Annotated in this window: 50 protein-coding genes and 3 riboswitches; of the genes, 15 read left to right on the top strand and 35 right to left on the bottom strand. The window is 42.6% G+C overall.

Annotated elements, in window-relative coordinates:
• Positions 1-785: amino acid kinase family protein (locus tag CVN76_RS25130; RefSeq protein WP_442857603.1), on the bottom strand; the 785-nt coding region annotated here is incomplete at its 3' end.
• Between the two features lie 604 nt (positions 786-1389).
• On the bottom strand, positions 1390-1887 hold the full coding sequence (gene queF, locus CVN76_RS25125; protein WP_100533490.1) for a preQ(1) synthase: 498 nt from the start codon (positions 1885-1887) through the stop codon (positions 1390-1392).
• Positions 1888-1994: 107 nt separating this feature from the next.
• Positions 1995-2040: riboswitch (PreQ1 riboswitch) on the bottom strand.
• A gap of 151 nt (positions 2041-2191) precedes the next feature.
• On the opposite strand from queF, the gene CVN76_RS25120 reads away from it, so the two are divergent.
• From CVN76_RS25120 to qoxD, 6 genes are all read left to right on the top strand, one after another.
• On the top strand, positions 2192-3028 hold the full coding sequence (locus tag CVN76_RS25120; RefSeq protein ID WP_100533489.1) for a DMT family transporter: 837 nt from the start codon (positions 2192-2194) through the stop codon (positions 3026-3028).
• A 268-nt stretch (positions 3029-3296) separates the two neighbouring features.
• Positions 3297-3431 (top strand): BA3454 family stress response protein, encoded by a 135-nt coding sequence (locus CVN76_RS31260; protein ID WP_155645356.1) that lies wholly within the window; start codon positions 3297-3299, stop codon positions 3429-3431.
• Between the two features lie 473 nt (positions 3432-3904).
• The gene (gene qoxA / locus CVN76_RS25115) at positions 3905-4831 is read left to right on the top strand and encodes a cytochrome aa3 quinol oxidase subunit II (RefSeq protein WP_100533488.1); all 927 of its coding nucleotides are present in this window, start codon (positions 3905-3907) and stop codon (positions 4829-4831) included.
• Between the two features lie 57 nt (positions 4832-4888).
• Positions 4889-6838 carry a cytochrome aa3 quinol oxidase subunit I gene (gene qoxB / locus CVN76_RS25110; protein WP_100533487.1) on the top strand — a complete coding sequence of 650 codons (1950 nt, stop codon included), beginning with the start codon at positions 4889-4891 and terminating at the stop codon, positions 6836-6838.
• The gene (gene qoxC / locus CVN76_RS25105) at positions 6835-7431 is read left to right on the top strand and encodes a cytochrome aa3 quinol oxidase subunit III (RefSeq protein ID WP_064462341.1); all 597 of its coding nucleotides are present in this window, start codon (positions 6835-6837) and stop codon (positions 7429-7431) included. The genes qoxB and qoxC overlap by 4 nt, the downstream gene beginning before the upstream one ends.
• A 7-nt stretch (positions 7432-7438) precedes the next feature.
• Positions 7439-7723, top strand: coding sequence for a cytochrome aa3 quinol oxidase subunit IV (qoxD, locus tag CVN76_RS25100; protein WP_057914023.1), 285 nt, complete (start codon positions 7439-7441; stop codon positions 7721-7723).
• A 19-nt stretch (positions 7724-7742) separates the two neighbouring features.
• On the opposite strand, the gene CVN76_RS25095 is transcribed toward qoxD, so the two are convergent.
• The 3 genes from CVN76_RS25095 to CVN76_RS25085 all read right to left on the bottom strand — a co-directional run bounded on the left by CVN76_RS25095 (position 7743) and on the right by CVN76_RS25085 (position 10436).
• Complete coding sequence (locus CVN76_RS25095) at positions 7743-8048, bottom strand: hypothetical protein (RefSeq protein ID WP_061140594.1); 306 nt, start codon at positions 8046-8048, stop codon at positions 7743-7745.
• Positions 8049-8321: 273 nt separating this feature from the next.
• Positions 8322-9554 (bottom strand): S1C family serine protease, encoded by a 1233-nt coding sequence (locus tag CVN76_RS25090; protein WP_100533486.1) that lies wholly within the window; start codon positions 9552-9554, stop codon positions 8322-8324.
• Between the two features lie 177 nt (positions 9555-9731).
• Positions 9732-10436: a hypothetical protein gene (locus CVN76_RS25085; RefSeq protein WP_157805796.1), complete on the bottom strand. Its 705-nt coding sequence runs from the start codon at positions 10434-10436 to the stop codon at positions 9732-9734.
• A gap of 154 nt (positions 10437-10590) precedes the next feature.
• Between CVN76_RS25085 and CVN76_RS25080 the strand changes: the two genes are divergently transcribed.
• Positions 10591-10947, top strand: coding sequence for a hydrolase (locus CVN76_RS25080; protein ID WP_100533484.1), 357 nt, complete (start codon positions 10591-10593; stop codon positions 10945-10947).
• Between the two features lie 255 nt (positions 10948-11202).
• Here the strand turns inward: CVN76_RS25080 and CVN76_RS25075 are convergent, their stop codons facing one another.
• The 5 genes from CVN76_RS25075 to CVN76_RS31505 form a co-directional block, all read right to left on the bottom strand.
• Entirely contained in the window at positions 11203-12204 is a 1002-nt protein-coding gene (locus CVN76_RS25075; protein ID WP_100533483.1) for an ABC transporter permease, read from the bottom strand.
• 1 nt (position 12205) lies between these two features.
• Complete coding sequence (locus tag CVN76_RS25070) at positions 12206-13708, bottom strand: sugar ABC transporter ATP-binding protein (RefSeq protein ID WP_100533482.1); 1503 nt, start codon at positions 13706-13708, stop codon at positions 12206-12208.
• Positions 13709-13767: 59 nt separating this feature from the next.
• Entirely contained in the window at positions 13768-14880 is a 1113-nt protein-coding gene (locus CVN76_RS25065) for a sugar ABC transporter substrate-binding protein (RefSeq protein WP_100533481.1), read from the bottom strand.
• 115 nt (positions 14881-14995) lie between these two features.
• Positions 14996-15101: riboswitch (SAM riboswitch) on the bottom strand.
• A 97-nt stretch (positions 15102-15198) separates the two neighbouring features.
• On the bottom strand, positions 15199-17940 hold the full coding sequence (locus CVN76_RS25060) for a GTPase domain-containing protein (RefSeq protein ID WP_232732469.1): 2742 nt from the start codon (positions 17938-17940) through the stop codon (positions 15199-15201).
• A 433-nt stretch (positions 17941-18373) separates the two neighbouring features.
• Complete coding sequence (locus CVN76_RS31505) at positions 18374-18547, bottom strand: hypothetical protein (RefSeq protein ID WP_164468807.1); 174 nt, start codon at positions 18545-18547, stop codon at positions 18374-18376.
• 255 nt (positions 18548-18802) lie between these two features.
• Here CVN76_RS31505 and CVN76_RS25055 point away from each other — a divergent pair, with 255 nt between their 5' ends.
• Entirely contained in the window at positions 18803-19735 is a 933-nt protein-coding gene (locus CVN76_RS25055) for an aldo/keto reductase (protein ID WP_100533480.1), read from the top strand.
• A gap of 326 nt (positions 19736-20061) precedes the next feature.
• Here the strand turns inward: CVN76_RS25055 and CVN76_RS25050 are convergent, their stop codons facing one another.
• Positions 20062-20289, bottom strand: a complete 228-nt coding sequence (locus CVN76_RS25050; RefSeq protein ID WP_100533479.1) for a hypothetical protein — start codon at positions 20287-20289, stop codon at positions 20062-20064.
• Positions 20290-20341: 52 nt separating this feature from the next.
• Between CVN76_RS25050 and rluF the strand changes: the two genes are divergently transcribed.
• The gene (gene rluF, locus CVN76_RS25045; RefSeq protein ID WP_100533478.1) at positions 20342-21049 is read left to right on the top strand and encodes a 23S rRNA pseudouridine(2604) synthase RluF; all 708 of its coding nucleotides are present in this window, start codon (positions 20342-20344) and stop codon (positions 21047-21049) included.
• 200 nt (positions 21050-21249) lie between these two features.
• Here rluF and CVN76_RS25040 read toward each other — a convergent pair whose 3' ends face one another.
• The 14 genes from CVN76_RS25040 to CVN76_RS24975 all read right to left on the bottom strand — a co-directional run bounded on the left by CVN76_RS25040 (position 21250) and on the right by CVN76_RS24975 (position 35302).
• The gene (locus CVN76_RS25040; protein ID WP_100533477.1) at positions 21250-22218 is read right to left on the bottom strand and encodes a sugar phosphate isomerase/epimerase family protein; all 969 of its coding nucleotides are present in this window, start codon (positions 22216-22218) and stop codon (positions 21250-21252) included.
• Between the two features lie 20 nt (positions 22219-22238).
• The gene (locus CVN76_RS25035; RefSeq protein WP_061140583.1) at positions 22239-23279 is read right to left on the bottom strand and encodes a Gfo/Idh/MocA family protein; all 1041 of its coding nucleotides are present in this window, start codon (positions 23277-23279) and stop codon (positions 22239-22241) included.
• 17 nt (positions 23280-23296) lie between these two features.
• Positions 23297-24319, bottom strand: a complete 1023-nt coding sequence (locus CVN76_RS25030) for a Gfo/Idh/MocA family protein (RefSeq protein WP_061140582.1) — start codon at positions 24317-24319, stop codon at positions 23297-23299.
• Positions 24320-24337: 18 nt separating this feature from the next.
• Complete coding sequence (locus CVN76_RS25025) at positions 24338-25060, bottom strand: ThuA domain-containing protein (protein WP_100533476.1); 723 nt, start codon at positions 25058-25060, stop codon at positions 24338-24340.
• Between the two features lie 201 nt (positions 25061-25261).
• Positions 25262-26305 carry a LacI family DNA-binding transcriptional regulator gene (locus CVN76_RS25020; protein WP_100533475.1) on the bottom strand — a complete coding sequence of 348 codons (1044 nt, stop codon included), beginning with the start codon at positions 26303-26305 and terminating at the stop codon, positions 25262-25264.
• 57 nt (positions 26306-26362) lie between these two features.
• A complete protein-coding gene (locus CVN76_RS25015) occupies positions 26363-27181 on the bottom strand; it encodes a carbohydrate ABC transporter permease (RefSeq protein ID WP_100533474.1) in 819 nt (272 codons plus the stop codon).
• Entirely contained in the window at positions 27181-28041 is an 861-nt protein-coding gene (locus CVN76_RS25010) for a carbohydrate ABC transporter permease (protein WP_061140578.1), read from the bottom strand. The genes CVN76_RS25015 and CVN76_RS25010 overlap by 1 nt, the downstream gene beginning before the upstream one ends.
• A gap of 148 nt (positions 28042-28189) precedes the next feature.
• Positions 28190-29479: an ABC transporter substrate-binding protein gene (locus tag CVN76_RS25005; protein WP_100533492.1), complete on the bottom strand. Its 1290-nt coding sequence runs from the start codon at positions 29477-29479 to the stop codon at positions 28190-28192.
• Positions 29480-29854: 375 nt separating this feature from the next.
• The gene (locus CVN76_RS25000) at positions 29855-30040 is read right to left on the bottom strand and encodes a hypothetical protein (RefSeq protein ID WP_100533473.1); all 186 of its coding nucleotides are present in this window, start codon (positions 30038-30040) and stop codon (positions 29855-29857) included.
• A gap of 223 nt (positions 30041-30263) precedes the next feature.
• Complete coding sequence (locus CVN76_RS24995; protein WP_061140576.1) at positions 30264-31103, bottom strand: YitT family protein; 840 nt, start codon at positions 31101-31103, stop codon at positions 30264-30266.
• A gap of 233 nt (positions 31104-31336) precedes the next feature.
• Entirely contained in the window at positions 31337-32047 is a 711-nt protein-coding gene (locus tag CVN76_RS24990; RefSeq protein WP_100533472.1) for an ABC transporter ATP-binding protein, read from the bottom strand.
• On the bottom strand, positions 32044-33150 hold the full coding sequence (locus CVN76_RS24985; protein WP_100533471.1) for an ABC transporter permease: 1107 nt from the start codon (positions 33148-33150) through the stop codon (positions 32044-32046). Before CVN76_RS24985 ends, CVN76_RS24990 begins: the two co-directional genes overlap by 4 nt.
• 98 nt (positions 33151-33248) lie before the next feature.
• Complete coding sequence (locus CVN76_RS24980) at positions 33249-34628, bottom strand: sensor histidine kinase (RefSeq protein WP_100533470.1); 1380 nt, start codon at positions 34626-34628, stop codon at positions 33249-33251.
• The gene (locus tag CVN76_RS24975) at positions 34625-35302 is read right to left on the bottom strand and encodes a response regulator transcription factor (protein ID WP_061140572.1); all 678 of its coding nucleotides are present in this window, start codon (positions 35300-35302) and stop codon (positions 34625-34627) included. Before CVN76_RS24975 ends, CVN76_RS24980 begins: the two co-directional genes overlap by 4 nt.
• 288 nt (positions 35303-35590) lie before the next feature.
• Here CVN76_RS24975 and CVN76_RS24970 point away from each other — a divergent pair, with 288 nt between their 5' ends.
• Positions 35591-36565: a bile acid:sodium symporter family protein gene (locus tag CVN76_RS24970; RefSeq protein WP_100533469.1), complete on the top strand. Its 975-nt coding sequence runs from the start codon at positions 35591-35593 to the stop codon at positions 36563-36565.
• A 236-nt stretch (positions 36566-36801) separates the two neighbouring features.
• Positions 36802-38058, top strand: coding sequence for a DUF445 domain-containing protein (locus CVN76_RS24965; RefSeq protein ID WP_100533468.1), 1257 nt, complete (start codon positions 36802-36804; stop codon positions 38056-38058).
• Between the two features lie 124 nt (positions 38059-38182).
• Here CVN76_RS24965 and CVN76_RS24960 read toward each other — a convergent pair whose 3' ends face one another.
• From CVN76_RS24960 to CVN76_RS24925, 8 genes are all read right to left on the bottom strand, one after another.
• Positions 38183-38374 (bottom strand): hypothetical protein, encoded by a 192-nt coding sequence (locus CVN76_RS24960; protein WP_100533467.1) that lies wholly within the window; start codon positions 38372-38374, stop codon positions 38183-38185.
• 510 nt (positions 38375-38884) lie between these two features.
• Complete coding sequence (locus CVN76_RS24955; protein WP_061140568.1) at positions 38885-39241, bottom strand: Imm3 family immunity protein; 357 nt, start codon at positions 39239-39241, stop codon at positions 38885-38887.
• Positions 39242-39269: 28 nt separating this feature from the next.
• Entirely contained in the window at positions 39270-39899 is a 630-nt protein-coding gene (locus tag CVN76_RS24950) for a deaminase domain-containing protein (RefSeq protein WP_232732468.1), read from the bottom strand.
• A 344-nt stretch (positions 39900-40243) separates the two neighbouring features.
• Positions 40244-40711 (bottom strand): immunity protein YezG family protein, encoded by a 468-nt coding sequence (locus CVN76_RS24945; protein WP_061140567.1) that lies wholly within the window; start codon positions 40709-40711, stop codon positions 40244-40246.
• Positions 40712-40714: 3 nt separating this feature from the next.
• Positions 40715-42685, bottom strand: a complete 1971-nt coding sequence (locus CVN76_RS24940) for a DNA/RNA non-specific endonuclease (protein ID WP_100533466.1) — start codon at positions 42683-42685, stop codon at positions 40715-40717.
• Positions 42682-42969 carry a YwqI/YxiC family protein gene (locus CVN76_RS24935; RefSeq protein WP_100533465.1) on the bottom strand — a complete coding sequence of 96 codons (288 nt, stop codon included), beginning with the start codon at positions 42967-42969 and terminating at the stop codon, positions 42682-42684. The genes CVN76_RS24940 and CVN76_RS24935 overlap by 4 nt, the downstream gene beginning before the upstream one ends.
• Entirely contained in the window at positions 42969-43370 is a 402-nt protein-coding gene (locus CVN76_RS24930; RefSeq protein WP_442857604.1) for a YwqH-like family protein, read from the bottom strand. The genes CVN76_RS24935 and CVN76_RS24930 overlap by 1 nt, the downstream gene beginning before the upstream one ends.
• A gap of 263 nt (positions 43371-43633) precedes the next feature.
• A complete protein-coding gene (locus tag CVN76_RS24925; protein ID WP_100533463.1) occupies positions 43634-45031 on the bottom strand; it encodes a M28 family peptidase in 1398 nt (465 codons plus the stop codon).
• Positions 45032-45279: 248 nt separating this feature from the next.
• On the opposite strand from CVN76_RS24925, the gene CVN76_RS24920 reads away from it, so the two are divergent.
• Positions 45280-45576, top strand: a complete 297-nt coding sequence (locus CVN76_RS24920; protein ID WP_100533462.1) for a DUF3892 domain-containing protein — start codon at positions 45280-45282, stop codon at positions 45574-45576.
• Positions 45577-45665: 89 nt separating this feature from the next.
• Here the strand turns inward: CVN76_RS24920 and CVN76_RS24915 are convergent, their stop codons facing one another.
• Together CVN76_RS24915 and CVN76_RS24910 are read right to left on the bottom strand one after the other, a co-directional pair.
• Positions 45666-46478, bottom strand: a complete 813-nt coding sequence (locus tag CVN76_RS24915) for a hypothetical protein (RefSeq protein ID WP_100533461.1) — start codon at positions 46476-46478, stop codon at positions 45666-45668.
• Positions 46479-46625: 147 nt separating this feature from the next.
• The gene (locus CVN76_RS24910) at positions 46626-47105 is read right to left on the bottom strand and encodes a YbaK/EbsC family protein (RefSeq protein ID WP_100533460.1); all 480 of its coding nucleotides are present in this window, start codon (positions 47103-47105) and stop codon (positions 46626-46628) included.
• Positions 47106-47268: 163 nt separating this feature from the next.
• Positions 47269-47313, top strand: a riboswitch (PreQ1 riboswitch).
• 5 nt (positions 47314-47318) lie between these two features.
• Between CVN76_RS24910 and CVN76_RS24905 the strand changes: the two genes are divergently transcribed.
• The 3 genes from CVN76_RS24905 to CVN76_RS24895 form a co-directional block, all read left to right on the top strand.
• Positions 47319-47804: a QueT transporter family protein gene (locus tag CVN76_RS24905; RefSeq protein WP_061140559.1), complete on the top strand. Its 486-nt coding sequence runs from the start codon at positions 47319-47321 to the stop codon at positions 47802-47804.
• Positions 47805-47924: 120 nt separating this feature from the next.
• Complete coding sequence (locus tag CVN76_RS24900) at positions 47925-48581, top strand: TVP38/TMEM64 family protein (protein ID WP_100533308.1); 657 nt, start codon at positions 47925-47927, stop codon at positions 48579-48581.
• Between the two features lie 115 nt (positions 48582-48696).
• Positions 48697-49521, top strand: an 825-nt coding sequence (locus tag CVN76_RS24895) for a PAS domain-containing protein (RefSeq protein ID WP_157805794.1), incomplete at its 3' end; no start/stop codon positions are given.

The raw sequence follows: 49521 nt of genomic DNA, 5'->3' as shown, positions 1-49521 counted from the left end.
AGCGCCTCATCATGGAATACCGAGAAACCGGCATAAGAAAGCTCACGCATTTCTCGATACGTTAATTCCCTGATCCCCTTCGGATTGGATACCACATTTGGATTAACCGCATATACGGCATCCACATCGGTAAAGTTTTCATACAATTCGGCTTTGACGCCATTTGCAAGAATCGAGCCCGTAATGTCAGAGCCGCTTCTTGAAAACGTTAAAACATCACCATCTAACGTATATCCGAAAAACCCTGGAAATACGACGATTCCCGGCTCATCACGCAGATCATATAACCGATCATACGATTCCGGCAGCACCTGGGTATATCCATCTTCATCCGATACGATCAAGCCAGCTTTCTTCGGATTGACATATTGCGCTTCGACACCCCGCCTTTGAAAATAGGCGGCAATCAGCTTCGCATTATTATCCTCGCCACTTGCCTTTAAAGCATCCAAATAACGCTTTGGCTTGGATTGATCTGCATGCAACAGTGCTTGTAAATCTTCGCGGATCCCCGTGATGACTTCCTCGGATATATCCAGCTCCTTAGCGATACTTCCATAACGGGCGACCACATCTTCGATTAAAGGTTCGCCATTATCCCCGCGCAGCTGCTGCTTTGCAGCCTCGATCAATAAATCCGTCACCTTTATATCATCGGAATTGCGTTTCCCGGGGGCCGAAACGACGACAAACTTCCTCTCCGGATCTGCTGCCACAATTTCGAATACCTTCTTTATTTGTTCACCTGACGCCAGTGAACTCCCGCCAAACTTCGCAACCTTCATCTCGACATCCCCTATTATTAAAAAAATTCTGTCAACATTCACTCTCCCTATTATTACGTTTTTCAACGAAACAATCAAGTAATAATTCCATTATAGGAGGACATTTGTATTTTTAAAAAGGACAAATCACTAATGAAACTCTACGATAGATAAAGGAAAAAAGCATATGTATGTTTCCCCCTTCTCCATGAGCCTCGCAATAAATCTGGATGTTTCCACCACTCTCCACTTTGAAGAATTTGGAGTTTGAACGTTTCATTCCGCTGTGCTTGAAAAAAAGATAGATTACCCATTGACTATGGTTCTGTGGGGGGGAATTGGACCGTTGCTTTCCGCTGCTGGCACTCGCTTATCAAGGGGCAGTCCTGGAGCCTCTTATTCATTTTCATCATTAGTAAAAGATGCCGGCCACAGTTGGTAACAATATAGGAAGAAGCGAATCATCTGAGGAATGTGGACTAGATAAAATGCGGAGCGAAAAGAAGGATTAGCGGTTCTTCGATATGGATGAACACCTGAATGCGTGGATTAAAGGGGGAACCAATACTATTCAAAAGGGTTTCGGAAGGAAAGTTTTTCGAAACCCTTTTGTTTTTTCTGCCTTTTAACGATTATCTACAGTTTCAGGGTATAAGTCATGATTCATCAAGCGGTAATGCGCCATTTCTTCATACTTCGTCCCTGGTTTTCCATAGTTTGTGTATGGATCGATGGAAATACCGCCTCTCGGTGTGAACTTGCCCCAGACTTCAATATATTTCGGGTCCATCAATTTAATGAGGTCATTCATGATGATGTTCATGCAATCTTCATGGAAATCGCCGTGGTTACGGAATGAGAATAAATAAAGCTTCAAGGACTTGCTCTCGACCATCTTCACGCTTGGAATATAGCTGATGTATATGGTTGCAAAGTCCGGTTGTCCGGTTATTGGACATAAGCTAGTGAACTCCGGGCAATTGAATTTGACGAAATAATCGCGGTTAGGGTGCTTGTTATCGAACGACTCGAGAATTTCTGGAGCGTAGTCGAATGTATATTTCGTTCCTTGATTCCCAAGTAATGTAATTTCCTTTAATTCTTCTTCTTTTCTTCCAGACATAAAAAGTCCTCCTCTTCCACGCTTGTCGGGGGAGATTCATAAAATGGGCCTCTATATAACAAAAAACCATATCTCTAAAAAGATATGGTTGATTCGCGAAAAATATCAAAGCCATAGTTTTTTTAAGAGGGTGATGCTATGAACCTCTCCCATTATCGGGAAATATATTTGTAATAGTCAAAGTAAATATAAAAAAAAATATCACATCTGTCAATCCAACTCTTGTAAAATGAGTTTGATTCCTGCCTATATTCCACTTAAAATGGAATTGAAGATATCCTACCTGAAGGAAGAGAGTATACAAATGTGGATTTTTGCAGCACTCATCACCAGTATATGTTTCGGTATCAATAACAGCATTTTCAAATGGAGCAGCGGAAAAGGTTACTCCAAGGTACATATCCAATTTTTCTTTTATTTTACGGCCTTCATCATGGCACTTATGTATGGCGGAATTGTGGATGGTTTGACGACTAATTGGCTATCCATCTTGCTCGGAGCTGCAATTGGGATCCTTAATGCTAACGGGAATATCCAAATGGGCAGTGCATTTGAAAAAGGGCCGGCCAGTTTGACATCACCGTTGATTGCGGCCAATGCTATTTTCCCCATCCTTTGTGCTGCGATCATTTTTCATGAACATATTTCTTCGTTGCAGTGGACCGGGATCGCCTGCATGCTCCTTGCCACCCTTGTCATTCAGTATACCCCTAACGCCAAGGGCAATCATCAATATTTGCCCTGGATGATGCATACAATATTTGCAATATTCTCATTTGGTGTACTCGGGATCTTAATGACAACGACCACGCGCCTGCATCTGAACTCACTTGATATCCTGATATCGATGTATGGCGGCGGAACACTTTATTTGATGGCGGCATCGGGCATGAAGAATGAAAAGCTCAAGTTAAACGAAGTGAAAATCGGCTCTCTTGTGGGCTTATTGAGCATCATTGCTTATGTATGTTATTTCTTCGCTTTAAATACCGGAATTGCCAGCATCATTTTTCCCGTGGTGAGCCTGAACTGTTTAATCGTGGTTTTTGCCGGTTGTTATTTATTCAAGGAAAAACTAAAGTCCTATCAAATAGCCGGTGTTTTAGCAGCCTTGATTGGAATTATCTTAACCAAAATATAAAGAAACGACCCTGCTTCCAAAACAAAGCAGGGCCGTTTTCATTTTTTTTGACTGATTTTCACTATCCGGCGCTGAAACTTCACTTTTAATGTCCTAATCCTCATAAAAATATTGACAATTTTCATAAAATATCAGATAATTATGAATATTAAGTCATACAACCTCGTTCCCTTCGAAATGTTTGAGAAATCCACTCCCCTGGGTATACATGAAGTGTACTCCCCTCATGCTAAACTAAGTATACAAGACAAGAAAGGAAGAATGAATCATGGTAAAAGTTACAGTGAAAGTTGATTATAAAGGGAAATCCTATCAAACGAACGTCCTCACGGAACCTAGTGCAAATCAGGAACAAATTTTACAACAGGCCCTTCATCAAGTCCAGAAGCAATGGAGTGAATAAAAAAAGCAGGCATCGTTTTTAGATACCTGCTTTTTTTATTGCCTTTAGGCCTAAATTCCTCAATTTATTCGATCGGTAATCCGGTGTCTTTTTATATTAAAAAACAAATAAAACCCTTATAACCCTCGTCTTATTCATCACTTTCATATGTAATATTATTCTAATGTAATTTTCTTGAAATTTTACCAATTCACGAACGGTTCTTTTGAGAACAAATTTCAATTGAAAACAGCCTTAAATTGAAATAAACTAATACGCTATTATACTTCTTTTCTTATTATATATCCAACTAATAAGCTCATATCGCATTCTTTCACTATCTCTTCATGAACTTTTTGTGACATATGTCACTTTTGATTGTTTTTTTCCATATATGATACTAATATAGAGACGTCAGTTTGTGAACAATGTAACACTCACTCTGAATAACTTGTTATTTAGAATTTCCAATAAAGAAAGAAAGGGGTATCTATATGAAAATGAAATGGGCTTTATTAACTATAATTTTTTCCATCGCCACCGTACTAACTGGTTGCGACAACCCATTAGCTGTACTCGATCCAAAGGGTCCTGTAGCAGCAAACCAAGCTAATGTGATCATGATATCAATTTGGACGATGTTGGTTATTGTCTTAGTCGTTGTCATTCTCTATGCAATTATGTTATTTAAATACCGCGCTTCCAAGTCAAGCGATGACTATGTACCACCTCACGTGGAGGGAAGTCACGTTCTCGAAGCGATCTGGACAATCATTCCGATCCTTATCGTCATATTCCTTTCCGTTGTCAGTGTTCGCTCGACAAATGAAGTCGAGGCTACACCAAAAGGATATGAAGATCAAGAACCATTAATCATTTATGCTGCATCTTCAAATTGGAAGTGGCATTTCAGTTATCCAGAAGAGGATATCGAAACAGTAAACTACTTGTTCTTACCAACAAACCGACCAATCGAATTTAAGCTTTATTCTTACGGACCAATCTCAAGCTTCTGGATTCCACAGCTAGGCGGACAAAAATATGCGATGAGTGACATGGTCAACACTTTACACTTAGCAGCAGAAACACCTGGTGAGTATATGGGAAGAAACGCCAACTTCAGTGGTTCAGGTTTCGCTGAGCATACTTTCAATGTCAAGGCAATGCCTGAAGAGGAATACACGAAGTGGGTTGATGAAATTCATGGTACCGCTAAGAAATTGACGGAAAGTGAATTTGATAAGCTATTGGAACCAGGTCACGTTGGACAATACACATTCAACGGAACACATCTTGACTTCAGACCTGCTCCTGAACACAATCACGGTGCTTCAGGCAATGGAGAATCTAAACACTCAGAACACTCAAAACACGAAGATTCAAAAAAAGCAGATGAAGCAGAAACAGAGCATCAACATTAAGATTTAAAATTAAAAGCAGTTATTTAGAATAACTTTTCGAAAGGAGTCACAAAGAGTATGGATTACTTTGATAGATTTGCCGTACCACACAGCTCCCCTATGATTGTCGGTTCACAGATCGCAATCGCGGTTACAGTACTTGCAATACTAGTAGGCGTAACCTATTTTAAAAAGTGGGGCTACCTATGGCGCGAGTGGTTCACAACGGTTGACCATAAACGTATTGGTATCATGTACATTCTCGCTGCACTACTTATGCTTTTCCGTGGTGGAGCCGACGCAATATTGATGCGTGCTCAAACAGCAATACCTGATAATGGATTGTTGGATGGTCAGCATTACAATGAAATTTTCACAACACACGGGGTCGTTATGATCCTGTTCATGGCCATGCCATTCATTATCGGTTTAATGAATATCGTCACTCCTCTACAAATTGGAGCACGTGACGTAGCTTTCCCTCGTTTGAACGCAGTTTCTTTCTGGTTGTTCTTCTGGGGAGCGATGTTATTCAACATCTCGTTCGTAGTCGGTGGTTCTCCTGATGCAGGTTGGACAGCTTACTTCCCGTTAGCGAGTGTCGAATTCAGTGAATCCGTTGGGATGAACTATTACGCAATAGCGATTCAAATCGCAGGTATCGGTACATTAATGACTGGTATCAACTTTATCGTAACAATTTTGAAAATGAGAGCACCTGGTATGACATTGATGAAAATGCCGATGTTCACATGGTCAATCCTTATCACGAACCTTATCATCGTCTTCGCTTTCCCTGTTTTGACAGTGGCACTTGCGTTAATGACAATGGACCGTTTGTTTGGAACTAATTTCTTTACAATGGCTAACGGCGGATCGGATATGCTCTGGGCTAACTTGTTCTGGATTTGGGGACACCCTGAGGTTTATATCGTTATCTTGCCTGCCTTCGGTATATACAGTGAGATCATTTCTACTTTTGCACGTCGTAACCTTTATGGTTATAAATCAATGGTTGTCTCTATGGTTGCCATTTCCGTTCTATCATTCGTTGTATGGGCTCACCATTTCTTCACGATGGGTCACGGTGCAATGGTTAACGGTATCTTCTCGATTACGACGATGGCGATTGCCGTTCCGACGGGAATCAAGATCTTTAACTGGTTATTCACGCTTTGGAGAGGGAAAATCGAATTTACCGTTCCAATGCTTTACTCTTTAGCTTTCATTCCGATCTTCACGATCGGTGGGGTAACGGGTGTCATGCTTGCAATGGCAAGTGCCGATTACCAATATCACAACACAATGTTCTTGGTGGCGCATTTCCACTACGTATTGATTCCGGGTACAGTGTTTGCCGTACTGGCTGGATTTACGTACTGGTGGCCAAAAATCTTCAACTTCCAATTGAGCGAAAGAATTGGGAAATGGGCTTTCTGGTTCATCGTAGTCGGATTTAACGTAACATTCTTCCCTATGTTCATCACAGGTTTGGATGGTCAAGCACGTCGTATGTACACATATTCAGAAGCAACAGGATATGGTCCATTGAACATGCTTTCATTCGTCGGTGCACTTGGTTTATTGATCGGTTTCGCATTCCTTGTGTACAATATTTACTGGAGCACTCGTTATGCGCCAAGGAATATCACAAGCGATCCTTGGAATGCACGTTCATTGGAATGGGCTACACACAGTCCAGTTCCGGAATACAACTTCGCTATCGTACCAGAAGTTGATTCTTCACAAGCATTCTGGGACTCAAAAAATAATGGTCCGGCATTGTTCAAAGGCAAGTACAAAGAAATTCATATGCCAAATAACAGCGGCGTTCCGTTCGTACTGGGTATCATCTTCTTCGTATGGGGATTTGCAATGGTATTCAGCATGTGGATCTTCGCAATCATTGCGACACTTGGAATCTTTGCTTGCATGGCCCACCGTTCATTTGAAAAAGATCACGGTCATCACATCTCCGTTGAAGAGATAGAAGAAACAGAAAAAAAATTGCGAGGTGCTAACGCATGAAAATAGATAACTCGCTGCCACTTGAATATAGTACAGAAGAAAATCGATTAAAGATTTTAGGTTTCTGGATTTTCCTTGGAGCTGAAATCGCGCTTTTCGCAACATTGTTTGCAACGTACTTCACACTAGTTAACAGGACCGGAAATGGCCCTATTGGTGGAGATATCTTCGAGGTTACACCAGTCCTGATTGAAACGATCCTGCTATTGACTAGTAGTTTCACCATCGGTCTTGGAATTAATGCAATGCGCCATGGCAGCAAGAATGCAATGATGGTATTCTTCATCATCACTCTTGCGCTTGGGGCAGGATTCCTTGGCACTGAGATCTTCGAGTTCAAGCACTATGTTCATATCGGTGCAGGACTGCAAGTAAGTGCGTTCACATCCATCTTGTTAACATTGCTTGGAACGCATGGAGCTCACGTAACGCTCGGTTTATTCTGGGGAACATTCATCGTGCTTCAAGTCAAGAAGCGCGGTTTGACACCGGAAACTACGAACAAAGCGTTCATCTACTCTCTATACTGGCATTTCCTAGACGTTGTTTGGATCTTCATTTTCAGCTTCGTCTATCTGAAAGGAATGATGTAATATGAATATGAAACAGCTATTCCCACGTGGACATGTTATGGGATTCATATTCTCCATGGTTCTTACAGCCGTTGCTCTTGGTGTAGTTGTATATGAACTTTCTTTTAAAACCGGTATGATCGTCCTTTTAGTGACTGCATTCATGCAAGCCGGCGTTCAGCTGGTCATGTTCATGCATGCTGGTGAATCCGAGGATAAGAAAGCCATCTACACAAACGTTTACTACGCTCTATTCATTGCTTTGGTTACCATATTCGGTACACTGCTTACAATGATTTGGGGTTACCAATAATAGTATAAAAAGAAGGGTGTCATATCGACACCCTTCTTCTTTTTGTTTTCGCTTTTGTTTTTATTTTGATGATCTTGGTCGTCTCCGGTTCAACTCTTTCACCTTTATGTGTATTCATAACCATTTCTTCTGTCAGGACAAAAAATATACCAACTAGGAAAATGGCAGCTGCGCTTAATGTGATAGCCATACCAACAGCAGTTAAGATATAATCTCTATTGTAATCGCTTACAAAAAAACTTAAACAAAAAATGAAAATTCCGATTACACAACCTGTGCCCGATACCCATCTCACTGCATCCAACATCTTCTGATTAGCTTCCATAATTTCATCCCCTTTCTTTCTATTTTATGATAATTCACAAATTTGTCAAATCTTTTCTAATTTTCAACATATAAACAGTAGAAAATCTTGACAATTAGACGAAGCCACTGCTTGCCTTTAGGCATTCATGACTAGATGGAAATTTCTGCAAAACAGGATAAATACACTATTAATTTTCTCCGATATCCCCCTCTTCTATACACCAACTGCCAGGATGGCTCAACTTTTCAATAAAAGACCCCTGAATGGATCTTCAGGGGTCCTCAACTCTAACTATGACTTCTGCAAAGTAATCGTTGCCGTTTTCTCTTCTTTGCCACGATACACCTTAACCTTCACTTTATCGCCGATTTTTTTATCGGTGTATAAGTATTTCCTTAATTCAGCAGCCGTACTGATTTTAGTTCCATCCATTTCCATGATGATATCCTGTTGCTTAAGTCCGCCCTTCTCAGCAGCCGATCCAGCTTCTACACATGTGATCATTACACCTGTTTTCGCAGCCTCTGGTACATCTTGAAGGTAATACTGCGGCAGCTCTTCAATACTGGCCAAGCTTACACCCAGGTATGGGCGGGTGATTTTCCCATTTTCGATCAGTTCCGTCACGACTGGGATCACATCATTGCTTGGTATGGCAAAGCCCAAGCCTTCCACGCCGCTTTCGGATATCTTCAAACTGTTTATCCCGATAACCTCGCCAGCCGTGTTGATCAGTGCACCGCCGCTATTCCCTGGATTTATCGCGGCATCCGTTTGAATGACATCCAATGCCCAAGCCCCATCCGATGTATCGACTGAAATGGAGCGTCCCGTCGCACTGACGATTCCCTGTGTAACCGAACGTGAAAAATCAAGCCCAAGTGGATTCCCGATGGCCAGCACCTCTTCTCCTGGACGCATGCTATCCGAATTCCCAAACTTTATTCCATCCGGCGCCTTCGAAGCATCGATCGTCAAAACCGCCAAATCTGTCAAAGCATCGGCGCCAACAACAGCAGCTGTCGCCTTTTGTCCATCATACAAGGAAATTTCGACTTCCTTTGCACCTTCGATGACATGGTTGTTCGTAATGATATAGGCTTTTCCATTGGCTTTTTTATAAATGACTCCTGATCCGGTTCCGGTCTCGACCTTTTCACTTTCCGTGCTTTGCTGCTGGAACGGGCTTTGGTTTTGTGTATCCTGTAAGTTCACGACCCCGACAATCGATTTCGATGCGGACTCAACCATATTTGCCCGATCCTTTGAATCAGTACTTGTCGATAGCTTTTGCGGCGTGACCCCTTCCTTTTCTGCCCCTTCCGTTTGCGCTACACTTGCCGTTTGGGCTGATTCATCCACTGATTTTTTTCCTTGATCTATGAAATCCCCGCCAAATATAAATACAGAAGATGTAACCATGGAAGCAACGGTGCCGGAAACAAGACTAGTCTTCCAAAGGGATTTTCCTTTTTTCCGTTCTTCCTTCACCCGGACTTGCTCATTGCCATTATAATCCTCCATCTTAATCCCTCCTATGAATTCCTTTGATTGGTTCTATCATAAAGGACAATTATTAAAAAATTCTTAAGAAAGTAAAGGCCGTACAGACTTTTCTAAAAAAATCAAAGTTTTTCCGCGCTATTATCCACTGGTGCAAAATAAAAAGGCCACATCAGGGGGCCTCTTTTACACACAGAGTCATGTCTCCATGACTTCATATACCTCTTTTGTCTCAGCATTCACACCATACCAGCCCCATACCGCCCTGTGACCGCTGCCCTTACTTTCTTGATCACTTTCGAAAACTTGGAAAATATAATTTCCCTTTTTATCCAAACGAGCATATTCAATTTGTAAATGCGGGAATTTTTCCATGTCCACGTAGTCTCTTACAAGCTTCTCCGCCTGATGTTCACTCAACGCTTTTTCCTTCACCGGTTCAGCCGGCTTCTCCAGGGTGGAAGGTTTCTTCCTTTCTAACGCTTCCGAATTCGGCTCGGCAGACTCCTCGGCATTGTCATTTCCACCCTTCCCCTCACCTGGTTCTATGCTGGTGGATTGAGATTCGGATGCCATCTCCATTGCCTTTGTAACCAGATGTTTCCCCTCGCTGGATTTTGCCTTGTAGGCGGATGCCGCTTTAAATTCAGCCTGGGCCGCTTTAAAATCCTGTTCCTCGTAGTTCTTCATACCATTTGCTAGAAAGCCAGACAGGTCCTTTAATTCTTTCGCTTTTGTTGTTTTGGCTTCTTTATAGGCTAATTCAAATGCCTCGTGGGCTTCTAAATAATTTTCCTCATGTAACTGGCTTCTCCCCAATTCCATATTCGAATCGAAATTTCTTGTTACGCAGCCTGAAGCAATCAATGTCATCCAGACAATGATCACGAATGATTTCTTCACCGTATCACTCCTCATTTTATCCACTCTATACTTCCATTTTAAACGATTGATCACGATCCGGTTTCTTTTATTTTTATGGAAATGTTCTCTTTTATGATTATCTTTTACAAATAGTGGTACATCATAGATAAACGATTGAAAGGATGATCAGCAAATGACGCAAGAAAAACAGACCTACCACGTCGATTTGGTCAGCGGCGATGTACTCGGACAGAAACTTGAAGAAAATCCAAGCTTCACGATACACGCAACGGATGAGGAACTGGCGGAATTGAAACAATGCTTAGAAGAGCAACATAAAGATGATTCGGAAGCATATGCCCGTTCACATGTGCCCTATCTCCTCTATCATCATGACCGTGCGAATGATAAATACGATGCAGCCATGAAAAAACTTTATGCCATCATTTATCGATTAGGAGATGAAAATGCCCGAAATCATATAGAGGAAATCGGCATATTGAAGGATAATAAGTTCGAGGGCAATGAGGAATTGCGGAATTTCAAATAATGCCATCAACAGAACCTGAAATTCTACGGGTTCTGTTTTTTCTATGTCACTAAGTAGAACCGCCCTTGCGATGCCGGTCTTGGGAGCTAGTCAAGATGAATCAGTATTCATCCGATGTTCGGCCATGCCGATGAAACTGGGCAGAAAACTCACCTTTAAATCACATATTTCATTATGAGTCCTTTATGACCTGAATGACATCAGCCCCTATGCTCATGATGGCAAAGGGACTGATGTATAAATATCATGGGAACATTAATGTTTTTGTTTATAATAGGTAATCGCAAGTGCAAGGGCCAGCACTGTTCCTTTGACGATATCCATTGCATAGTAGGGCACCGACATCATGATCAGCCCATTTTGCAGGATTCCGATCAGGACGGCTCCAATAAAGGTTCCGAAGGCATTCGGTTTCCCGGCCCCCAAGACGGAGGAACCAATGAAGGCAGCTGCAACGGCATCCATTAAATACGGCGCCCCCGAATTGATTTCAGATGTCATGACCCTTGAAGCAAGGACAATACCCCCGATGGCGGCAAATAAAGCGGATAGGAGATAGGCCAGCACCTTGTATTTATTGACCGCTATCCCGGAAAGTCTTGCCGCTTCCTTATTTCCCCCGATTATGTACATATAACGACCGTGCTTCGTATACGTCAAAAAGATGTGCGTCGTCACCACTATGACTGCCATGATTAAAATAATCCATGGTACTTGGCCTACTTTGGCGAAAAGCGGGCTGATCAGTCCTGTCGCGAACGTCCCATCAGGCATGACCATATTTTGCGAAACCGTCGCCCCTTTTGTATAGGTAAGGGCTATGCCTTGAATAATGAACATCGTAGCCAATGTCATCAGCATGTCAGGGATTCTCAATTTAACGATCATGAACGAATTCAAGGCCCCTACGACAAGTGAGGCACCGATTGCAGCCAATATGGCAATCAGGGTATCCTGCGAAAACCAGACAAACATCGATATGACGATTGCATTGGCCAATGAAGCGACGGAACCGACGGAAAGGTCGAATCCATCCACCGTTAAAGATATCGTTATGCCGATCGCAATGATCGTCACGATTGAAATCGAGCGGAGGATATTGATCAGATTGTTGGTTTGAATGAAAGATGGATTGGAAGCGGCAAAGATTCCAATCAAAAGGATAATCGTCAATATCGTGCCGTATTTATAGAAAAACTCGAACAACTCCACCTTTCTTTTTTTCGCGGTCTCTGTAACAGGAACGATTGTGTTCATCCTATTTTCCTCCTGTTGAATAGAATAATAGTTCTTCTTCATTGGTTTTCTTTGTTTGTAGTTCGATGACCGTTGTTCCATCGTATAACACATATGTCCGATTGGTAATGCCGATGATTTCGGAAAGCTCCGAGGACGCATAAATGATCGCTTTCCCCTTCCTGGCAAGCTTTGCAATCAATTCGAATATATCCTTTTTTGCTCCAACATCCACCCCTTTTGTCGGTTCATCGAATATGTATACATCCGCATCCGCCAAAAGCCACTTCCCGATGGCAACCTTTTGCTGATTACCTCCTGAAAGGTTTTCGACCTTCGCTTCACCAGAGGAAGCCTTGATGCCGAGACTCACAATCATCTCCTTCGCTTTTTCCTTTTCCGCCTTACGATCCACAACACTGAAAGTATTGCAGAATGTGCCGATACTGGCTGCAGTCAAGTTCGCCGTAACGGTTTCCTGAACAAGGACCCCTTCTTTCCTGCGTTCCTCCGGTACAAGTGCCAAACCGCTTTTTACCGCATCATGCGGTGATTTCAAGGAAACCCTTCTGCCGTTCAGTATGACTTTTCCCGTACTAATCGAAGTATGTCCAAACAGGACTTTACACAGCTCCGTTTTCCCAGCCCCGACCAAGCCTGCCAAGCCGACTATCTCTCCTGCCTTCAAATGCAGACTGACATCCTTAATCTTCCCCGCGTCTGATAATCCCTTCACTTCCAGAACGACGTCACCAATTGCGGCATTCACTTCCGGGAACTGTTCATCCATCCTTTTCCCAAGCATGAGCTCAACCACTTCACTCTGGGTGATATCGCCCATTTCTCGGCAGGCGACACGCTCTCCATTCCTCATGATCGTGATTTCCTCACAAACCCTAAAAATTTCTGGGAGACGATGGGAGATGAAAATGATTCCTACACCCTTTTGCTTTAATTCATTTACAATTCGAAAAAGTTCCGAGGTCTCCGTATGGCTTAACGGGGCAGTTGGTTCGTCGAGAATCAAGAATTTGCATTCAGTCGAAACGGCCCTGGCTATGAGGACCATCTGCTTTTGGGCCAGGGTCAGATCTTTCACCAATTTTTTCGAAGGAACATGAATGTTCATATCTTCAAGAATCTGTGTGGCCGTGCTGTGCAGATCTTTCCATTTGACCAGCTGTTTCTTGCCCATGTTTTGGACCATTTCATTCAGCATTACATTTTCACCGACGGTTAAGTATGGGATGAGTGCCGTATCCACTTCCTGATACACGATTTGAATGCCATGTTCCTGCGCTTCCTTTGGCGAACGGATTTCCCGCTTCATCCCATCGAGATAAATGTCACCTGAATAATGAACATGTGCCCCTGATAAAACTTTCATCAACGTGGATTTCCCTGCCCCGTTTGCACCGACCAATGCATGGGCGGTTCCTGACCGTACCGAAAAATCAACGTCATTAAGCGCCTTGACCCCAGGAAATTCAATCGAAATGCCTTTCATTTCAAGTTGTGTGGCCATGTCCATTCCCCCTACCTGAACAGACACTCCCCTTCATAGGAAAGAGAGTGCCTCTTTTTTTACTTTTTATAGTGATCTTTCAAGACTTTCATCCAATCTTCTTCAAATTCGCTGGATTCACCCCATCCATCGACAATTCCAGATAGGTTCGTCATGTTTACCGCTTCTTTTGAAGCCTGGATTTGCTTTTGTGAAATGAGCGAAGCCTCTAAATCATATGTTTGCGGCGTATCCTCGCCCGCTAATTTTTTTGCCAATATCCTCATATTCACAGCCCCGATCAACTTTGGATCGACTGCTGCCGTGTAGGACCATGAGCTATCAGCAGAGTGCATTTCCTGAAGATCTGCATTGGATACGTCAATTCCGTATATCTTCACCTCATCACGGCCAGCTTCTTTTATCGCCCTGGCTGCTCCGATAGCAAACGCATCCCATGTTGCGAAAATGGCATCCAATTTACCTTTAGGATATTTATTCAGCATTGCGGCTACTGCATTCTGTGTCTGAACCGAAGTATCGGCAGATGCCACCCCGAACCTTTCGACTTCTTTTATACCAGGATTTTCTTTTAATTTTTCCTGATAGACGGCATTTCTTCTCACCATTGGGGGAAAACCATCCACCCACAGATAGGCGATTGCCGCTTTACCTTTCTGTTCTTCTATCAACTTATCAAAAGCAAGTGTTGCCAGCGCTTCATCATCCTGTGAAGTTAATGTAACACCGTCTATCTTGGATAAATCGCTTATGGAGTCGAAGGTGACAACGCTTTTTCCTGCATCAACCAGTTTTTGAACATCATTGACTGTTGCTGCATCATCCCCATGGGAAATGATATAGCCGTCATAATCCTGCTGCAAAGCCTGGGCTATGGCATCATGGAATTTGGCCGTATCACCATTTGCTGTATATGTATCCACTTGGAACCCCAGATCTTCCCCTTCTTCCTTCGCTCCAGCCAAATATTGGGCCGTATGATCATCTCCGCCTATTTTACGGATGACTTTGATTTTGGCTCCTTCCCCCTCGGCAAATCTTTCTGGAACATTTTCAAATGAAACTTTTTCTTCTCGCTTCGGTTCCGTTGAACTCTGTCCTGAAGAGCAACCCGTTAAAAGCAAAGCAGAAGCGATAGCTGTAATGATTGCAGCGTTAATAGACTTTCTCATCCTGTTTCCCCCATTTTCTTCAATTATTCTTATCTGTTAAGTTGGTGTAAATCCTAAAATAAAAACCTCTCTAGTAATAGAGAGGTTTAATCGGCTGTTTTGCAGACTTGTCCCTCTCTTATCTGTCAAAACATTTCTGTTTTGCAGGATTTAGCACCAATTCCTAATGGAACGGTTGCTGGGCATCTTAGGGCCAGTCCCTCCGCCACTCTTGATAAGAGAATATATTGTGTTACGTTTTTCGTAATTACCACTTTATAGGGATATAGTCGTAAAGTCAATAGATTTTTGAATATTTGAAATGTTCGTCATGACTATTTATTTTCTTTGCAGTTGGGCTAGACGCTTTTTCTCGATTTTTTCCAGTCTCTCCAGCTGGCGCAATTTGACTTCGAACAGAGTGATAGGGTCACGGTAAACTTCCGGGTTTTCCTTCATATGCTCCAAGGCGGCCTGGTAGTCTTTAATTTCCGTCTGCGTTTGTTCTATCGTTTTTTGCAGTAAGGCAAATGAGCTGCGATAGAAAAGTGAGATGTCCCGATCCAAGGATTTTTCAAACAATCCGAATTGGGTCAGGAAGCGATCCGTTATCATCTCCGCTACATCCTGGTAATCTTCGCCTTCCAAGTATTTCTTATAACGATTGTACATATTGGCTTTATTTTGCGGAATCGCCCCAAATAGTTTTCCTGCTCCTTTGAGCAGCAGCTGCGATGGCGTCCTGCGCAATAAGATATTGACGTTTTCGATCCGGATGCTGCTTGTCATCCGGTCCGCATCACGGCGCCAGTCATCCAATACCCTGAAGTCCCCGGCAAGCATGATCCGTTCTTCCTTGTATAGTTCATTGAATCCTGAACTCATCTCATCCATAAACTGCTGGCTTTGTGAGAATTCCATTTGGGAGCTGGCAATCCAGTCTTGCAGCGAACGGTAATATTGCGGCATGATTTTATCGGAAATGAAAGCTTGGATCCGATCATTCATTTCCTGATTCAACTCGATATGGACCTGACTGAAATCACTGCTTTCCGTTAACGATTTAGAGCAATCCCTCAGTAATTCGGGGATGTTGGAAGAAAGCTGATTTTTCACTTCATCTTTAATCAAACGGTACGCCCTTATGATATTTTCACTTTTTTCTTTTTCCAAATCTGCCAGCTGGTTGACAGCGCCATTCAGCTTGACCTCCATCTGTTCATTCCAAGAGATGGAATGCTCACATTTCCGCTCGTTGGCGGCCCGTTTTTCTAACAAATAAGATAAAGTTTTGCGAATGAACGCAAGGATTTTTTCAGATCTTCTCTCCATCCAATTGCCATCTTGATAATTTGATTGAAGGAAAGCCGAAAGGTCCTTCAGCTGCTGCTTGCTATCATAAAGCTTGGAGAAGGCGAAAACTTTCGCATTCGGGAAATATGCATTCACTTTATCCCAAGTTTCGTCTTCCATCCGTACTGCCACTTGATCGCTGTAAATCGTATCCATCTTATTCAACAAGAAGTGTATCGGCAGCTTCGGAGCCAGCTTTTGAATCTCCAATAACAGATCCCGTTCGCTTCCGGTGAAAGGAGCCCGTGCGTCAAGGACGAACAATAGGCCATCACTGCCATGCAAATAGCCTTGGAAATCAGATTCGACGCTTTTTTCCCCATTGAATCCAGGGGTATCCAACAGCCTCAGGCGATTATTCTTCAGGTAGTCACTAATAAGCGTAACATCGACAATAGTCCCCCGCTGACGGCGCGTTTCATCCAATTCCGTTAATTCCATCACAGCCTTGCGCTCTGTGTCCGTGATTTCGAGGATTTCCAAATCATCTCCATCTTTAACACTGACCAGGGACGAATGATCTTCGGCAGCAATGCTCTCGCCGACAATCGACTGAATGAAGGAAGTCTTGCCATTGCCTGCACTCCCAACTAGCAACAGATTGAAATTGGCGGTATCTTTAAGCCCCTCGACCATCCACTTCAGCTTGTTGCCGACCCTTAAATCATTCTCTTCAGCCCACTGGATAATGGAATTGAAGAGTTTTTCACCAGCTTCTAGCCCGCCTCCCAATTTAGGGGACTTCGCCAACAGACTTTCTGCATCCTGAATGACCAGTGCATTGATCGTATCAGGGAATATTTCATTCCAGGACAACGCAGAGGCTGCTGCAAATAACGAGAGCTCCCCATCTGCAATTTTCAGCCAGTTTTCCAGGAGCCTTGGCACGACAGGACTCAGCTCCTTGATCAAATGAGTTCCTTCCAGCAGACTTGCATAGGCATCCCGGTAAAGGACGGTAAGCTCTTCCCAGACGTCTCCTTGATTTAATTCAATCATCTCTATCAAGTTATTGATCACTTTGAGCCATTCGAAATACGAATCGGTATATTTATAATTTTTCCAAAGGGCAACCGTCATTTTTTCGAAACGATTCTGGTCGAGCGCATATAGCGAACCTAAGACATTTGAAAAATAATCCGGAGCCATCGATTGAGCGACTCCCTGCTGGATATATGTTTTCAGCACATCGAACCAGCTCATTGATTCCGTACGGATACTTTCGTCCGACGCTAGGACCACTGCGCTGTTCCAATCCTTTTGTTCTTCAAAAAAGGCGCGTGCAATTTCCGTGACATTCGGGTAATCCGGTTGAAACTCAACGGCTTCCTTCACGACTTTGGACGCCAGGTCATTTCTTGATTCCACTATGTAAAGGGAAAACAATTGCAAAAGAACCTCCGTTTTCAACACCGCTTCATCGGTAACCACGGATTTATAGATATCTTCTGCCGTTGAATACATTTCCAGTTCAAAATAGGCGTCAGCGATATTTTTCTTCGCCCACGATCCAAGCTCGCCTTCAATGTTTTCCCATTTGAAAATGGCCGCTTCATAGTCATGGTGCTGAAAGTATACTTCCCCTTGTGCATATCGAATTGCGGTCAAATCCGCTCTTTCCTTTTTTTGTTCCACGAGAAACAATTCACCCAAAGCTTGAATTGGATGCTTCGTTGCATCCTCAATCATCGTTTCATAATATTTTTTTTCGATTAGACGTTCGTCCATCTTTATTCCCCCGATATATTTCATATTTTCAATTAAAGGATGTTCACTGATTTGCTAGAGCCTTCCTGAAGCTTTCCGAGCAAAGAGCTCCATACGTTCCTTTAGTTAAGAAAATTATTGTTAAAACCTTAAAATGTTATTTTAACAAAACAATATGGTAACAAGATGTCACCACTCTTACAATTTTAAAACAGAAGTGAATGGATTTGTAATGATTTTAATAAACCGTTACAGAGAAGTCATTTCCATATTCGAGAAAATATGTTTCCTTTTGCCCTTATCCATGCCCCACTGTTACAGCAGGCCCTTTAACCATTAAAAAACGAATAATAATTCCCAATTGAAAAATATAAAAAAGCAGCACCTTTTCATCATGAAAGGTCACTGCTCTTTGATAAGCTCCGAACAGTCGTTGTCCCTTGACGAATTAGGATTATACCCCTGTACGCTTACGTTGGTTATTCGGCTTTTTAGTCAACTGGCTTTTGAGCTGTTTCGTTTTCTTCACTACGCCGGTTTCCAGTTTATCTTTACTTGAACCTGCTTGCTTTTGAGCCAGTTTTTGTTTGACCGCATCCGCCAGGCTTAACTTTTTATTTTCAGACATACTGTTATCTCCTTTAGTGTTCTGCCTTCTATTATAATATAGTTGCGGTTAGAAAGATAATAGGGAGTTATTCCGGTTCTTTTATCCCTGAATATAGGAAGTTTCGCCAAATGCAGACTAATTTCCTGCCCCTTTATGGCGAAATATGAGGCGGCGAACGTTTTTATCGTTTATTTTCTTCGAGACCATATTGCTTTATTTTGGAAATAACCACCACCTTTTTGTTATGATGAGGGAAAGGAGATGATAAGCAGTATGTCTAAGCAAACCCGTATTGGCAAAACAGAATTGTACGTTAATCCGATTGGCCTTGGCACGAATGCCATTGGCGGACATAACCTTTTCCCCAATTTAAGCGAGGATACCGGAAAAGATGTCTTAAGAACGGCGCTTGAAAAGGGGATTAACTTTTGGGACACAGCCTTCATTTACGGTCCTGAGCGATCAGAGGAACTTATCGGAGAAATTCTTAAAGAGACGGGCAAACGTGAAAATGTAGTCCTTGCCACTAAAGGAGCCCACAAATTCGTCGATGGCAAAGTCGTGCTTGATAATTCACCCGCTTTCCTGAAAAGCGCGGTGGAATCAAGCTTGAAAAGGCTTCAAACCGATTACATCGATTTATTCTACATCCATTTCCCTGATGAAGGAACACCGAAGGATGAAGCGGTAGGTGCCTTGAAGGAATTGAGGGATGCCGGGAAAATCAAGGCAATCGGCGTTTCCAATTTTACGTTCGAGCAATTAAAAGAAGCGAATAAAGACGGCTATGTCGATGTCCTCCAATCCGAATATAACTTATTCAAACGCGAGGCGGAACTGGACTTGCTGCCATATACTGCTGAAAACAATATCTCTTTCATTCCCTATTTCCCCCTTGCTTCTGGGCTGCTTGGCGGTAAATATAATCAAGAATCCAAATTCGAGGATGGACGCGCACAAAGCCCACTCTTTCAAGGTCAGGAATTTGTCAGCAACCTGCAAAAAGTTGAAGAAGTCCGTGCCATTGCCAGCAGGAAGAATGCTGATGTCGCAGATGTGGTACTCGCTTGGTATTTAACCAGGCATTCAATCGATGTACTCATTCCCGGAGCAAAAAAACCGGAACAGGTCACACGCAACTTAAAGGCTTTGGATGTCGAGCTGACCATGGATGAAATTGCCGAAATCAGCGCCATCTTCGCATGATCTGCTTTTTAACAGATAAGGATAGGCTGTTCAGCTCAAGCTGAGCAGCTTTTTCCTGAAGATTAAACGATTTAAAGGAAGGCTGATGAAGACAGCTACCACTACCTTATATCTTATCCAGGCCATTTTATTTTTTGGCGGGCAATTACATTTCCTTATGCGGCGTTTCATTGGAGGCATATCGTGGAGATCTTCCAGTTGAATGATAACCTTCTGTTCGGCAGAAAACTAAAAAACATCCCGATCATTTCAGCCATTGAAGGTCTCTTTTATCTCGGGATTTCCCCATCTGTAGGCTCATTCATATTTTGGAATATAACGCTTCGTCACATCAAGGCCTGGCTGAAGTCCTGCTCAATCCGATCGCCGTCCTTGCCTCCATTCTTAGCCTTCTTATAGCAGGTCAATCGGGCTCCACCTTCCAGATCCTTGGCGGTCTTCTCTTCTTCATCGGTGTCCATTTGACAAGCCAAAAGAAAGCGTCCTATCGGCCTGCCACGACAACCATGTAATAAATATCCGGAAATTCTCATCAAACCTTGTCTAGCTAGCATGATATACGTTATCCTTTAAAGAAGAAAATTCGAATGAAAAGGTGTGCTTTAGTTGAGGATCAATAAATATATAAGTGAATCAGGAATTACCTCGAGACGAGGCGCTGATAAATGGATTGCAGAAGGACGTGTTACGATTAACGGAGCCATAGCTGAACTTGGCAGTCAAGCCCAATCGGGTGATGATGTTCGTGTAGACGGCAATTCGATAAAAGTGGAACAACAAAATGTCTACATTGCCCTGAATAAGCCGATCGGGATTACTAGTACGACGGAAAAACATATTAAAGGAAACATTGTTGACTTTGTCAATCATCCGCTCCGCATTTTCCATATCGGCCGGCTCGACAAAGACTCAAGCGGCCTGATCCTGCTTACGAATGACGGAGATATCGTAAATGAAATCCTTCGTGCTGAGAACAAACATGAAAAAGAATACATCGTAACCGTGGATAAGCCGCTAACCGCTTCATTCATTAAAGAAATGTCAGCCGGCGTAGAGATTTTGGATACGAAAACACTTCCCTGTAAAGTTAAGCAATTGACCAAATACACATTCAACATCACCTTGATGCAAGGACTGAACAGACAAATCCGCCGCATGTGCTCAGCTTTAGGCTATGAAGTCCGTGATTTGCACCGAATCCGAATCATGAACATCCATTTAGACGGCCTGGCGCTCGGACAATGGCGTGACCTGACCGAGGATGAACTGAAGGAATTATTTACGGAATTGAACTACACGCCTAGGCAAAAATGAACAGAAGAGATGCCCCCAAAAATGGGGCATCTTTTATTTTTAGTGAGATTAACGTATTTCTTGGGAGCTTGGTGCTTTACTCGCCAATTTGGCCTGTTTACTCGCGAATTTGGTCTTGGCGCAATTTGTGAATTCGAGCATTTGCCTGATTCAGACATAAATAAAAAGCAACCTGCTTTAGGCTGCTTGATATGGTTTGTTCATACCCACCATAATTCTGTGGGACTTTCATTGATGAGGACCGTTTTCAGATTGGTTACCGCTCGCTGGAACCCTTCTTCGACTGACATCAGCGGATCTTCGTGTTCGATGCTGACGACATAGTCGTATCCGTATGTACGGAGGGCGCTCATGATATCGGACCATTCTTGTAGGCTGTGTCCGCACCCTACCGAGCGGAAGTTCCAGGCACGGCTTTGGACATTCCCGTATGGCTGCATGTCGGTTAGTCCATACATATTGATGTTATCCTGATCCAGGTATGTGTCTTTCGCATGGAAATGGTAAATGGCTCCCGCTTTGCCGAGAATCTTGATGGCGCCGACCGGCTCGATGCCCTGCCACCACAGATGGCTTGGGTCCAGGTTAGCGCCAATGGCTTCAGATGTAGCTTCGCGCAGCTTTAGCAGGGTATAGGGTGTGTGAACGAGAAATCCCCCATGCAGCTCAAGCCCGATCTTTATATGATGTTCATCGGCAATGGCAGCAACTCTTTTCCAATAGGGAATCAATTTTTCTTCCCACTGCCATTTCAGCACTTCTGAATACTCATTCGGCCACGGTGCGACAGGCCAGTTTGGATGTTTTGCCCCTTCATGATCACCCGCAGTACCTGAAAAGGTATTGACGACAGGGACCTTGAGCAGGGATGCCAGCTTGATCGTTTTGATCAGTGTTTCGTCACTTTCTTTAGCGAATGCTTCGTCCGGTGAGATTGGATTGCCGTGGCAGCTGAACGCACTGATTGACAATCCTCTTGATTGTACGGATTCCAAGTATTTTTGGCGTTTTTCCTCACTTTCAAGAAGTTCATCGAGGGGACAGTGGATATTGCCTGGATACCCGCCTGTACCGATTTCGACTGTTTTTAAACCGGAATCCGCCACATAATCAAGCATATCCTCGAATGATTTTTGAGCAAATAATACTGTAAAGATTCCTAATTTCACAAGCTCCACCTCACCTTTTTTTAATTTATGCTCATGACCTTCCCACTTGCCGAGCTTTGATAAATGGCTTCGATTATTTTCGAAACTTTCATGGCTTCCTCTGGTTTTACCAATGGTTCCACCAATCCTAAGCAGCTATTGATAAAGTTCTCCGCCTGTTGAAGATCCGGTGTATCCTCCCCTGGCATCCATACGGCCTCACTGTTTAAAAGCATGCCGTGCTTAGCCTGATTCAGGACTAACGGGAATACATCCAGTCCGCCCTGCGTTCCGGATAGGCTCAAAACCGTGGCTTCCTCACGAATATTCGCGGCCCAAGAGGTTTCGAACAATAGGGACGCCCCATTGGCAAATTTGATATAAGCTGTGGCATGGTCATCCACTTCAAATACCGAGGCATCGAAATTCCCCCATAGATTGACCTGATCGACTCCCTTACTGACATAATTATATGTCGACCCTACGATTTCAATCGGTTCCGGGTCATCCATGAGCCATAAGGCCAAATCAAGCAAATGGCAGCCGTAATCGATCACGCTTCCCCCGCCTTGCAATTCCTTGCTTGTAAATACTCCCCAGCCAGGGACTTTGCGCCGCCTGATTGCCTGTACACGTGCAACATAAGGCTCACCGATTTCACCTGCCTGAATCATTTTCTTGGCAGCCTGCGCTTCCTTCATGAAACGGTAATGATATGCGGTCGACAGCACTTTACCCGATAGATTGGCAGCCTCGGTTATTGCCTTGCATTCCTCGGTCGTAATGGCCATCGGCTTTTCACAGAGTACATGTACGCCAGCTTGCAGGGCGGCAATGGAGATCTCCGCATGAAATTTGTTTGGTGTCGCAATCGTGACAGCATCCACTTCTGCAAACATTTCTTCGTAGTTGGTGAAAACCTTCTCGATATGAAATTCCCTTGCCACATCTCTTGCCTTCGACTCGTCTATATCATGAATGGCGTATAAAACTACTTTGTCTTGAAATTTTTGAAAGGCTGGGATATGTCTTTTTTGAGCAATTCCGCCAGCACCGATAATACCCATTTTCAATTTGTACATGATGATCGTTAACCCCTTTATAAGCGGATGATTTTTCGGGTTGCATTTGATTCCATCGCGCCAAGAATGACTTTTAAAGATTTTAACCCTTCCACTCCTGAGACTAGGGGCTCCTCATTGTCCGCCACGCATTTTACAAAGTGGCTGATCACTTCCGAGTCATGCTGTCCTTCGGAGTCATTCGTTTGGATACTCCCTAATTGGATGGTATCCGTTTTTCCATTATCATGATGGATGATCAGTGAATATGTTGGATCGTCTTCAAGGCGCAATACGGCTTTCTCCGCATAAATGACCGTCGCATTGTCTTCCTTCGCATACGACCAGCTGGCGGTAAGGGTACCGATGATACCGCTCGCAGTCCTTAGAATACAAGCCGCACTGTCATCGACGTCCGTATTTTTCTTGGCAGTCGTTTCTACAAACGCCCCCACCTCAACAAATTCTTCTCCAAGGATATACCTTAATAAATCAGCTTTATGAACACCTAAATCTCCCATCGCACCAATGACTGCCTGATCTTTTTTAAAAAACCAGCTTTCTCGTCCGTCCACGCTCCATGTTTCTGGCCCGGAATGTCCAAAAGCCGTCCGGAAGCTATAGACCTTTCCAACCTCACCACTTTCGATAAGCTGTTTTGCTCGTTGGTGTGAGGGAACGAATCGCTGATTATGACCAATCATCAAGATTTTTCCGTTTCTCGCTGCGGCCTCATTCATTTTTTCCGCGTCATCCAAAGAAGTGGCCATTGGTTTTTCACAAAGGACATGCTTCCCTGCCTCCAATGCCGCAATGGTAATGCGTGCATGCAGGTAGTTCGGTGTACATACACTGATCGCTTCAATCTCCTCATTCTTCAAAAGTTCTATATAATCAGTATATGCTCGCGCGCCATACCTTTGTGCTGCTGCATTCGCCCTGTCTGGCACAATATCGCAAACGGCCATGATCTCTGTTTGCAAATTTGCTTCATACTCGGGAAAATGCCTATTTTTCGCAATGCTCCCGCATCCAATGACTCCTACCTTCAATTTGCCCATTACGCTCTCTCCTTCACTTCACTCTTTGCCTGAGATGGATTCCAACGGTTCGGATCTGCCATAATTCGTCACCATGCCAAACTCTGGCTTGACCCATTTGACGGCATTCTTGATGACGCGTTGTATCTGCGGATTATGGTAAGTCGGATATGATTCATGACCTGGCCGGAAATAAAAAATCCTCCCTTTTCCACGTTGATACGTGCAGCCGCTCCTGAAAATTTCCCCACCTTCAAACCAACTGACGAATAATAATTGATCTGGTGCAGGAATATCGAAGTGCTCCCCGTACATCTCTTCCTTCTCAAGCTCTATATATTCTCCGATTCCTTCAACGATCGGGTGGCTGGGATCGATTACCCAAAGTCTTTCCTTCTCGTCGGCCACACGCCATTTCAAATCGCAAGTCGTACCCATCAATGTTTTGAAGATTTTCGAAAAATGACCAGAATGGAGGACGATGAGGCCCATTCCCTCGAGTACCCGCTTGTGGACCTTTGCAACGATTTCATCCCGCACTTCATCATGTGCAACATGCCCCCACCAAAGAAGTACATCGGTTTGTTCCAGTACTTCTTCCGTTAGCCCATGCTCTGCTTCATCAAGGGTGGCGGTCCTTACCTCAACCTGTTCACTTTGTAAAAAACCGGCTATCGCCCCATGAATTCCCTCAGGATATACTTCGGCCACTTCAGGCTTTGACTTCTCATGGCGAAATTCATTCCATACCAGGACCCTCATGAACAATCCCTCCCTGCCTCGTTTGTTAATCTATACCTCAATTTCGTTAACGCAAACGTTTGCGTTTCCCTTGACCGAAGCACATTCCAATATTTGAACACACGCATTAAACGAAATAGTATGAATTATTAAAAATGTTTGTGATAATCTTTATTGTAAATTTAAGTGAACAAAAATCAAGCTTTAATTGGGAAAACATTTCTACATTTTTCTTTTAATTTCCTTTTCGATAGCAAAATGCGACTCACGCTTGATGATTTTGGTAGGAATCCTTATATTTTTTTCCATCATTTCGGGGTTTGCAATTAAATCGAATACGCATTTGGCTGCCTCGTATCCTAACTGATACGTATGGATATCAACCGTTGTCAGCGGCGTACTTAAGAATTCGATGAATTCGGAATGATTGAAACAGACGACACTGACCTGCTGGGGCACTTTCACATTCCTTTCAGCCAACAAACCGAGCAAAAGAACGGCCAACAAAAGATCCGTAACCAAAAAAGCGGTCGGTGCTTCTTTCAATCCAAGCAAATCGTCTATTGCCTTTATTCCATCGATCCGATTCAAAGGAATCAATTTGATATATTCCTGAGGTACATCTAACCCTGCCTGTTCCACCGCTTGCTGAAATCCCATCAAGCGGTCGGAGATCACCTCAAACTCAGGGCTTCCTCCTAAAAAGGCGATTCGCTGATGTCCAAGACCGATCACGAACTCAGTTACCTCCGTCGCTGCTTGAACATTGTCGTTATCTATGAAGGTGATGCCGGTCATGTTCGTACTTGGCTTTCCTATCAATACAAACGGAAACCCCTGTTTCAGCAGATACGGGACCACCTTGTCATCCTTCTTTGAGTATAAAACAATCATGCCATCCACTCTTCTGCCTTGGACCATCTTCACGACATCCTCAAAGATGGCATCCTCCGTTTCACCGGTTGTCAAGGAAAGACTGAAACCCTCTTTATTGCAGAAGTCCCCGATCCCACGGATCACCTCTGGAAAAAAAGGATTATAAAGTGATTCCTTCGCTGAGCTTTTCATGACGATGCCAATGGCCTTGGTAGACTTCGTGACCAAGTTCCTGGCGTTTTCATTCATATGATAGCCCATTTCCTTTAATACCTTGCGTACCTTACGCTTAGTCTTCTCACTGATTGCCGGGCTGTTATGGATTACACGCGATACTGTAGATGGAGCGACATTCGCTTTTTTGGCGACGTCCTTTATTGTTACAGACATCTTCATCACCACTCCCCGTCCACCGCATATGGTTTAATATTCCCTATATTTGAATAGTTATTTAACGGCTCCATCTGCAATCCCTTTAATGATTTGCCTTTGAGCGAAAAAGTACGCGATGATCACTGGAATGATCGATAAAGTGAGTCCAGCCAAGGCAAGATGCCATTGCTTCGTATATTGTCCGAAAAAGAAAAACAATTTGAGTGGGATGGTCTCAGAGCCTGCGCCGCCTATTACAAGGGACGGCAGCAAGTAGTCGTTCCATATCCAAATGACATTTAAGATCCCAACGGTAATCGACATTGGCTTCAAGAGTGGAAAAATGATATGCCAAAATACTTGAAAACGGTTTGCACCATCTATTTTTGCCGCTTCATCCAGCGAGATCGGAATTCCCTTCAAGGTACCATGATAGAGGAAAATGGAAAGGCTGCAGCCGAATCCCAAATACATGAAAATCAAACCGCCCTTGTTCAGCATCCCAAACTGACCGAATTGGGCAACTAGCGGTATCATTACGGATTGAAAAGGAATCAGCATCGCTGCTACAAACACGAAGAAAAGCAAGGAGCTTATTTTACTTTTGTTTCGCGAAAGTGCATATGCTGCCATCGCCGAAAAGATGATGATGATGGCGACACTCACACCAGATATCAACAAAGAATTGAATAAAGTCCGGAGAAAATCCAGCTGCTCGAAAGCTTGAACGAAGTTTTCGATCGTCCAGGCTGACGGCAGACCAAGGGTATCGGCAAATATATCACGCTTCATTTTAAATGCGTTGACAATCATTAAATAAAACGGAGTGAGCCATACTATCGCCAAAATGAAGCCAATGATTCCAAGCAGCCACAATTTCCATTTTTCCTTCATTACAGCTCAACCTCCCTTTTCTTATTGATATACACTTGTGTCAACGAAACGACTGCCACTATCACGAAAAAGATAACCGCTTTTGCCTGTGCATAGGCCATGTCATTTTCCGTGAAGGCCGATTTCACGATATTCATCGCGACCATTTCGGTTGAGTTATAAGGAGCACCGTTCGTCAAAGAAAGATTTTGATCATAAATCTTGAAAGAATGGGACAGCGTCAAAAACAGGCTGACGGTAAAAGCAGGCGCCACAAGCGGAAAGGTAATATGGCGGAAGCGCTGGAAGCTGTTGGCCCCATCGATCTTTGCCGCCTCGATCAAGTCTTCAGGAACAGCCTGCAAATAGGCGATATAGATGATCATGATATATCCGGCCATTTGCCAAGCCGTTAATATGATCAAGCCCCAAAACCCGGTTTCTGTCGTTGAAAGCCAGCCATTAAATGCTTCGATGCCTGTTAGATCACCGATTGCACCGAAGACTTTAATGAATATGAACTGCCAAATAAAACCGAGGATCAAGCCGCCGATCAGATTGGGCATAAAGAAAACTGTCCGGAGGATGTTGCTTGATTTGATTTTGGATGTCACGATTAGAGCCAAACTTAATCCAATGATATTGATCACCACGATTGCGGCTACGGAAAATTTAATGGTGAACCAAAATGTATCCAGAAATCCTCTATCGGTGAACAAATCCAGATAATTCTTGAGCCCGATGAAGTCCGGGGTTCCAAGACCGTTCCAATTCGTAAAGGAATAATAAAAACCATAGATAAGCGGCACGATCACCACCAAAATTAGTGCAGCAAGAACAGGTGTCAAAAACAGCCAATATGCGGCATCCCGATTTCTCAACGAAACCGACCTCCTTTTGAAAAAATAATGTAGTAGAAAAAGGGGGTTATAGCTTTAAGTAAAATGAAGAGCCCATTTGTACAATCCGATCAGTAACAACCAATCGACATGCCTTCATGCCGATTGGTCATTTGTCCATTTCCAAGCATTATTTGCTACGTATTTTTTCCCAATTTTCAATGTTCTGCTTAACAAATTCCTCCCACGTCAGCTTACCAGTTACGTATTTTTGGATGCTGGCACCAAGTTCATCATTCCAGCCGACAGGATAACCGTTAAATACCCAGCCTGTCGTATTTCCTGCTTGGGAATATTTATAGATTTCCTTTGAAATTGGATCGGCTATTTTTTCCACATCATATCCTTCATATGCAGGAATGAATTTGAAGTCTTCCAAAACGGCCTTTTTCCCCTCGTCAGATGTATACATCCAATCAAGGAACTTCTTCGCTTCCTTCTGTACCTTTTCATCGGATTTCTTGTTCACTGCCCAATAGTTAGGGACGCCGACAGGCATGCCCGTAGCTTTTTCTCCATTAGGAATCGGGATTATGCCAATTCCTTTTTCCGCTAGCTCAGGATCCATGTCATACACGGTGTTATACACCCAGTTTCCTTGCTGAATGATTGCAACTTTCTCCAGCGAGAACAATTCCTCCACTTGCTGGGAGTAATCAAGACTTGCTGTCGGCTGGACGGAATATTTATTTTGGATATCAACAAGTTGCTTGAACTTATCACCATCCGTGAATTTAACCGTAGGGGACTTGCTTACTTCCAATACATTCCCATCAAACTCCGGAGCTAAAAAGACATTGGATAGATGGTTTCCTGTCACCCACTTCTCCTTGACCGGATAAGCGAAAACGGCATCAAGCTTCAATTTTTTCTTCTGTGAATCGATTTTCTTGACCGCTGCCTCCAGCGCTGAATAGCTTGTGATTTCTTCAGGCTTGATACCGGCTTCTTTAAAAATCCGCTTATTATAAATCAAGCCGTATCCTTCTTGGTTGAATGGAAGGCCCAGAACTTGCCCGTCCTGTTTCACCCCATCCAAAGTGCCATCAAGGGCTGCTTCTGCCGCCTTCGTATCCTTTAAATCTAATAATCTATCTTTATATTGTTCGACATCCACCGGTCCGCCAATGTTAAAAACGGCTGGTTCTTCACCGGAAGCGAATTTTGCGGTAATGGCTGATTTATAATCATTTCCGCCGCCGACTGTCGATATCTTGATCTTCACACCAGGATTTTCTTTTTCATACTGCTTGGCCAAAGTCTCGAATTGCGACTTGAACTCTACCTTGAATTGAAATATATCGAGCGTCACCTTATCAGAGCCGCCGTCCCCGCCAGTCGAAGAAGAACACCCAGCCAAAATCACGCTAAATATCAATAAAATAGAAAAGATTCCCCCGTACCATTTTTTACGCTTCATCATACCGACTCTCCCTTTTTCATAAAATTCATGCAATTTTAAGAAAACGTTTGCATAAAAAAAGAAAATAAAAATCTTTTAATCTACTATATTTGCATACTATCCCGAACCTCTAACATCACCTCCTTACATAATTACCTTGCAAACGTTTACATTTATGCGCTTTATGTTACCACCAAATTCCATACTTTACAATATTTTTGTAGGTTTTTGCAAAAAAAGGATACAAGAAAGCCTTCTCAACTTAATTATATGATGGGGAAACCTGCAATTATTCCTATATGTGATTATAAAAATAAATAATCATCCGGGCCTTTTGCATTATAATGTTTATCTACTAAAATAAAAAAGGGTAAACCAATGGTCCCCTTTTTTTCATTTCAATACCATTTTCACATTGGAAGATCCGTATTCATCTTTCAATTCATAATATTTGTCGCTTGCTTGTCCAAATTCTTCAAACACACCACTGATGATCAATTCATTCGTTTCCTTATCTACTACACTATACTTGATATTATGCTTCCCAAACTTCCTGTCATCCACTTTCAAAAGGATCATCTTGGACACCTCCATCATTAATGGCTGCACTCGTCAGGGTTGTATGACTTCTGAATTACATAATATAACATTTTATTCTGAATATATAGATTATTTTACAATATATTTCATGACACCTTCAGACAAAATTCGAGGGTTCCTACATAGAATAACAGCAATAAAAAAAGGTTTCGGAATGAGATCACTCCGAAACCACATTATCCGCCAGCTAAAAACAATTCATTCAGGACTTCGATATATCGAGGAATCCTTCACCAAATACGTCACGGACATCATGAATGGCAATAAATGCATTGCTATCGGTTGCCTTCACGATCCGTTTCAACTTGAGGACCTCCTGCTTGCTGATAACGATATATAAAATATCCTTGGAAGCTTTCGTGTAGTATCCATGACCGCTAAAAACGGTTACCCCTCTGTCCATCAGTACGGTTACTTGACTTGCAATCTGATCCGCTTCATTGGATATGATGGTAATCGCTTTTTTCGGATTCAAGCCCTCTATGATGAATTCCATCGTTTTCGTTCCAATATAAAGCATTAGAATTGTAAGCATAAGTCCTTCTGCGCCAATGATGAAATAAGATGAGAACGCAACGATTAAATCGAAAAACAGAAGTCCATAACTTAAGCTCCATCCCAAATACTTATTCGTGATTCTGGCGAGGATCGTCGTACCGGCAGTCGTCCCGCCCACTCGAATGATCATCCCAATTCCTGCACCGGCAAACACTCCGCCAAATATCGCATTGATGACAATTTCATCGGAAGATATATTCCAACTCTCCGTTAAATGAAGGAATAGCGAGTTGAATGCAACGGCAACGATCGTATAAATCGTGGTCATTTTCGACAAATATTTATAACCGACAATGAGCAGGAAAGCATTGATGATCAAGCTTAAAAGTCCCGGCGACCATTCAAAAAGATAAAATAAAATGATCGTTATCCCCGTGACTCCCCCTTCCCCCAGTTCATTCGGAATAACGAAAAGGTTTATTGCCAAGGCGAATATAAAAGCCCCAATTACTATAAAGAAAACATCTAAAGAAATCTTTTTCATGGTTATTACCTTCCTTTAAGTGTGGTTAATGTGAAAAGATAGGTTAATTTCACTGCTCTATAGTAACATGGAAAGCCACTGATTCCTTCAAAGATTTTTTCTTTTCAGTTGTATTTGTCCCCTCACCGATTGTCTCGATTCAAAAAGGGAAACAGACATGAACAAAATAGGCTGCCCCGTTCCTCGTCTTACCGGAATAAAGCAGCCTCTATTTTTCCTCTTATCCATTCTACTTATTGCAGGTTCGCGCGTTTTTCCGTATCACCATTTGTAAAGATCTTGCCGTCGATGATATGGATCACCCGATCACATAAATCCAACATTCTTTCATCGTGCGTAACCATGATCGCCGCTTTATTTCTTGCCTTCACCTCATGCACAAGCATTTCGACCACATCCCTGCCCCTTTTGGAATCCAGGCTTGCGGTTGGTTCATCGGCTAAAATGATTTCCGGATCATTCATAAGCGAACGGCCGATGGCTACACGCTGCCGCTCTCCACCTGACAGCGCTTCCGGCAAGTGATCTGCCCGATGTTCAAGGCCAAGATGGCTAAGCAGATCATCCGCTTTTATCACAGCTTTTTTATCCCGCTTGCCAATCAATTCAGAAAGTAGCAGAAGCTGTTCACGCACGGTCAGATATGGCACTAGGTTCGCCGCTTGAAAAATGAATCCGATCTTTTCAAGACGCACCCGGGTCAATTCCTTTGAAGGTAATGAAGTGATATCTTTCTCATCCAGGAGAATACGGCCTTTACTCGGGGAAAGTAATGCACCGGCTATGGAAAGGAACGTGCTTTTTCCTGAGCCAGATGGTCCCGCGATGGCAACGAATTCCCCCGCTCTCACTGCTAGGGAAATATCATCAAGGGCCGTCACCATGTTGTCGCCTTCTCCATAAGTTTTACTGATGTTTTCAAACAATAGCTTATCACCCATCATGAAACCCTCCCTATTGCATGAAGCGCATCTATCTTCGCCACTCGATAGAGTGATAGCAGTGAACCCAATGCGGATACAACCAAAAGTAACAGGGAATATTTAATGACCAGATCTGGACGCAATTCAAAAGGCATCCCCTCTGGCATGATGAAAGTGACTCCATATGTCAGTGCCACACTGATAACGATGCATACAACGGCAAGCAGCATGACCTGGCCAACAATGCTTTTTGCAAGATAAACCGTATTGGCACCAAGTGCTTTAAGGACTCCGAATTGATTCGTTTTCTGCAAGGTTATCACATAGAAGAATACAGCCAAGACAAACGCTGCGATGACAAACAAGAAGGCAATCATCATCGTCAATGTGCCCTGTTCCTCTTTGAAGCCTGGGATACTCTGAAGCGATTCATCTTTTGATAGAAGTGTTACGCCTTCAGATAATGACTTACGTATAGTTTCTTCTGCCTTCGCATCCATCTGCACAGCTATCGCACTGATCGAATTCTTCGCTTGATTTTTCAGTGCCGGATTGATCTCCCTCCATCCGTTAACATTCATGTAGACAACCGGCGAATGGCTGTAAGATTGCTTTTCCGTAAAACCAACTATGGTGAAAACCTTTCCTGACCAATCATCTCGAAATGAATCGCCTAACTTATAGCCAACCTCTTTTAAGGAACGATCGGCAACAGCCTCGCCTTGTCTCTTATCATCATAGATCTTTCCCTCCATGACTTCCGGTGCCAAAATACCTTTGCCATTGGTCGCAAAAATCGTGACATCCGTTTTTTCATTTGAACCGATTTGATTTAAGGTGCTCATCATTTGCCCCAGACCTTCTGCTGCTTGAACATCCGGTGAAGCCCGGAGTTCATCCAGCGTGTCCATGGATATGATCGACCGATTCAATTTGTTTTTCGAGTCATGCTCCATGACGAAATAGTCAGCCTTCATGTTTTGTATGGATGAAGCGTTATCTGAAGAAAGACCATTGGCTAATCCTGAAATGATAAAGACAAGCAAAGCGACCAATACCATGATCAATCCAATCAGCGAATAACGTAGCTTTGAATGCTTCAGTTCACGTATGGCTAAAAACATGATTTCATCTCCCATTCCTTTTGTTAACCGATCCATAAGCCTTCGATCGGTATGAACTGATTGTAATCAACCAATATGAATGGAAGATGAACGAATGATTACATAAGGGGCAAACGGATATAAAAAGTGGTTCCCTTGCCAAGTTCGCTTTGAACCTCAATCGTTCCGCCATGCAGGTCTACCGTCTTCTTCGTAATTGAAAGCCCTAAGCCGCTGCCGGTTTCACTGCGATTCCTCACTTTGTCTACTTTATAAAACCGATCCAGGATATACGGGAGGTCTTCTTCCGAAATTCCCAGGCCCGTATCTGAAATCATCACTTCAACAAAATGATCCAGTTTTTTGAGGCGAATGTAAATTGTGCTGCGCATTTCGGAATATTTAATGCTGTTGGTTATCAAGTTCGTCCATACTTGACTCATAAGTTTCTCATCTGCAAAAACGATGATTGAAGGCACATCCATTTCGATCACCATTTCTTTCTCCCGCCAATTCCATTCCAGCATGAACATCACTTGCCGAATTTGCTGCGCCAAATCAAAACTGGACCGCTGCAGCGGATCTTCCTCTTTATCCAACGAAGCTAGCTGAAGCAGTTGTTTACTTAGTAAAGACATACGCCTGCTCTCTTTTTCGATTATGGACAAGTACTGATTTCTTTGTTCCCTTGTTAATTCCTCTGATTGCAGGGTTTGCGAAAATCCTTGGATGGATGCAAGCGGCGATTGAATTTCATGAGAAACGTTCGATACGAACTCCTGTCTCATTTCATCCAGCCGCTGGATACTTTGGGTCATTTTCGAAAAATGCTTTGCCAGATCCCCGATTTCATCACGTCGGGATACATTCAATTCACTGCCATAATCTCCATCAGCGATTCTCTTCGTAGCTTCAGTCAATTTCGTAATTGGCTTGACGATGAAACGTGTATTGATGATCACGAATAAAAAACTGAGCAGTAGTGTGAGTATTAGCAAAACGGCAAGGAAAAAGCGTATTTCGCCAAACTGCAATTCTATATTCGGCCGAACAAACAGGGCATGTTTCTCGCCATCCACATTAATTGGGACACCGATGCTATTGATTAATACATCATCAAAAAATCCGGTAATGAATAACCCATTATTATAGCTGGCGATTCCTTGGTAGGTCTTGCCATGCAAAACTCCAGAAATCGTGCCTGAATCCAAAGCGGTTTCCCGAAACGGCTCCCCATATAAAGTTCCTTCACCCTGCTCATTAAACAAATACATCTGATAGTGCAATCCTGCTATATGGTTTAAATAGGCATCGATATCCTGACTTGGATTTTCCTCATATAAGGAAACGATATCACTAGCGACTTTGCTAATCTTCTCACCATTATAGGGTTTTTGAACCTTATGGTAGTAGACATTGGAAATTAAAAAGGCGATGACACTGGCGAGCACCATGATAAGTATGGTTTGAATAACTATCCTGAAATAGAGTGTTTTCACTTTTTATTGACCTCCAGCTTATAACCGAGGCCACGAACGGTGGTGATGGCGAAATCATCGGTCCGTCCGGAGAAGCGCTCCCTTAATCGTTTTATGTGGACATCGATCGTTCGGTCATCTCCTTCAAAATCAGCGCCCCATACGAGTTCAATCAGCTGCTCACGCGTAAAAACCTGCTCAGGGAAACTCCCTAACTGTGCCAGCAGCTCAAATTCCTTAAGCGGCAGGAGCAATGTCTTCCCCTCAATTCGCACCTCATAGCTTTTACGGTCAATAATCGTTTCGTTCAATGCAATTGATTCGGAATTAACCATTCGGTACCTTCGCAATAGAGCCTTTATTCGAAATATTAGTTCCCTTGGCTCAAATGGCTTGACAAGATAATCATCGGTACCGGCAAAATAACCCTTTTCTTTATCGATAAGTTGATCTTTAGCAGTCAATAAGATCACCGGCAAGTCATATTGATCACGTATTTCCTTACAAAGGTCCAGGCCGTTTTTATAAGGCATCATAATATCGACAACGGCGAGATGGATTCGCTCGTTCTCAAGTAGCAGCGAGGCCTCATTGCCATCCTCCGCTTCGAAAACGATGTACCCTTCCTTCTCCAGGTGGAATTTAAGCAATTCCCGAATATGCCGATCATCATCCGCAATTAATATATGTATCAAAGCACCCACATCTCCACTTCATGTATTACCGTCATTATTCTTACAATAGCAATAATTGGGCTTTTAAAACAACCCATACTGATTGTAGCTTCCCGTTCCTTATTGGCTGGCCGCTTTTATGTTCTCATCTCACAAAAACGGCATGATTCTAACTTCCTTTGCCTGCATTTAAATTCAGCCCAATTAGCGGGTTAACATGCATGGATATTTTTTATTACCGAAATGGGGTTTTAAATATTCTGAATATACACTATAATTGATTTATTTTAAAACATCTAGGAGGTCATTATGGGTTTAGTAGAGAAAGTCAGCGCATTTGCTGGAAAAACATTTACCTTATGGGTGATGATATTTGCAGTCCTAGCATATTTCATGCCTAATCACTTTATATGGATTGGAGCGTACATCGTTCCTTTATTGGGTATAGTCATGTTTGGCATGGGTCTTACACTGTCCGCCGCTGATTTCAAAGAAGTTTTCCGGCGACCGAAAGAGGTAGCCCTCGGGGTGGCAGGACACTTCATCATTATGCCGTTATTGGCATTTGCTTTGGCAATCCTGTTCGACCTGCCGAAAGAAGTGGCGGTCGGCGTCATTTTGGTCGGTTGCTGCCCTAGTGGGACAGCTTCAAATGTCATGGTGTTCCTTGCACGAGGAAATGTTGCACTTGCGGTTGCCATCGCTTCCGTATCCACCATTTTAGCGCCCATCATCACCCCGCTTCTCATCCTGCTGTTGGCAAGTAAATGGGTCAATATCAGCATTGGATCGTTATTCATTTCCATCATTCAAGTCGTGATCATCCCGCTCCTGCTTGGATTCATCGTCAAGAAGTTTTTCGGTAAACAGGCAGAGGCCGGTGCAAAGGCTTTGCCCCTCGTATCAGTCATTGCGATCGTCCTGATCGTTTCTGCCGTCGTCGCAGGCAGTCAAGATCAGCTGGCTAAAACCGGGTTGATGATTTTCGCGGTCGTCGTGCTTCATAATGTTCTTGGTTTTATTCTTGGCTTTTTCTTTGCCCGGTTATGCGGGATGGATTTGGCAAAACAGAAGGCCGTTGCCATGGAGGTCGGGATGCAGAATTCCGGTTTGGGTGTAGCGATAGCAACCGCCCATTTCTCGCCTTTGGCTGCTGTACCCAGTGCCATCTTCAGTGTTTGGCATAATATATCCGGATCCATATTGGCCTATATTTTCAGCCGCATGAAAGAGAAAAAAAAGAGTGTGGAAGTTAAAAATGATTCGATTAAAAAAAGCATATAATGATGAACTTTGAACGTTTTTGCCGTTTTAAGCCGATCGAAATGATCGGCTTTTTTTGATTGCAAGTATTTTCTTCTTAATAAGCAGTTTCCCCATTCCCGAAATATGAACTTACCGCCTTAGTTGTGGGTATTTTTTTGAACTACCTGCTATACTACTAAATAAAAGCAAAACATAAAATACGTTGATGATTCGATAATAATAATGGAATATCATGTTAAGGATGAGGGAATAAAATGTCGCCAAAAATAAAATCGTCAAGAAAAATAGCTCGGTATTCATTAATGATCATGGGAGCGGGATATATTGCAACCACTCCCTTTCTAGGTTCCTTGCCGCTGGATTTATTACACGGAGGATTCGAGGCAGGACTTGTCGGTGGATTGGCAGATTGGTTTGCCGTCACTGCACTATTCCGCCATCCGCTTGGAATTCCGATCCCCCATACAGCTCTCTTGCCCAACAACCGGAAAAGAATGACCCATGCACTGGTTTCAATGCTGAAAAACGATTGGCTGTCTAAGGAGAGCATTCAGGATAAAGTCAAAAACATTCCTTTTACAGAAAAATTGATCCCAGTCATAGTAAAAGAGACACAAAGTGACACGTTCAGAAAAGTCCTGATTAAACTTATTAAGCAAATGATATGTTATATAGATATAGAAAAGATTACACCTTTTGTTGCAAAAAAAATAAAAGGATCACTTTCTAACATAGACATGAGCAAGCTTCTACATGCTGTAAGTTCACAGTTAGTAAACGAAGAGTTTGATAAAAAAGCTTTGGACCATGTTTTGAAAAAAGCTGAAGATTGGTTAAGGCAAAAAGAAACCGGACACAGACTAGGCACTGTTTCCATGGATGTACTCAGCAAGATTGAACTGGAGGGCATGCTTCAGTTTGCCGTTAAATCGATTCAAAGCTTGCTTAACGAGGAGAAACTGGGCAATATCATCCAAAACCTTCTGTTAAGTGTCGTAAATAATTTAAAAAATGAGAATGAACCAAATAGAGAAGCTTTAATCTTATATATCAGGAAAGAAATTCAAGGCATTAACGATAACAGGGAACTGTTACAAGGAGTTGAAAAATGGAAGGAACAACTTCTAACGAAATGGGAGCCCGAGGCAACCATAACGGGAGGTCTACAACAAATTCAACAAGAAGCACTGGAATTCGTCGAAGGTGAGCATTTCATGGACGCTTACTTGACTCCCATCATTCAGCGTGTCCTGGATAATATGAAAGAAAATAGCACCAGCATCGATCAATGGATCCAGAAGCAAATTACTGCTCTCATTGAAAATAATCATACGCAAATCGGCAATCTAGTCCAGGAAAATCTCGATAAGCTAGATAACGAAACGCTGATCGACATGATGGAAAATGGGGTAGGAAAAGACTTGCAATGGATTCGGGTGAACGGAGCCGTATGCGGTTTTATAATCGGGATCATCCTGACCGGCATCCAAGCCCTGCTTACGCTATTATGAGTCATGCGCCAGCTGGTGATCCCTTTCCACTAATAAAAAAGAAAAGGAGCCGGCCAAGGTTTTCATGAAACACCTTGGCCGGCTTTTCCCTTTTAAATTCACTTGTAAGCAGGGCTTCAATTAGTTAAGGTTTGGATGGCTGATCACGAAGCCAGCCATCAATATGATCTAAATTAAAAACCAGTAAATTATTGATGGGTCTGAGATGGGGTATCTTTTTATTTAATATCAGATCATTGATCTCCTCTTCGGTAATTGGCTGATTTACCGACTCAAGGTACTTTATTAAACTTTTAATACCATAGACTTTCCTCATTTAATCACCTCCCACCAAATTCTCCTTATTGAACATAAAGAAAACTTAGTGTTAGCTATTAAATGAAAGGTCGCTCCATACTTTATACCCACTTTTTGTAAAACTAATCGCTTGCTTGCTTAATTAAAGAATTGGGTGGATATTCAAACCTTTTTCCAGTCCATGAGGTACAAACCGTCGCGGTTCCTGTTTAACATAGGATAAACTGGGATCTGGACATAAAAGCCCCTATAATGCTTTTTTATATTTATATCGGTGATTGATATCAATCCCCATACTCTTCTTTAATTGCTTTATCTGCACAAGAACTATGAAATTGCTCGATTATTTCTTTTGCTTCTAGTTGGTTCATTTGTTTAGTTTCCTGTAATTTCAAAAATTATAAAAATAACACTTAGCCATCATAGATAACATACTAAGATTTAAAACTGTCTAATTCATTAAAAAACCTCGAATGGCTTTGTCCACTCAAGGTTAACACTTCATGATTAAATATTTTTCTTTCACCTGCTATTCTGCTGATGAATTATAATCAACCTCTGCATTTCTTAGTCCTTGTATCACTTTTTTTATTCGTTTCGATAAGTCTTGTATTTCTTCTAATGTTAAGTCAGATTCTGCTTCTTGTGGGATAAACATGCTTAACCTTTTTGTTATACCTTCAATGCGCCCAACATATACTTTTTCATGGCCGATTGCTATCTCTCCAATAGCAGTATCAACAATAAAATCTTCTATCTTGCCTAATCTATCAAATTCATCAGCTAGTTTTGCTATAGCATACCTATATCCCCTATCTTCTTCTAACAACTCTTCATATGTCTCCTGAATCGCATCAAATAATTCATTATATCCCCAATCTTTCATTAATTTTCTCCTCCATTCAAAATTAAGTTTAAGGAATAATTCTATTACCATTGTTGTGTAGGACTTCTAATTCGATATTTTTATATTTAGCAGCAAACTCTGCTATGACTTTACTACAACTGTCACAAGTATCCAATTCTGTAAATAACTTAATTTTCCCATTAGCTTGTGTATTCTCTCCAAGCCTAGAAGCAATGTCATTTGGTATTTTATACTCCGTATCTGTATTCCTTAAGTACCTCTCTCCCTCTTTACCAATAGCTTCTGTAGCTTTAAACATTGGATTTTCAGGTTGTAAAGAAATATCAGGCACCATATCCTCAAGACTTCCTTTGAGTTCATTTATGCTACTTTGAGCATAAAATTCAGATTTACTTATCCCACTGACATCCACTTCTGCAACAGCAAAATTTCCAGATTTCTTATACCTACTTGTTAAATTTCCTCTTAGCTCTTTTACTCTATCAATTATATGTGTTTCTGCTACTGAATCTATTTGTCTAGTTGGATACACTTTACCTTTAGTAATACTCTCCCCAGAAACACCCTCTACTTTGCTATCCTTAACCGTGAATTTCTGATAGGCTTCCTTAATAGTCTGCTTTTCCATCATAACTTGGCGAAGGGTTGGTCCTCCTGCGAGGGATACTTGTTCCATACTTATCCGTTTAGGGATTTCTTTTTTACCTAGTTCTTCACCTATATTTTTTAACGTGGCTTTTCCAGATCTCGCAATGTCTGTTATTGTAGTTTTTGCATACTGTACCTGCTTTTGCGCAAATTCCTTACTGTAAGGAATGAACTTTGTACCACTTGTATTTAATCACGATGTCTGAGGTCAGTAAATCCATATTCTTATCTATATATCTTTTTTAGAACTAACGGCCTTTTATATGAGAAGCCCGATATAACTTAAAACAATACATATGCTATTTCTACAATGAAAAGACCTTAACTTTACCGTTAAGGTCATACAAAAAAACAAGCTTTTTTTATCCTCCATTATTCTTTCTTGAGGTATTCTTCTAAAATACTCTTATCATATTCAGTTTCAGGTAAAAGACCCAAACGAGTATATTCCCAAATAACCCTTCTTTCGTGATCATCTGCATTTGATAAATCTTCATAATCATAGTCAACTTTAAATTCCCCTGTACTTTCTAAAGTAAAAGTTAAATTGGTCCATTGTTCTTGATTATTATCTTTAAATTCATCTGATAATTCTTTTAAAACCTTTATTAACCTCCGCCAAGTATCTCTATACTCTATTCTACTAATACTATGTAATTCAGGGATATCGTGACTATATATGAGTTTATCATTAATATTAGACTGATAGAAAAAGAACGCAGTCCCTGTCCCCTCATTAACTTCTCCATACAAAATAACTTTACTCCATTCTTCTGGAATCATCTCATTTACTGTTTGAGCTATTTTCTGATAATATTCATTTAGTTTTGATTCATTCATTTTTTATCCCCCTGCTCTATTTTCAAATGTTCTTAAATCCCAACGGCCATCGTCAATTTTATACTCTATGTCGAAACTTGTAGGTCGAGTTGAATTTCCCTCATACACAGGATAAATTTTCACTTCTACTGTTTTAGGAGGATTACTGTCTAAAGCTTTTGCCCAAGATATTTCGAGTTTTTTCCATTCTCCCATATTCAGGTTTGCATTCATAGGAACAAGGTTGTCTAGATGACCAGACCCTTTAAATATGCTGGCGATTAAGTGGCCCCCTTGATCATCCGGCAAGCGGTCTTCCCTTCCAGCAATTCGCTGAGCATAATTGTTTCGTTTACCACTACCTAAGTCGAGAGAACCTTCTACACTTGTTATACGACCCTTTTCATCTGTTTTATATACGTGACCACCAGGGGATGTATATTCAATATTCGGTTTTAAAACTTTCTTCATCCGCTCTCTTGTATAATGCTTTCCATACTCCACTTTTGTAATTTCAATGGATTCCTTTGCAAGCACTACTTTGCCTGTACCCTTACCACCATCACTCTTAACCGTAAACTTCTGCACGATATCCTTAACCGTAATATTATCAAAAGTGACATATTTATAGTTGTATCCATACGCCGTCGCTAATTCTTCGACCCTAATCCGGAGAGGAACTTCCACCTTGCCGATTTCCCTGCCGAAAGCTTGAACCTTCTGAACCTGCTTCTGCGCAAATTCCTTGCTGTAAGGGATGAACTTTGTACCACTTGCTACTTTATCGGCGACTTTGGCTGCACCAGCCACACTGCCGATTCCCAGTGCCATCAAGAGGCCGTTCTGGCGCTGTTCCTCAGTTAGCTGGTTGCCGAACATGTCTTTGCCTGTGGCGGCTTCGCCAAGGCCGTTGGCGGCGAGGAGTCCGTATATCCCGTATTCGGATTTCTGGAGAAGGCTAAAGCCCTTTGTCGATTTGTAAGCGTCGAGTGCGTGATTCGCGGCGTTCAGTCCTTTGGCCGTTTTGTAGATGGCACTGCCGCCCTTGATGGCCCGTCCGGCCCAGCCGACGACGGGGATGAACCCAGCGGCCGCCATGGCGCCTGCGGCGATTCGTTCGGCATCGGACAGCTTGCGGCCCGTGACTGGATCGACCCCGGTCGTTGCCCTGATTGAATCATAATATCCCGTAAATTCCCCTGTAAAGGTTTTTGTCGTATCCCAGGCTTTTTCGTACCATGGGCGGTTTTCGAGTTCTTCCATTTCTTGTTCGATTTCCTTGGCTTCGGCTTGTTCCTTTTTGAAGGTCTGGTACTCCTTCATCTGACCGGCGACTTCATCCTTCACTTGATAGACTTCACTATTCTTGAAGGCTGTTTGGTTGAACGTCATCGGCGAAATGGTGCCGTCCTGTTTGGTCGCATCAAGCAAGGCACGGAAAAGGCCAACCGCCACGTTTTCCTGTCCGACAGACACTTCATACTCCTCGACCAATTGCCGGTCGACATTCTCTACCTTTGTCACGGTGTCATCCAGTCTATGCCCGGCCAGCGTGATTTTTTCATTAAAATCCTTTTGGTCGAACATATCCAGAGGAAGGATATCATCAATACTGTTCAGGATTCTGCTAAGATCACTTGCTTGTTCATCGACAAGCGACTTCGCTTGCTTGATGCCATTCGAAACCTCCCCATCTAAAAAAGGAACCTCCACCACCGTATTACCGGAGAGGTCCGCATCTTCAAGAGTGGCAGGAATGCCCTCCAAAAAACTGATTTGAGTCGTGAATAGCTCAATCCAGGCGTCCGCCACGTCGATCTGCGCTTCATAGAAGCTTTTGATGGCGGCAGCACCGGCTCCCTGAAACTCGTGATCTAGGCCGACGATCCCCTGAAATTCCTTCTTCAGGGCATTGATTTGCTTCTTTAACTCTTCATATTGCTTGGCGCGTGACTTGGTTGCGTCCTGCAAGCTCTCGGCTTCGTAGATTTTCATCGCGCAGGATACCCATGTGAAGTATGGGCGATGGCCTCATCCTGCTCTTTTAATAAATCGATATTGGCCCGGGTATCTTCGACATTTTTTTGGACGATTTTAATATATTGTTCGAAAACCTTCTCAAGGTTCGTTTCCCGATCCATCCACTTCGAGGTAAATTCCAATTTATTATTGCCGAGCTCTCCTGCCGGTACATGTCCAAGACTGACGCCACCAAGGGCCGTCTTTACCTGATCGACCTGCTTCGTTACGGCAGGATGATTCAGCTTGATTGTCGTCATTAAAACAACCACCCTTTTAAATATGATAGTTTACTTTCCAATTGGTCAATGACGGCTTCTCCTTTTTCCAAAAGGGCATCCGCTTCATGGGCTATGGTGCCTGCTGCACTCAAAGCTTTTTTCTCTATATTCAGCATCGTGATCTTTCCCTCGATTTTCTCTTGGTAGTCGTCATAATCAGCATGAATGATCGCAGACATGGCCTTGTACGCATCGCTGCGGGCATCTTGGAAGTCATCGGCTCGATTTCCCGTCCAGCTTCCTGCCAAATCCGGATGTATTATTTTCCTGATTTCTCCCAAGCATATATCTTGTTCTTCATTGATTTGTCGTTTAGCCTGCTCCAAGCGATTGATTTTTTCACTCACGTCCGACATTCTGCCCGAGATGGCCGAGTGAATCTCCCTTAAAGAATTTGCATGAAATTCGTGTTCACCTCAAAAAATCATTCTTCATTACTGTCATATTTTTCATATTTTTTATTATAAGGATTATAGTCTTACAGTTAAATAGGGATAAATAAGCTATTTAAGCTCGAACATTAGGAAATTACACCCACATAAAAGCAGTTCCAGCCTAGGCTTATTACCCCTTATTTTCCATTTTTAAACATAAAAAAAGGGTGCAGGATGCACCCAAAAAACTTACCCTTCGTACATCTTCCTTACTTGAATTCTTTCTCTTCAGCTAAATGCGGTGCTTTCACCTTGTTCCCATGAGGTGGAAATGGTTTTTTCTTTTCAATTTTTGCTTGGTCATAGACAGCGGTACCGACGATTTCAGCAACATCTTGAAGCTTTTCCTTAGAGATCTTATCAATGGTATCATCAGGAGTATGATACCAAGGTTCTGAAGGACTGTGGATGAATAAGGCCGCGGGAATCCCAGCCTCGGCGAAAGATACATGATCACTTCGGCCGCCTTGTCCATATGGAGTAGGCGTCCCATTCAACCTGGCACTTGATGCCTGAGCCAGATTGGTCACAAGATTCATTTCGCCATCATTACTCAAAATCACCAAATCTCCAGCGTCCCTGCTTCCAACCATATCGAGGTTGAAGTTGGCGATCGTCCGCTTGATCTCCTCATCAGAGAGGTCCCCGACATAATGCTGCGAACCTAGCAGACCATTCTCCTCGGCGCCGAAGGTAACGAAGCGGATTTCCGTATCAGTGGGAAGATTCTTCAATACCCGGGCAAGTTCAAGTGTGACCGACGTTCCCGATGCATCATCATTCGCTCCCGGTGCTCCAGCGACGGAATCATGATGACCTGTGATATAAATGATATCGCTTTTTTTAGCTTTCATGTTCTTGGTAGCCTTTTTCATGGCCACCACGTTATAAGAGGTTTTTTCTCCAGTATGAGCCCCTTCGATTTTTAATGAAGCGGTCAAATTGCCTCCTGCCTTCATTTTTTCCAGCAGGGCCTCTCCATCTTTTTTCGTGATCGTGACAGAAGGAATATACTGATCATTGTCCCCTCCGAGGGTTCCATTCAATTCGCCATCTGCATTATTGTACAGGATGACACCCGCCGCGCCTTTTTCTGCCGCGTTCAATACCTTCTCTGCAAAAGTGAAACTTCCTCTTTGGATAAGGGCAATTTTCCCTGTGACACTTGCTTTTTCAAGCTCTTCCTTCGTTCCTAGGCCGGCATATATCAGTTCACCGGATGGATTTCCATTCACTGAATAAGTTAAATGGCTTGGCTTGATTTCCCCATCAAAGCCTCCAATCGATAGCTCAACCCGATTTGGATCCGTATAGGATAAAAAATTGAACTTTTCGATATTGGCTTTATAGCCGTATGATTTGAATTGCTTTTTGATGAACTGGACGGCCTTGTACTCTGATTCAGTACCGGCCACTCGAGGTGTTTTGGAGAGGTAATCAATATTTCTGTAGATTTTTTCGACATCGATCCTTTTAACGACCTGCTTATCTGCGGATGCAGCATGATGCGCCGGAGCAGGGTGTGTTGCTGCCAACGCAGTGACTGTCCCTGATGCATGAAGGACCATTCCAGCGATTAGTGTAAATGATAGAAATTGTTTTTTCATAGATTGCCTCCCAGTTTCATAGTTTCACTCCATAATTTTACAATAGCAAAAGATATCTAAATAGGTAGGATCATCCCTATTCAGCCATGACGAAAGTAGCTTTTTACCAGAATAAAGAAATTTACAGGATTATCGAATCGTGCAAAAAGTACCACATGCAGTATTTACATACGTCTATAGAGTAGCTGGATGAGGTTTGTATATTGCAGAACAATTAGTTCACCCTATACATAGGAGGTGTCAAAAACATGGACCAATTTGAAAAAGCCTATGAATCCTATAAACAGCAGGGTACACCGCAAGCAAATCAGCCTGATTCAACTGGAAAGGAAGAAATCATTGCTGTCAGGAAAAATGATGATGACAATATCATTGCCATCAAGACGAATTCCGGCCGCGAACTCGACTACCCTACTGCCCTTTCCGAGGCGAAGGCAGGTCAGCTTGCCAATGTTGATGTCTTCCATAAATATGGACGTGACATATTGCGGAGTGAGCCTGATGGCATCAAGGAAAATAATCTCGACCAACTGCCGGAGTTTTAATGATTCGGGAAAGCTGCCTAAATATGGGCAGCTTTTTAATGGCTGATGATTCCAAAACACAAAAAAGAACCAGCATGGATGCCTGGTTCTTACTTCTCGTACTGATAGGATTCGGATATTTCGAGCAGCTGGCCGCAGCATTCGACCACTTCAATGATTTCCATCCAGGACATGTCCAGCCCCAATTCATTGGCATGCGAAATCTTATCCCGCAATTTCCGGATCGCATTCGCATCCTTCCTTCCCTTACTTTTTGAAGGGATTTGAAAAAAGCGCCTCATTTCCTGATCTTTATGGATAATATCGAACTTATCACTGATTTGCAGACACTCTATTATATTGATATCTTCATTTTTATCGATTCGGCGCCGATATAATTCGGTTGCCTTTTCCAGACGGTCCTCGCTTATCATGGAGTGCCAGCCGCCATCGCCGAATCGATGCAGAATGATATCGCTCAGCCTCATTTCCAAAAGGGTGATATAGCCGAATATCAGCATCCTGATAGGCGGCTTTTGAAGGTCAGCATGGGTAATCAACTTTTTGATTGAATTGTTCTCCAGCACGAACACCCTTGTTTTTTTCTTGAAAATATGAAGAAGCTGAATCAAGGGGGTTGAGTCCGAAACAAGCTCCCTTGGTGAAAAGTGTCTCAAATACCTCGAAATCCTTCCTTCACCAAGCTCGTGCCTTTCGATATATCCGATGATGTCCCCTTGATCTTGTACGGCCATGATATCGAAATTCTTTCTTTCCAGCGCATTACGTATATCCAGCGCTTCATCATTTTTGTGACAGGCTTCAAGCTCTTGGGCTATACTCTTGACCGTGATGTTTTCTTCATAAAGAGTTTTTAGACTAAGGTAGCTGCTATTGTTTTTTCGATGGCTTCCGGTTAACATCCTTCACGCTCCATTTAGGGGATTTCTTCACGAGCATCTTCAGCTGGGGCGATTTCACAGGTTATTTTTCTGTAATCGAGCGAATTCCAACTGATGCGAATCTTTCCGTTTCATAATATAACAGCCGTTCCTATCCTTGCTCCTCGCTCACGCTTCTTCCCAATCCTTACACACATCAACCCACCCTTTAGCGCCTGAATATTCTAATAATTCAGCAAGTGTAAGCTTTATGGCAGAATTCGTACTGCCGCAAGCGGGAAATACCGACTCAAACCGCTTCATTGATACATCGAGAAAAACGTCCAGCTCGTTGGCCAGTCCAAATGGGCAAACGCCGCCGATAGCATGCCCAGTCTGTTGGAGCACTTCATCAGGAGCCAGCATCCTTGCCTTGAAACCGAATGACTGGCGAAATTTCTTATTATCGACTTTTGCATCCCCGGCCGCTACAACCAAAATCGCCTTGTCACCTTCCCCCCTGAAGGATAGGGTCTTAGCGATCCGCGCAGGGATCACACCGATGGTATCCGCTGCCTCATAAACCGTAGCGCTTGATGTTTCGAACTCCATCACTTCGCCTTCACGATTCCATTTTTTAAAATGATGTTTGACACTTTCAATTGACATGTCACTCTCACTCCTTCTACTTCTCTATAAAAATAATATCATCCTTCCATGCAAGAAATCAAAAATCCGTTTGGCCTATATGAAGCTAGGTCGTGCAATAACCATTCTTTACAAATTGACGAAAGGGGCATATTTAGACTACTATTAAGCTTCAGGCAAAAACCTATACGTGGTTCGTAACCATCCCACGATAAAAAACTAGGAGAGAATAAAATGAATAATCGTACCCTCGTGATAAGCGGGATCTTGGCTGCCTTATATGTGGCGGTCTCATTCGTGTTTCAACCAATATCTTTTGGCGCATACCAATTCCGGGTTCCGGAAATGCTGAACCATCTGATAGTATTCAATAAAAAATACATCTATGGCATCGTAGGCGGTGTATTCATTTCGAATCTGCTATTTTCACCCATGGTTCCGTTTGACTTGATTTTCGGGGTCGGGCAATCCATACTCGCCCTGCTGCTGGTCATTTTTGTTTCGCGGTTCATTAAAAGTATCCAAGGACGGATGATCGCGACGATTATCTTTTTCACGTTCACAATGTTCTTGATTGCAATAGAACTGAACCTTGCCTTGGACTTACCGCTTTGGTTAAGCTGGGGCACCACAGCTGTTGGTGAATTCGTTGTCCTTTTGGTTGGTGCGCCAATCATTTATGCAATGAACAAAAGAATTCAGTTTGAAAAGTGGCTTTAAAGGAATCATCGCTTCCTGAACCTACTATACTGTAAAAGAGCTGTCTGCATTTTGCGACAGCTCTTTTTTCACCAATGAACCTGAAGCTGGTAAACTATAAGTAAGAATGGTGGTGACCCTTTGAAAAAATTCCTGACTTTGATTGTTCTGTTGGGTATTGCAATATTCATTTACACAAATGCAGAATTATTCACTTTAGTATGGAAAAGTGACCTGGAGTCAGTTATTGGCATCTTGAAGGATAACCTCTCGCTCACCTTTTTGGTCACATTCGTATTGATGTTTGTCCAAAATTCATTTACGATCATCCCATTAATTTTGCTCCTGACGATCAATGTCACGATATTTGGCTTCTTATATGGTTACCTTTGGAGTTGGTTGACGAGTGTAGTAGCATCAGGATTGATCTTCTATGCTGCAAGAAACTGGTTTCAAGACCTTCTTTTGAAGAAGCTGGACAAAAAATGGCAAGAAAGTGTTGTGGAGCACGGTTTTATGTATGTCTTTACCGGAAGGGTTTTCCCGCTTATCCCTACAAGCCTGATCAACCTGGCAGCAGGAGTCAGTTCGGTTACATTCAGGGATTTTTTATTGGCAACGACACTGGGAAACCTGATTTACTTTTTCTTTCTATCGCTGATTCCATATGGCCTGCTAACTGTGGAGATGAACCAATATACGTTAGCTGCACTCGCACTGCTCTTTTTATCATTTTTCATGTTCTACAAACGGATGAAAAAGAAAAAGAACCAACGCATCTTCCGAAAAAACAGGTAACCGCCTCGGTTCCTGTTTTTTTATTTATGATTGTGCATATATTTTTCTTCGATAGTTTGTTAAAATGTGTATGTAATTTTACCATTGCAATGTCTTAAAATCAGGGAGAATCTCCATGTCCAAGCGTTCCATTTTAAGTATATATATCCTTTCCGGGATTCTTACACTAGTCGTGTTCGACTATTTCTTAACGACAAATATTCAAAACAAAGAGGTCTTCATTCAGCTACAGAGAGTGGAAGGCACTTTCTTTCTTTTATCGATAGGCATGGTCTTATACCTTTACTTGGCTAAAAGGGAAGAATTCAAGCAATTAAAGGAAGCGGAGCAACGCCGGCGTACACTTATTAATTCGATGGTCGATTTCGTTAACTTCAAGGATGGCGATGGGCGATGGCTGGAATCGAATACCTTTGGACTTCAATTATTTCAATTGGAGCATGTGGATTATAAGGGCAAAAAAGACAGCGAGCTGGCGGAATACACTGAATTTTACAAAGAGTCGTTGATCTACTGTGAAGTTTCCGATGAGGAAACGTGGATGAAAGGGGTAATTACAAGATGCGAGGAAATCATTCCCCTTCCAGATGGCAATCACAAAACCTTTGATACGATCAAGGTTCCCTTGTTCTTTGAAGATGGTTCCCGAAAAGGGCTAGTCGTCATCGGCAGGGATATATCTGAAAGAGTTGTTGCGGAGAAGCAATTATTCGATAGTGAACAACGTTATAAATCATTATTCGAACACAATCCATACCCGATGCTCATGCTTGATTTAAACGGGTTGATCACCACCGTGAATCCGAGGTTTGAAACGGTTACCGGCTTTCATCAAGAAGAAGTCCATGGCTCCTCCTTCGTTAACCTGGATTTTTCACCGGAAGATGCAGAACTGATTCATACATCCTGCGACTATGTCGTGGAAAATCGTAAAGGAATC

Source organism: Bacillus sp. mrc49, from assembly GCF_002803435.1.
This window is presented reverse-complemented; position numbering and strand designations above follow the sequence as displayed.

What these genes read in the sequence shown, in the direction of transcription:
- queF (WP_100533490.1), bottom strand. Translation starts at nt 1,887, where the DNA reads ATGTCTGGAAGAAAAGAAGAAGAATTAAAGGAAATTACATTACTTGGG.
- CVN76_RS25120 (WP_100533489.1), top strand. Translation starts at nt 2,192, where the DNA reads ATGTGGATTTTTGCAGCACTCATCACCAGTATATGTTTCGGTATCAAT.
- CVN76_RS31260 (WP_155645356.1), top strand. Translation starts at nt 3,297, where the DNA reads ATGGTAAAAGTTACAGTGAAAGTTGATTATAAAGGGAAATCCTATCAA.
- qoxA (WP_100533488.1), top strand. Translation starts at nt 3,905, where the DNA reads ATGAAAATGAAATGGGCTTTATTAACTATAATTTTTTCCATCGCCACC.
- qoxB (WP_100533487.1), top strand. Translation starts at nt 4,889, where the DNA reads ATGGATTACTTTGATAGATTTGCCGTACCACACAGCTCCCCTATGATT.
- qoxC (WP_064462341.1), top strand. Translation starts at nt 6,835, where the DNA reads ATGAAAATAGATAACTCGCTGCCACTTGAATATAGTACAGAAGAAAAT.
- qoxD (WP_057914023.1), top strand. Translation starts at nt 7,439, where the DNA reads ATGAAACAGCTATTCCCACGTGGACATGTTATGGGATTCATATTCTCC.
- CVN76_RS25095 (WP_061140594.1), bottom strand. Translation starts at nt 8,048, where the DNA reads ATGGAAGCTAATCAGAAGATGTTGGATGCAGTGAGATGGGTATCGGGC.
- CVN76_RS25090 (WP_100533486.1), bottom strand. Translation starts at nt 9,554, where the DNA reads ATGGAGGATTATAATGGCAATGAGCAAGTCCGGGTGAAGGAAGAACGG.
- CVN76_RS25080 (WP_100533484.1), top strand. Translation starts at nt 10,591, where the DNA reads ATGACGCAAGAAAAACAGACCTACCACGTCGATTTGGTCAGCGGCGAT.
- CVN76_RS25075 (WP_100533483.1), bottom strand. Translation starts at nt 12,204, where the DNA reads ATGAACACAATCGTTCCTGTTACAGAGACCGCGAAAAAAAGAAAGGTG.
- CVN76_RS25070 (WP_100533482.1), bottom strand. Translation starts at nt 13,708, where the DNA reads ATGGCCACACAACTTGAAATGAAAGGCATTTCGATTGAATTTCCTGGG.
- CVN76_RS25065 (WP_100533481.1), bottom strand. Translation starts at nt 14,880, where the DNA reads ATGAGAAAGTCTATTAACGCTGCAATCATTACAGCTATCGCTTCTGCT.
- CVN76_RS25060 (WP_232732469.1), bottom strand. Translation starts at nt 17,940, where the DNA reads ATGGACGAACGTCTAATCGAAAAAAAATATTATGAAACGATGATTGAG.
- CVN76_RS31505 (WP_164468807.1), bottom strand. Translation starts at nt 18,547, where the DNA reads ATGTCTGAAAATAAAAAGTTAAGCCTGGCGGATGCGGTCAAACAAAAA.
- CVN76_RS25055 (WP_100533480.1), top strand. Translation starts at nt 18,803, where the DNA reads ATGTCTAAGCAAACCCGTATTGGCAAAACAGAATTGTACGTTAATCCG.
- CVN76_RS25050 (WP_100533479.1), bottom strand. Translation starts at nt 20,289, where the DNA reads ATGCTAGCTAGACAAGGTTTGATGAGAATTTCCGGATATTTATTACAT.
- CVN76_RS25035 (WP_061140583.1), bottom strand. Translation starts at nt 23,279, where the DNA reads ATGTACAAATTGAAAATGGGTATTATCGGTGCTGGCGGAATTGCTCAA.
- CVN76_RS25030 (WP_061140582.1), bottom strand. Translation starts at nt 24,319, where the DNA reads ATGGGCAAATTGAAGGTAGGAGTCATTGGATGCGGGAGCATTGCGAAA.
- CVN76_RS25025 (WP_100533476.1), bottom strand. Translation starts at nt 25,060, where the DNA reads ATGAGGGTCCTGGTATGGAATGAATTTCGCCATGAGAAGTCAAAGCCT.
- CVN76_RS25020 (WP_100533475.1), bottom strand. Translation starts at nt 26,305, where the DNA reads ATGTCTGTAACAATAAAGGACGTCGCCAAAAAAGCGAATGTCGCTCCA.
- CVN76_RS25015 (WP_100533474.1), bottom strand. Translation starts at nt 27,181, where the DNA reads ATGAAGGAAAAATGGAAATTGTGGCTGCTTGGAATCATTGGCTTCATT.
- CVN76_RS25005 (WP_100533492.1), bottom strand. Translation starts at nt 29,479, where the DNA reads ATGAAGCGTAAAAAATGGTACGGGGGAATCTTTTCTATTTTATTGATA.
- CVN76_RS25000 (WP_100533473.1), bottom strand. Translation starts at nt 30,040, where the DNA reads ATGATCCTTTTGAAAGTGGATGACAGGAAGTTTGGGAAGCATAATATC.
- CVN76_RS24995 (WP_061140576.1), bottom strand. Translation starts at nt 31,103, where the DNA reads ATGAAAAAGATTTCTTTAGATGTTTTCTTTATAGTAATTGGGGCTTTT.
- CVN76_RS24990 (WP_100533472.1), bottom strand. Translation starts at nt 32,047, where the DNA reads ATGATGGGTGATAAGCTATTGTTTGAAAACATCAGTAAAACTTATGGA.
- CVN76_RS24985 (WP_100533471.1), bottom strand. Translation starts at nt 33,150, where the DNA reads ATGTTTTTAGCCATACGTGAACTGAAGCATTCAAAGCTACGTTATTCG.
- CVN76_RS24970 (WP_100533469.1), top strand. Translation starts at nt 35,591, where the DNA reads ATGGGTTTAGTAGAGAAAGTCAGCGCATTTGCTGGAAAAACATTTACC.
- CVN76_RS24965 (WP_100533468.1), top strand. Translation starts at nt 36,802, where the DNA reads ATGTCGCCAAAAATAAAATCGTCAAGAAAAATAGCTCGGTATTCATTA.
- CVN76_RS24960 (WP_100533467.1), bottom strand. Translation starts at nt 38,374, where the DNA reads ATGAGGAAAGTCTATGGTATTAAAAGTTTAATAAAGTACCTTGAGTCG.
- CVN76_RS24955 (WP_061140568.1), bottom strand. Translation starts at nt 39,241, where the DNA reads ATGAAAGATTGGGGATATAATGAATTATTTGATGCGATTCAGGAGACA.
- CVN76_RS24950 (WP_232732468.1), bottom strand. Translation starts at nt 39,899, where the DNA reads ATGGAACAAGTATCCCTCGCAGGAGGACCAACCCTTCGCCAAGTTATG.
- CVN76_RS24945 (WP_061140567.1), bottom strand. Translation starts at nt 40,711, where the DNA reads ATGAATGAATCAAAACTAAATGAATATTATCAGAAAATAGCTCAAACA.
- CVN76_RS24940 (WP_100533466.1), bottom strand. Translation starts at nt 42,685, where the DNA reads ATGAAAATCTACGAAGCCGAGAGCTTGCAGGACGCAACCAAGTCACGC.
- CVN76_RS24935 (WP_100533465.1), bottom strand. Translation starts at nt 42,969, where the DNA reads ATGACGACAATCAAGCTGAATCATCCTGCCGTAACGAAGCAGGTCGAT.
- CVN76_RS24925 (WP_100533463.1), bottom strand. Translation starts at nt 45,031, where the DNA reads ATGAAAAAACAATTTCTATCATTTACACTAATCGCTGGAATGGTCCTT.
- CVN76_RS24920 (WP_100533462.1), top strand. Translation starts at nt 45,280, where the DNA reads ATGGACCAATTTGAAAAAGCCTATGAATCCTATAAACAGCAGGGTACA.
- CVN76_RS24915 (WP_100533461.1), bottom strand. Translation starts at nt 46,478, where the DNA reads ATGTTAACCGGAAGCCATCGAAAAAACAATAGCAGCTACCTTAGTCTA.
- CVN76_RS24910 (WP_100533460.1), bottom strand. Translation starts at nt 47,105, where the DNA reads ATGTCAATTGAAAGTGTCAAACATCATTTTAAAAAATGGAATCGTGAA.
- CVN76_RS24905 (WP_061140559.1), top strand. Translation starts at nt 47,319, where the DNA reads ATGAATAATCGTACCCTCGTGATAAGCGGGATCTTGGCTGCCTTATAT.